The organism is Thiomonas sp. X19, from assembly GCF_900089495.1.
Taxonomy (GTDB): domain Bacteria; phylum Pseudomonadota; class Gammaproteobacteria; order Burkholderiales; family Burkholderiaceae_C; genus Thiomonas_A.
In genome coordinates this window covers 3227682-3283963 of the sequence record NZ_LT605203.1, presented here as the reverse complement: position 1 = coordinate 3283963, position 56282 = coordinate 3227682, and the positions used below count along the sequence as shown (strand labels likewise).

General features: G+C 61.9%; 57 protein-coding genes, 1 tRNA gene and 1 pseudogene (2 of these 59 cut by a window edge). 45 read left to right on the top strand and 14 right to left on the bottom strand.

Annotated features, from left to right (window positions below):
• Both THIX_RS15835 and THIX_RS15830 read left to right on the top strand, forming a co-directional pair.
• Positions 1–253: the 3' portion of a type II toxin-antitoxin system MqsR family toxin gene (locus THIX_RS15835; RefSeq protein WP_112486953.1), read on the top strand. It extends 44 nt beyond the left edge of the window; the window shows 253 of its 297 coding nt (coding positions 45–297); the start codon falls outside the window, past its left edge; it ends in the stop codon at positions 251–253.
• Positions 254–255: 2 nt separating this feature from the next.
• Positions 256–657, top strand: a complete 402-nt coding sequence (locus THIX_RS15830) for a type II toxin-antitoxin system MqsA family antitoxin (protein ID WP_112486255.1) — start codon at positions 256–258, stop codon at positions 655–657.
• Between the two features lie 6 nt (positions 658–663).
• On the opposite strand, the gene THIX_RS15825 is transcribed toward THIX_RS15830, so the two are convergent.
• Positions 664–1023, bottom strand: a complete 360-nt coding sequence (locus tag THIX_RS15825) for a hypothetical protein (RefSeq protein WP_233224514.1) — start codon at positions 1021–1023, stop codon at positions 664–666.
• On the bottom strand, positions 1004–1957 hold the full coding sequence (gene trbB, locus THIX_RS15820; RefSeq protein ID WP_112486952.1) for a P-type conjugative transfer ATPase TrbB: 954 nt from the start codon (positions 1955–1957) through the stop codon (positions 1004–1006). The genes THIX_RS15825 and trbB overlap by 20 nt, the downstream gene beginning before the upstream one ends.
• Positions 1958–2218: 261 nt before the next feature.
• On the opposite strand from trbB, the gene THIX_RS15815 reads away from it, so the two are divergent.
• The gene (locus tag THIX_RS15815) at positions 2219–2656 is read left to right on the top strand and encodes a hypothetical protein (protein WP_146748512.1); all 438 of its coding nucleotides are present in this window, start codon (positions 2219–2221) and stop codon (positions 2654–2656) included.
• Positions 2657–2680: 24 nt separating this feature from the next.
• A complete protein-coding gene (locus THIX_RS23120; RefSeq protein ID WP_146748580.1) occupies positions 2681–3565 on the top strand; it encodes a hypothetical protein in 885 nt (294 codons plus the stop codon).
• Here THIX_RS23120 and THIX_RS15805 read toward each other — a convergent pair whose 3' ends face one another.
• From THIX_RS15805 to fdxA, 8 genes are all read right to left on the bottom strand, one after another.
• The gene (locus tag THIX_RS15805) at positions 3566–4147 is read right to left on the bottom strand and encodes a lytic transglycosylase domain-containing protein (protein WP_256360011.1); all 582 of its coding nucleotides are present in this window, start codon (positions 4145–4147) and stop codon (positions 3566–3568) included.
• The gene (locus THIX_RS24630) at positions 4147–4275 is read right to left on the bottom strand and encodes a hypothetical protein (RefSeq protein WP_256359985.1); all 129 of its coding nucleotides are present in this window, start codon (positions 4273–4275) and stop codon (positions 4147–4149) included. The genes THIX_RS15805 and THIX_RS24630 overlap by 1 nt, the downstream gene beginning before the upstream one ends.
• A complete protein-coding gene (locus tag THIX_RS15800) occupies positions 4272–4475 on the bottom strand; it encodes a hypothetical protein (RefSeq protein ID WP_112486948.1) in 204 nt (67 codons plus the stop codon). The genes THIX_RS24630 and THIX_RS15800 overlap by 4 nt, the downstream gene beginning before the upstream one ends.
• Positions 4472–6643: a DNA topoisomerase 3 gene (locus THIX_RS15795; protein ID WP_112486947.1), complete on the bottom strand. Its 2172-nt coding sequence runs from the start codon at positions 6641–6643 to the stop codon at positions 4472–4474. The genes THIX_RS15800 and THIX_RS15795 overlap by 4 nt, the downstream gene beginning before the upstream one ends.
• Before the next feature lie 189 nt (positions 6644–6832).
• Positions 6833–7849 carry a site-specific integrase gene (locus THIX_RS15790; protein WP_112486946.1) on the bottom strand — a complete coding sequence of 339 codons (1017 nt, stop codon included), beginning with the start codon at positions 7847–7849 and terminating at the stop codon, positions 6833–6835.
• Positions 7850–7981: 132 nt separating this feature from the next.
• Positions 7982–8057 (bottom strand) — tRNA-Asn (locus THIX_RS15785).
• A 101-nt stretch (positions 8058–8158) separates the two neighbouring features.
• Positions 8159–9259 carry an NAD(P)/FAD-dependent oxidoreductase gene (locus THIX_RS15780; protein ID WP_112486945.1) on the bottom strand — a complete coding sequence of 367 codons (1101 nt, stop codon included), beginning with the start codon at positions 9257–9259 and terminating at the stop codon, positions 8159–8161.
• A gap of 38 nt (positions 9260–9297) precedes the next feature.
• On the bottom strand, positions 9298–9621 hold the full coding sequence (gene fdxA / locus THIX_RS15775) for a ferredoxin FdxA (protein WP_112486944.1): 324 nt from the start codon (positions 9619–9621) through the stop codon (positions 9298–9300).
• 244 nt (positions 9622–9865) lie between these two features.
• Between fdxA and THIX_RS15770 the strand changes: the two genes are divergently transcribed.
• Complete coding sequence (locus THIX_RS15770) at positions 9866–11491, top strand: 3-(methylthio)propionyl-CoA ligase (protein WP_112486943.1); 1626 nt, start codon at positions 9866–9868, stop codon at positions 11489–11491.
• A 75-nt stretch (positions 11492–11566) separates the two neighbouring features.
• Here the strand turns inward: THIX_RS15770 and THIX_RS15765 are convergent, their stop codons facing one another.
• Both THIX_RS15765 and THIX_RS15760 read right to left on the bottom strand, forming a co-directional pair.
• The gene (locus tag THIX_RS15765; RefSeq protein ID WP_112486942.1) at positions 11567–12016 is read right to left on the bottom strand and encodes a DUF6691 family protein; all 450 of its coding nucleotides are present in this window, start codon (positions 12014–12016) and stop codon (positions 11567–11569) included.
• A gap of 19 nt (positions 12017–12035) precedes the next feature.
• Positions 12036–12473 (bottom strand): YeeE/YedE family protein, encoded by a 438-nt coding sequence (locus THIX_RS15760; protein WP_112488418.1) that lies wholly within the window; start codon positions 12471–12473, stop codon positions 12036–12038.
• Positions 12474–12618: 145 nt separating this feature from the next.
• Here THIX_RS15760 and THIX_RS15755 point away from each other — a divergent pair, with 145 nt between their 5' ends.
• The 4 genes from THIX_RS15755 to THIX_RS15745 all read left to right on the top strand — a co-directional run bounded on the left by THIX_RS15755 (position 12619) and on the right by THIX_RS15745 (position 17041).
• Entirely contained in the window at positions 12619–13518 is a 900-nt protein-coding gene (locus THIX_RS15755; RefSeq protein ID WP_371412933.1) for an MBL fold metallo-hydrolase, read from the top strand.
• 92 nt (positions 13519–13610) lie between these two features.
• On the top strand, positions 13611–13943 hold the full coding sequence (locus THIX_RS24340; protein WP_233224598.1) for a hypothetical protein: 333 nt from the start codon (positions 13611–13613) through the stop codon (positions 13941–13943).
• A gap of 192 nt (positions 13944–14135) precedes the next feature.
• On the top strand, positions 14136–14585 hold the full coding sequence (locus tag THIX_RS24335) for an HD-GYP domain-containing protein (RefSeq protein ID WP_233224597.1): 450 nt from the start codon (positions 14136–14138) through the stop codon (positions 14583–14585).
• Between the two features lie 62 nt (positions 14586–14647).
• Positions 14648–17041: a Tex family protein gene (locus THIX_RS15745; protein ID WP_199195317.1), complete on the top strand. Its 2394-nt coding sequence runs from the start codon at positions 14648–14650 to the stop codon at positions 17039–17041.
• Positions 17042–17120: 79 nt separating this feature from the next.
• Here THIX_RS15745 and THIX_RS15740 read toward each other — a convergent pair whose 3' ends face one another.
• A complete protein-coding gene (locus THIX_RS15740) occupies positions 17121–17861 on the bottom strand; it encodes a helix-turn-helix domain-containing protein (RefSeq protein ID WP_112486939.1) in 741 nt (246 codons plus the stop codon).
• Between the two features lie 262 nt (positions 17862–18123).
• Positions 18124–18666, bottom strand: a complete 543-nt coding sequence (locus THIX_RS15735; protein WP_112486938.1) for an NUDIX hydrolase — start codon at positions 18664–18666, stop codon at positions 18124–18126.
• A gap of 124 nt (positions 18667–18790) precedes the next feature.
• On the opposite strand from THIX_RS15735, the gene THIX_RS15730 reads away from it, so the two are divergent.
• The 36 genes and pseudogenes from THIX_RS15730 to THIX_RS15560 all read left to right on the top strand — a co-directional run.
• Positions 18791–19921: a 2Fe-2S iron-sulfur cluster-binding protein gene (locus THIX_RS15730; RefSeq protein WP_112486937.1), complete on the top strand. Its 1131-nt coding sequence runs from the start codon at positions 18791–18793 to the stop codon at positions 19919–19921.
• A complete protein-coding gene (gene maiA / locus THIX_RS15725) occupies positions 19922–20566 on the top strand; it encodes a maleylacetoacetate isomerase (protein ID WP_112486936.1) in 645 nt (214 codons plus the stop codon).
• 138 nt (positions 20567–20704) lie between these two features.
• Positions 20705–21454, top strand: a complete 750-nt coding sequence (gene scpB / locus THIX_RS15720) for an SMC-Scp complex subunit ScpB (protein ID WP_112486935.1) — start codon at positions 20705–20707, stop codon at positions 21452–21454.
• A 34-nt stretch (positions 21455–21488) separates the two neighbouring features.
• The gene (rluB, locus tag THIX_RS15715; RefSeq protein ID WP_233224596.1) at positions 21489–23438 is read left to right on the top strand and encodes a 23S rRNA pseudouridine(2605) synthase RluB; all 1950 of its coding nucleotides are present in this window, start codon (positions 21489–21491) and stop codon (positions 23436–23438) included.
• Between the two features lie 187 nt (positions 23439–23625).
• Positions 23626–24045, top strand: a complete 420-nt coding sequence (ndk, locus tag THIX_RS15710; protein ID WP_112486934.1) for a nucleoside-diphosphate kinase — start codon at positions 23626–23628, stop codon at positions 24043–24045.
• Positions 24046–24061: 16 nt separating this feature from the next.
• Positions 24062–25225 (top strand): 23S rRNA (adenine(2503)-C(2))-methyltransferase RlmN, encoded by a 1164-nt coding sequence (gene rlmN / locus THIX_RS15705; RefSeq protein WP_112486933.1) that lies wholly within the window; start codon positions 24062–24064, stop codon positions 25223–25225.
• Between the two features lie 9 nt (positions 25226–25234).
• The gene (gene pilW, locus THIX_RS15700; protein ID WP_112486932.1) at positions 25235–26086 is read left to right on the top strand and encodes a type IV pilus biogenesis/stability protein PilW; all 852 of its coding nucleotides are present in this window, start codon (positions 25235–25237) and stop codon (positions 26084–26086) included.
• Between the two features lie 9 nt (positions 26087–26095).
• Positions 26096–27028 carry a helix-turn-helix domain-containing protein gene (locus tag THIX_RS15695; RefSeq protein ID WP_112486931.1) on the top strand — a complete coding sequence of 311 codons (933 nt, stop codon included), beginning with the start codon at positions 26096–26098 and terminating at the stop codon, positions 27026–27028.
• The gene (gene ispG, locus THIX_RS15690; protein WP_233224758.1) at positions 27028–28392 is read left to right on the top strand and encodes a flavodoxin-dependent (E)-4-hydroxy-3-methylbut-2-enyl-diphosphate synthase; all 1365 of its coding nucleotides are present in this window, start codon (positions 27028–27030) and stop codon (positions 28390–28392) included. The genes THIX_RS15695 and ispG overlap by 1 nt, the downstream gene beginning before the upstream one ends.
• 7 nt (positions 28393–28399) lie before the next feature.
• Positions 28400–29704, top strand: coding sequence for a histidine--tRNA ligase (hisS, locus tag THIX_RS15685; RefSeq protein WP_112486930.1), 1305 nt, complete (start codon positions 28400–28402; stop codon positions 29702–29704).
• Between the two features lie 30 nt (positions 29705–29734).
• Positions 29735–30373, top strand: a complete 639-nt coding sequence (locus tag THIX_RS15680) for a tetratricopeptide repeat protein (protein ID WP_112486929.1) — start codon at positions 29735–29737, stop codon at positions 30371–30373.
• On the top strand, positions 30370–31497 hold the full coding sequence (bamB, locus tag THIX_RS15675; protein WP_112486928.1) for an outer membrane protein assembly factor BamB: 1128 nt from the start codon (positions 30370–30372) through the stop codon (positions 31495–31497). The genes THIX_RS15680 and bamB overlap by 4 nt, the downstream gene beginning before the upstream one ends.
• Before the next feature lie 25 nt (positions 31498–31522).
• Positions 31523–32941: a ribosome biogenesis GTPase Der gene (gene der, locus THIX_RS15670; RefSeq protein WP_112486927.1), complete on the top strand. Its 1419-nt coding sequence runs from the start codon at positions 31523–31525 to the stop codon at positions 32939–32941.
• A gap of 124 nt (positions 32942–33065) precedes the next feature.
• The gene (gene hfq / locus THIX_RS15665; protein ID WP_112486926.1) at positions 33066–33311 is read left to right on the top strand and encodes an RNA chaperone Hfq; all 246 of its coding nucleotides are present in this window, start codon (positions 33066–33068) and stop codon (positions 33309–33311) included.
• Positions 33292–34443 (top strand): GTPase HflX, encoded by a 1152-nt coding sequence (gene hflX / locus THIX_RS15660; RefSeq protein WP_371413011.1) that lies wholly within the window; start codon positions 33292–33294, stop codon positions 34441–34443. The genes hfq and hflX overlap by 20 nt, the downstream gene beginning before the upstream one ends.
• Positions 34444–34460: 17 nt before the next feature.
• Positions 34461–35870, top strand: coding sequence for an FtsH protease activity modulator HflK (gene hflK / locus THIX_RS15655; RefSeq protein WP_112488415.1), 1410 nt, complete (start codon positions 34461–34463; stop codon positions 35868–35870).
• A 9-nt stretch (positions 35871–35879) separates the two neighbouring features.
• Positions 35880–36782: a protease modulator HflC gene (gene hflC / locus THIX_RS15650; RefSeq protein ID WP_112486924.1), complete on the top strand. Its 903-nt coding sequence runs from the start codon at positions 35880–35882 to the stop codon at positions 36780–36782.
• Positions 36783–36948: 166 nt separating this feature from the next.
• The gene (locus tag THIX_RS15645) at positions 36949–38112 is read left to right on the top strand and encodes an ATP phosphoribosyltransferase regulatory subunit (RefSeq protein WP_112486923.1); all 1164 of its coding nucleotides are present in this window, start codon (positions 36949–36951) and stop codon (positions 38110–38112) included.
• Positions 38113–38157: 45 nt separating this feature from the next.
• Entirely contained in the window at positions 38158–39480 is a 1323-nt protein-coding gene (locus THIX_RS15640; protein ID WP_112486922.1) for an adenylosuccinate synthase, read from the top strand.
• A 57-nt stretch (positions 39481–39537) separates the two neighbouring features.
• Positions 39538–40062 carry a phosphoribosyltransferase gene (locus THIX_RS15635; RefSeq protein ID WP_112486921.1) on the top strand — a complete coding sequence of 175 codons (525 nt, stop codon included), beginning with the start codon at positions 39538–39540 and terminating at the stop codon, positions 40060–40062.
• A gap of 28 nt (positions 40063–40090) precedes the next feature.
• A complete protein-coding gene (locus tag THIX_RS24330; RefSeq protein WP_233224793.1) occupies positions 40091–40465 on the top strand; it encodes a hypothetical protein in 375 nt (124 codons plus the stop codon).
• A 628-nt stretch (positions 40466–41093) separates the two neighbouring features.
• A complete protein-coding gene (locus THIX_RS15630; RefSeq protein WP_112486920.1) occupies positions 41094–41615 on the top strand; it encodes a cytochrome c in 522 nt (173 codons plus the stop codon).
• A gap of 169 nt (positions 41616–41784) precedes the next feature.
• A complete protein-coding gene (locus THIX_RS15625; protein ID WP_112486919.1) occupies positions 41785–42144 on the top strand; it encodes a cytochrome c in 360 nt (119 codons plus the stop codon).
• Between the two features lie 572 nt (positions 42145–42716).
• A complete protein-coding gene (locus THIX_RS15620) occupies positions 42717–42875 on the top strand; it encodes a DUF3309 domain-containing protein (protein WP_112486918.1) in 159 nt (52 codons plus the stop codon).
• 231 nt (positions 42876–43106) lie between these two features.
• Positions 43107–43502 carry a BON domain-containing protein gene (locus tag THIX_RS15615; RefSeq protein ID WP_112486917.1) on the top strand — a complete coding sequence of 132 codons (396 nt, stop codon included), beginning with the start codon at positions 43107–43109 and terminating at the stop codon, positions 43500–43502.
• Positions 43503–43711: 209 nt separating this feature from the next.
• Complete coding sequence (locus THIX_RS15610) at positions 43712–44077, top strand: hypothetical protein (RefSeq protein WP_199195316.1); 366 nt, start codon at positions 43712–43714, stop codon at positions 44075–44077.
• A 6-nt stretch (positions 44078–44083) separates the two neighbouring features.
• Positions 44084–44878: an MIP/aquaporin family protein gene (locus THIX_RS15605; RefSeq protein WP_199195315.1), complete on the top strand. Its 795-nt coding sequence runs from the start codon at positions 44084–44086 to the stop codon at positions 44876–44878.
• Positions 44879–45099: 221 nt separating this feature from the next.
• A pseudogene (locus THIX_RS24950) lies at positions 45100–45354 on the top strand (cyclic nucleotide-binding domain-containing protein); the annotation flags it as partial.
• Positions 45353–45628, top strand: coding sequence for a helix-turn-helix domain-containing protein (locus tag THIX_RS15595; RefSeq protein ID WP_371412932.1), 276 nt, complete (start codon positions 45353–45355; stop codon positions 45626–45628). The pseudogene THIX_RS24950 and the gene THIX_RS15595, both read left to right, overlap by 2 nt.
• A 9-nt stretch (positions 45629–45637) precedes the next feature.
• Complete coding sequence (locus tag THIX_RS15590) at positions 45638–49582, top strand: GH36-type glycosyl hydrolase domain-containing protein (RefSeq protein WP_112486914.1); 3945 nt, start codon at positions 45638–45640, stop codon at positions 49580–49582.
• A gap of 18 nt (positions 49583–49600) precedes the next feature.
• A complete protein-coding gene (gnd, locus tag THIX_RS15585) occupies positions 49601–50635 on the top strand; it encodes a phosphogluconate dehydrogenase (NAD(+)-dependent, decarboxylating) (protein ID WP_112486913.1) in 1035 nt (344 codons plus the stop codon).
• A gap of 1 nt (position 50636) precedes the next feature.
• Positions 50637–52046: a glucose-6-phosphate dehydrogenase gene (gene zwf, locus THIX_RS15580; RefSeq protein WP_112486912.1), complete on the top strand. Its 1410-nt coding sequence runs from the start codon at positions 50637–50639 to the stop codon at positions 52044–52046.
• Positions 52047–52050: 4 nt separating this feature from the next.
• Entirely contained in the window at positions 52051–52764 is a 714-nt protein-coding gene (locus THIX_RS15575; protein WP_112486911.1) for an HAD family hydrolase, read from the top strand.
• On the top strand, positions 52761–53852 hold the full coding sequence (gene tal, locus THIX_RS15570) for a transaldolase (RefSeq protein ID WP_112486910.1): 1092 nt from the start codon (positions 52761–52763) through the stop codon (positions 53850–53852). Before THIX_RS15575 ends, tal begins: the two co-directional genes overlap by 4 nt.
• On the top strand, positions 53849–55534 hold the full coding sequence (gene pgi / locus THIX_RS15565; protein ID WP_233224593.1) for a glucose-6-phosphate isomerase: 1686 nt from the start codon (positions 53849–53851) through the stop codon (positions 55532–55534). Before tal ends, pgi begins: the two co-directional genes overlap by 4 nt.
• Positions 55531–56282: the 5' portion of a 2-deoxy-5-keto-D-gluconate 6-phosphate aldolase domain-containing protein gene (locus THIX_RS15560; protein ID WP_112486909.1), read on the top strand. 202 nt of this gene lie beyond the right edge of the window; 752 of the gene's 954 nt are visible here — the first part of the coding sequence; it begins with the start codon at positions 55531–55533; its stop codon lies beyond the right edge, outside the window. The genes pgi and THIX_RS15560 overlap by 4 nt, the downstream gene beginning before the upstream one ends.

Here is a 56282-nt window from a genome sequence, read left to right as displayed (position 1 = left end):
CATGATCGAGGCGGGCAAGGTGCGTTCAACCGTGTCGGCACTGGCGGGCAGCGCCGCGATGGGTTTTGACTTCGTGGCAATGGTCCATGTGGTCAAGACGCTGACCGCTGGCGATTTCTACAAGAGCATGACCACGCACGCCGACCACAGGGTCTGGCAGGACGTGTACCGACCCACGACGTCCGCCGGAGAGGTCTACCTGAAACTGACGGTCATGGATGAGGTGCTCATCGTGTCATTCAAGGAGCTATGAACATGAAATGTCCAATGTGTGCAGCGGCAGAACTGGTGCATGACACGCGCGATCTGCCGTACACCTACAAGGGGGAACTGACCACCATTCCGGCAGTGACCGGCGACTTCTGCCCGGCCTGTGGAGAGGCCGTCCTCGACATGACCGAATCGGCCAGAATCAGTACGGCGATGCTGGAATTCAACAAGCAGGTCAATGCCTCGATCGTGGACCCTGGCTTCATCGTCCGTGTGCGCAAAAAGCTTGCCCTTGACCAGCGCGAAGCCGCCGAAATCTTCGGGGGCGGCGTCAATGCGTTCTCACGCTACGAAAATGGGAAGACCAGACCACCCTTGGCGCTGGTGAAGTTGCTCAAGGTGCTCGACCGGCACCCGGATCTGTTGAACGAGGTCCGGGCAGCATAAGGCCCGTCACGTCCGCGCGGCGACAAGCCGCTCCCAGTCTTTGACGCGCGGCAAATGATCGTGGATGGCCTCTTCGTAGAGACGATTCACGCTCTGCAGATCGGCCCCGGCTTCGCGGGCGCAACCCAGGATCAGCGCGGGGTCGGCTTCGGTGAACAGCGTCAGCAACAGTCCCCTCACCGCGTCTGTTCGCCCCCCGGCGTGGACGTTGACCACGCTTCCCTCGCGCAGGGCACGCGCGATGTGTTGCGGCTCGACCCAAGGGCCGACCGGGGCATTGAGGTGGCACGCCAGGAGGCCGAGCTTGCTGTTGCGCATGAGGATGATTTTGCAGCAGGCCGAGCTTTCAAGCCAGACGCTCGACATGGAAGCCGCCTGACGCCGACCATCCGCGCACGGCGGCGACCTCTTCGACCCTGCGGCCCGTGGCGGTGCGCTTGATGGAGACGACCACATTGATCGCTTCGGCGATCAGCTCCGGGTTGGGCGGCACGCCCGCTTCCTGGATCAACTGGCCGATGCGGATCAGCGCGGCGCTGGCGTCGTTCGCATGCACGGTGCCGACTCCGCCCGGGTGCCCGGTATTCCAAGCCTTCAACAGCGCCAGGGCCGAGCCGTCGCGCACCTCGCCGACCACGATGCGGTCGGGGCGCAGGCGCATGGTGGCGCGCAGCAGGCGGGTCATGTCGGTGTTGTCGCTGGTGCGCAGGAAGACGACGTTCTGCGCGTTCACCTGCAACTCGCGCGTGTCTTCGATGACCACGATGCGGTGGTCATGGTCAACCTGCGCCATGCAATCGAGGATGGCGTTGGCCGCCGTAGTCTTCCCAGACCCGGTGCCGCCACTCACAAGGATGTTTTGCCGTCCGGAAACGGCTTCCTCGATGGCTTGCTTTTGGCCCCTGGTCATGATGCCTTTTTGGAGGTAATCGTCCAGGGTGAACACCAGCAACGCCTTCTTGCGCAAGGCAAAACTTGCCCGCTCCACCAAGGGCGGGATCAGGGCTTCGAACCGGCTGCCGTCCAGCGGCAGCTCGCATTCAAGGATCGGGTTTTCTGAGGTGACTGTGGTTTCAAGCATCGCCGCGACTGTGTTGACGATGGTCAGTGACTGCACTGCAGGCACTTCGCCAACCTTCTGCATCCCTGCGCCCAGCCGGTCGACCCACAGCGTGCCATCGGGATTCAACATGATTTCCACCACGGTCGGGTCGGCCAGGTAATCAAGGATTTGTGCGCCCAGCGCCCGCTTCAGCGCCTCAATCTGCCTGGTTTTGGTCGTCGATTCGTGCGCGCTCATTTCCCGCCCCTAATGTTGATGTAGGCGTATCAGGCATGGCCGCAAACCACTGTTGTGTGGCTGCAAAAAAATTTAATCGCGTGAGGCACCAAAAATGACTTTGGAACGAGTCATTACACCAATTGTTTGTGTATTGCTTATGCGTTGTTCGATGGTTGTTTTCGTATTCTTTTATGTTACTTGTGTATTCTTTGTGAGTGCTTTTTTTAATTAAATCAACAAATTAGGATGTGGTCACTGGGCATTATGAAGGAGTTGACCATGACCACCAGCACCACCACCAAGCGCATCCGCCCCACGGCCGAACAGAGAGCCAAGGAGATTCTGCGGGGTGCTCCGAACTACATGGCAGCCAGTAATTGGAAAGACAACTGCAATTCAAACACAGTTTTCAACAAGACCTGGTTTTTGGGGCGTGAAGTGCGGCGGGTTGCATTTTTGCTTTCTGAGGGGAAGAAAACCGCCTCGCGCAGCGGTCTTGTCGTCATGCGGCACGCTGAATTGGCGCTGCAGCGGATCGCCAAGAAAATCAAGTCTAAGGGTGGCTGGATGATTGCTGAGTTTCTCAACTTGATTTTGATGCTCGGGCTTTGGGCTGCGCGAGCGATTTCCATGATTATTCCGGTTCCGCCAGCTAAACGACGCAAAAGCGATCCCCGCCAGACTGAGCTTGCGCTCTCATCATTCTTCACCATCTGACCACTTCACCAAGGACTATTGATCATGAATACCACTGACATCGATCTTCATAAAACCCCGCTGCGCGAATGGCCGGCTGAAGCAATTGTAAAAATGGTCAAGAAGGTTGCAAAATATTGGAAAAACGATCCGGCCTTCAATAAAGATTCTGGCCATATTTACTCTCAGCTCGAAGATCGATCTGCTGAAATTTCGACACGCGTGCTTGAATATCTACTCAAAAAGCAAACAGACGACAACTCCGATCAGGTTGGTCTTTTCCATCAGATTTCTGGTTATGTAAAACAGGCCATGATCACCGACAGTTACTCAATCCCAGCGCACGCCAGTGGACTTGATTCTGGCGAAGAAGGTGATGATAACCCCAAAGAAATTGTCGACAGATCGTCATCAAAAATGCAAGAGGGCGAAGCCCAGGACAGCGCGCGCATCCTGGAGTTGCTGGCTCTGCTTGGCTTCAAGGAGAAGCATTTCGCGCTGTTTGAGAGCGGTGGCAAGGATTTGCAGGATGGCCTTGGAATTTCTGAACGACAAATCACGATCATGAGGAAAAAGTCTTGCGACGAATTTGCTGAGCGCGCCAAAACGCTCGGCGTTTGGAATGAGTTGATGGGGTTCTTGGGTGTTAAACCGTCTCAAATCAATGAGGTGCGCCCGCGGAATTCAAAGACGGCGCCCAAAGGGCAAACAGTTAAAATCTTTTACCACACGATTAAAACAGGGCTAACTCTTTCGCAGCAATCTGAAATCGATGCGCTTCGATTCCATTGGGTCGGTCCGGACGAGTATGAAATCCGGCAATGGGAGCCGGGCGGCCACTGGGAATACAAGTGCCGTGTCTTTGTTGAAGCGAGCAGTGACACGATGGATATGGACAAGGTATTCAAAGCGTTCAAAGGTCTGGCTTGATTACCACTTTGCTGCCAGCCCACCACCTACTGGTGGTAATGGGCTGGCCTGAGGTGTCCAGGTGGGGACTGCGCGGACTGGCTGCAGATCTGCGTTACTCACAACGATGGTGCCCTGCGTCCAGCGCGCCAGCTTGCCGCCAGGAATGCCTGGCATGACAACCCCAGCTTGCCAGAACACGCCAGCGGCGTAGCGTGCGCCGACTGCTGACCCAGTATTCCCAGTGTTGTAAGCCGACAGTGCGCCCCGCAAACTGCCGCCCGATTGCCTCCATCCACGAAGCAGAATTGCTTGAGCGGCCCACAGGTTTCGGCAGGGGTCGAACACCTGCTGCACACCAAGATGCAGCGACGGCAGGTTGCCGCTGTTGATCTGGGCTATACCCATGTCAATCGAGTGCCCAGCCGCGATGAGCCTGCGCGCCAAACCCACGGCTTCGAACAAGGTGGCCGGACGATAGCTCTGGCCACTTGTGTTGTCGTGCAGCGCCAGCGGGTTGCCTCCGCTCTCCTGCTGCACGATGGCCGCCATGGTGACGGCCGCCACCCTTGGTGCGCACTGGTGAAGCAGAGCAACGGGCATCATCGCGCGGCCCCGCCAAGCATGCCGAACCAGACCGGCGCGATGAGAGCCGCCGACGTGACAGCGGCGACAGCGGCCATGGTGCCGATGAACCAGGTCGAATCCTCGAAATCTTTGAAGCCCTTCATGACGACGCCCCCACCAAGCCCTGAAAAATCAATCGCACTTGCACCGCAGCCGACCGCATGAATTCCATGGCCAGCGGCCAGCCGATGGTGAAGTGAATCACCGCGGCGAGCACCAGCAGCGCGATCAGCAGATGCAGCAGTCGCCAGAGCAACAGCGCCAGCTCGATACCCACTGCGACCTCAATGATTTTTTTGATCATTTCATCGTCTCCCACTTGCTGCCCAGCTTCTTGGCGCTCGTCCGATCCGGCCACCAGGCACCCTTGCACCCGCCGCAGCGGAAGTAGGGCTTCCCGGTCTTGGTTTCGTTCTTGAACGTCGGCTTCTTGCAGGCCGGGCACTGTGGGCCGGTTGCTGCTGGAGCCGAAGACTGTTTTCCGTCTTTAACTCCGTTACTCTCACCAGACGGCTTGTCCTCGAACCTTTTCCCAGGCTTGCCCACGTCATCACCGAACGCCGCCTGGCAGTCCATGCAACGGTGATAGCTGTTGCCGGCCTTGCTCTTGAGCTTGGCGCAACGCGCGCCACCGCAGGCCGGACAGGCGCGCATGACCAACTGGTTGTCAGTCAGTTTGCCGTCCAGCAGCGTGCGGCTGAACCCACGCACAGCTTGAGCCTGTCCATCCATGAAGCCTGCGAACGGCGCACGACCCGCGGCGATGTCGGCCAGCGCATCCTCTTGCAGCGCGGTGTACCCAGGGTCAGCCAGTTCAGGGGCGACCTTGCGCAGCATGTCGATGAGTTGCACGCCGCGGTCCGTTGGCTGGATTTCCTTCTTGGCACGCTCGGCATACTCACGGATGATGAGCACTTCGATCATCGAAGCCCGCGTCGCCTCGGTGCCCAGGCCCGATGTTTCTTTCAGCCTTGCCTTGAGCTTCGGGTCGGTCACCAGCTTGTGCACGCCGGTCATGGTGGCGATCAAGGTGCCGTCGGTGTAGGGCTTGGGTGGTGTGGTGCGCTTGCCGATGACCCCACCACGCTCGCAGGTGCGGGCCTCGCCCTCGCGCAGATCAGGCAACGTGCCAGCAGCTTCGCCTTGCTCTTGCCTCTCGTCGTCATCCTTGCCACCGAGCTTTGTCCAGCCCGGCTCCAATACTGTCCGGGCCACAGCACGAAAGCCCAACCCGTCGATGTCGAACAGCGCCTCGCGCGTCTCGAATGTCTCGGGCGGCATGAACAGGCGGATGTAGGACTCGCGGATCAGGTCGAAGACACGCTTCGCATGGGCCGAGAGGCTGGCTGCATCAGGGTTCTGTCCAGTCGGAATCAGGCCGTGGTGCGCCTCGACCTTGCCGGTATTCCAGGCTGCATGCTTGCGCGCCGGGTCCAGCCCGGCAATGCCTTCGCTGCCAATTGCTTTGAGGATGCCACCAGCACTGCTGTGCATCTCGATCGGCAAGTAGGAACAGTCGGTGCGCGGGTAGGTGGTGATCTTGGCTTCGTACAGTTCCTGCGCCGCAGCTAGTGTGTCCTTGGCCGACAGACCGAAACGGCTGCTGGCGGCTTTCTGAAGCCCGCCCAGGGTGTAGGGCAGGGGAGCGGCGCGCTCACCCGTCTTGCGCGTGAACTTCGTGACACGGGCCGCCTTGCCGGTGATCCGACGCGCAGTCTCGTCGGCCTTGGCCTTGTCCAGCAGCCGGCCGTCTTCGTCAACAAAATCATCGGGCACTTGCCATGCAGCCTTGATGCCGCCATCCAGGTGCGCCACGACCTGATAGAAGTCGCGGGCCTTGAAGTGCTCGATGTCGCGCTGACGATCCACCAGCAATGCAAGAGTCGGAGTCTGCACCCGCCCGATGCTCCATGCCCCCGGCACGCCGCACGCTTGCAGGTTGCGGCTCAGGGCGATGGAGCCGTTCATGCCCATCAGCCAGTCGGCGCGCTGGCGGGCCAGGGCGGATTCGTAGACGGGGCGCATGGCGGCGTTGTCCCTGATGCCGGAGAGCGCCTTGCGCACACTGGCATCGTCCAGGCTGGATAACCACAGACGCGATGTCTTGCCCTTCCAGTTCAGGAACAGCAAGACTTCATCGACCAGCAACTGGCCCTCACGGTCGGCGTCGCCCGCGTTGACCACTTCATCAGCGCCCTTGAGCAGATCGCGGATGACCTTGACCTGCTTGCCCGCGCCGCCATCGCGCGGTGAGAGCTTCCAGTCCGTAGGGATGACGGGCAGATGCGAGGCGAGCACCTTGCCGCCGTCGACATACTCTTCAGGCCTGGCCTGCTCCAGCAGGTGGCCGAAGCACCAGGTCACACGGGTTGACCCCGCGCATTCGATGTAGCCATCCGACTTGCGGGCATTGCCCAGCACGCCAGCGATGGCTTGGGCGACAGAGGGTTTTTCGGCGATGATGATGCGCATGCTGGGCTCCAGGGACTAGGAGCCGGGCGCGTTGGCACCACCCACGAATCACGGCAAGGACAATCAGGAATCCGTGAACCGCACCCGGCATAGGGATATGCGCGGTCACCGCAAAGCGTGATTGGGTTCAGCAATAGGCAAGTCAGCCGCTGACGCGGCCAGGCAAAGGCAGGGGCAAGGAAAGATTGTTTAGGCGTCCAGCGCGGCGGCGATGTCGGCGGGGACTGGATGGTAGTAACGGGCGAGCATCGCGGCGGTCTTGTGGCCGGTGACTTTCATCAAGTCGTGCATCGGCAGCTTGCGGGCCATGCGGCTGGTCGCTTCATGGCGCAGATCGTGGAAATGGAAGTCTTCGATGCCGGCCTGCTTCATGGCGTCTAGCCAGTAGTCTTTGAGGACTGTTCCGCTGACTGGGAAGATGCGCGGATCAACTCCTTGTTTCGGTGTCACTTTGATGGCCGCCAGGGCGGCGCTGGAAAGCGGCACTTTGCGAGAAGTTCCGTTCTTGGTGTCAGGCAGCAGGACATAATGCTCGGCCACATGCAGGTTGTCCCTTGTCATCGCCAGTAGCTCACCCTTGCGCATGGCGGTTTCGAGAGCGACTGTGACAATTTGTCGGAACCATTGCTTGGGATGCACAACGGCGCGGTGTATCCGTGATGCGCAGATCGCATCGATGGCCGCAAACAACCGGGCTTCCTCGTCACCAACGAACCGCCGGTCTCGCTCGTTGTTGACCTTCGGCTTGGCGACCTGTTTGACCGGATTGGTGGACAAGCCAAGACCCCATTCCTTGATCGCAGTCGTGAACAGATGCGAGATCAAGGCCAGCTCAAGCCTGGTGCTCGCTGGAGAGACAACTTTCAGTCTGGCGTTGCGGTAGCGTGCGAAGTCATCGCTGCGCAACTCACCGATGGCACGCTTGGCCAGCGGCTGCTCCAGCAGGAATTTGATACGGGACCGTTCCTGCCGGGCGCCTTTTTTCAAACTACTCACTTCGATTGCATAGCGGCGCAGGCAGTCGGCGAACGAGATGATCTTCGCGGGCCGATGATCGACATGATGGCCACGGTCGATGTCGGATTCGGTCTTGCGCGCCCAGGCTTCGGCTTCGGCTTTGGTGTCGAAGGTGTTGGAGATGGCCGGATAGCCCTTGCGGCGGATCAACGCACGCCACGCACCAGCACGCTTTTGGAAGCTCGCCATGGTTCAACTCCTTGGTTCAACGCGGTGGCTGAGAGTGTACCCAAGTGAACCAAAAGTGAACCAAACTCAAAGGCGCAAAGAAAAAGGCCTTACAGCTTTCACCGTAAGGCCTTGATTTTCCTCTGTGTTTGGTGGCTCCCCGACCTGGGCTCGAACCAGGGACCTGCGGATTAACAGTCCGTCGCTCTACCAACTGAGCTATCAGGGAACAGCCTTCAAGTATAGCCTGGGCTTAAAGCTGTCAGCAAAAGCCAGCCCGGATCCTAGTCACAAGGGGCGTTAAAAAGGCTGATATTCAGAAACGGCAGCTCAGTCGAAGACCGGCGACTCGACCCCCAGCACCTGATGCAGCTTGGGGCTGGTGGTGGTGTACTGCAGATGGATCTTCTTCTCCGGGAAGATGGTGTGCGCGGCGCCGAACGCCGCCAGCGCCGCCTCGTGAAAGCCCGAGAGGATGAGCTTTTTCTTGCCCGGATAGGTGTTGATGTCGCCCACGGCGAAGATGCCCGGCACATTGGTCTCGAACTTCTCCGTGTCCACCTTCAGCTGCTTGCGCTCCAGCTCCAGCCCCCAGTGGGCAATGGGGCCGAGCTTGGGGGACAGGCCGAAGAACACCAGCAGCACATCCAGCGGCAGGCGCCGGGTGATGCCGTCGTTGCCCGTGAGCTTGATCTCGGTGAGCCGCCCCTGGCGCTGCTCGAAGCCGCTGATCTGGCCGACGACGCATTGCATGGCATGCTGCTCGCACAGCGCGTGCATCTTCGCCACCGAGGCCGGGGCGGCGCGAAAGCCGTCGCGGCGATGGATCAGCACCACGCTCTGGGCGCGGTGCTCCTCGCTCTGGGCGAAGTGCAGGGCCCAGTCCAGCGCCGAGTCGCCGCCGCCCACCACCACCAGATGCTGGCCGGCGAAGGCGCCCGGGCTCTTCACCCGGTAGAACAGCTGCGTGCCCTCGAAGGGCTCGATCCCCTCGACCTTCAGGGGGCGGGGCTGGAACGAGCCGACGCCGGCGGCGATGAACACGGTCTTGGTGCGCAAGGTGGTGTCCTTGGAGGTGCGCACCAGGAAGCGGCCGTCGTGCTGGCGCTGCAGCTCGGTGACGTCCTGGCCGAGATGAAACGTGGGGTGAAAGGGGGCGATCTGCTGCAGCAGGCTGTCGGTGAGCTGCTGGCCGGTGCACATGGGCACGGCGGGGATGTCGTAGATGGGCTTGTCGGGGTAGAGCTCGACGCACTGGCCGCCCAGGTGCGGCAGGCTGTCGATGACATGGGCCTTGATCTCCAGCAGCCCCAGCTCGAACACCTGGAACAGGCCCACCGGGCCGGCTCCAATGATGACGGCGTCGGTCTCGATGGGAGTGCCTTGCTGGCGAGGGATGTCGGCAATCGCCGGGTCGATGTGCATGTCCATGGATTGATCGATGAAAGGGGGGGGCTGGGCCAGCGCGATCAGCGCTCGAGCAAGGAGAGCTTGCCGGGTTTGCCGTTCCATTCCTCGCCGTCGGGCGGAGCTGGCTTGCGCTTGGTGATGCTGGGCCATTTGCGCGCCAGCTCGGCGTTCAGGGCGATGAAGGCTTGCTGGTCGCCGGGCACGTCTTCCTCGGCGAAGATGGCATTGGCCGGGCACTCGGGCACGCACACGGCACAGTCGATGCATTCGTCGGGGTCGATGGTCAGAAAATTTGGACCTTCGCGGAAGCAATCAACCGGGCACACGTCCACGCAGTCGGTGAACTTGCACTTGATGCAGTTTTCAGTCACGACGAAAGTCATCGTTCAGCCTGTTGCTTGGTGTTGAGGAAGCGGTCTATTTTATCGGGCGGACTTGCCCCCGCAGCTTGTGGCAAATCAAGCCCGCTTCCAGCGCGACCCAAGGCGGGCGGGTGCCAGCAACCCACATCCAGTTTGGGGAATTGCCGGGTTTGCCCGGCGGTGTACATTTCGATGCACAAACGCTGCCTCAAGAACCTCTCGGTGTTGCTGCGGCGCCCACAAAACCAAGATTCAGGAGACGAGCATGAATGGAATGATGCAGGCGCACGGCTTGAGCATCTCGGATTTGATCGAGTTCGCGGCGCGCTATCACGGCGATACCGAAATCGTGTCGCGCCGGGTCGAAGGCGATCTGCACCGCACAAACTATGCCGAGATTCGTGGCCGCTCCAAGCGCGTGGCTCGCGCCCTGGACACGATGGGCCTGGCGGCTGGCGATCGCGTGGGCACCCTGGCGTGGAACGGCTATCGGCACTTCGAGCTGTATTACGGCGTGTCGGGCAGCGGGCGGGTGCTGCACACGCTCAACCCCCGCCTGCACCCGGACCAGATTGCCTGGATCATCAACCATGCCGACGATCGGGTGCTGTGTTTCGACATGAGTTTTGCCCCCATCGTCCAGGCCGTCGCTTCGCGTTGTCCGCGCGTCAGGCATTGGGTGGCGCTGTGCGATGCAGCCCGCATTCTTGCTGAACTGCAGCAGGCCGTACCCAATCTGCACAGTTACGAAACCCTGCTGGCGGGGCAGAGCGACGACTACGCCTGGCCGGAACTGGACGAAAACGCGGCCTCGTCCATGTGCTACACCAGCGGCACCACGGACAACCCCAAGGGCGTGCTCTACAGCCATCGCTCCACCGTGCTGCACGCCTACGCGATTGCCCTGCCCGACGCCATCAACCTCTCCGCCCGCGACGCCGTGCTTCCGGTGGTGCCCATGTTCCATGTGAACGCCTGGGGCATTCCCTATGCCGCCGCACTGGTGGGCTGCAAGCTGGTGTTTCCCGGCCCTTCGCTCGATGGCGCATCGCTGTTCTCGCTGATGGATGCCGAGGGCGTGACCTTCGCCGCCGGCGTGCCGACCATCTGGCTGGGGCTGCTGAACCAGATGCAGCAGCAGGCGCGCAAGCCAGCGGCGCTGCAGCGTGTGCTCATCGGCGGTTCCGCGGCGCCTGCGTCGATGATCGCGGCATTCCAGGACGGTTACGGCATCGAAGTGCGCCACGCCTGGGGCATGACGGAGATGAGCCCGGTCGGCACGGTCTGCACGCTGAAAAACAAGCACCTGGATCTTCCCGCCGCGCAACGCATGGTGGTGCAGACCACACAGGGACGGCCGGTTTTCGGGGTGGAACTGCGGGTGGTGGATGGAGACGGCAAGGATCTACCCTGCGATGGCAGGTCGGTGGGCGAACTGCTGGTGAAAGGACCGTGGATCGTGCAGGACTACTACCAGTCCGGCAAACCCAGCCCCCTGCGCGACGGCTGGTTTCCAACGGGGGACGTGGTCGTCATCGACCCGGACGGCTATGTGCGCATCGTGGATCGCAGCAAGGACGTGATCAAGTCCGGTGGCGAGTGGATCAGCTCGATCGACATCGAGAACATCGCCATGGCACATCCCGCCGTGGCGATGGCGGCTTGCGTCGCCATGCCCGACGCCAAGTGGGATGAGCGCCCGCTCCTGGTCGTGGTGAAAAGGCCAGAGGCTTCAGTGGCTCAGGAGGAGTTGCTCGCTTTCTATGAAGGCAAGGTGGCCAAGTGGTGGATTCCCGACGGCGTGCGTTTCGTCGACGCCATTCCCCTGGGAGCCACCGGCAAGATTCTCAAGAACAAACTGCGCGAACAACTCCAGGCCGCCACGGTCTGATCCGCATTGGCCACACACCGCCCGCGGCCGAAACGCTCGGGGTCTGAAGCGCACCCCGCACCGCCTCCGGCGCGTTCAGCTCGTGCCAGCCGCCGGTGCCTGCGCGCGGGCTGATTGGTTGGCACGCTGCCAAGACTCATGGCCGAGCATGCCGGCAATCATCGTCAGAAAAAACAGCCCTTCCTGCCAAGTGAAGGCGCCCAGCGAGGCGAGGGACGGTCCTGGGCATAGCCCGTCCAAACCCCAGCCCACGCCAAAAATGGCGCTGCCGAGAAGCAGCTTGCCGGTGATGCCGAAGCGCGGCGGGAAGGCAATGGTGTCGCCCAGCAGCGCCTTTTCGCGACGCGAGGCCAGTTGCATCATCGGCAGCGCGACCACCACGGCGCTGATCATGACCAGCATCAGGCTGGGATCCCACGGGCCGGCGATGTTGAGAAAGCCCAGCACCTTGACCGGGTCGGTCATGCCGGAGATCAACAGGCCGAAGCCGAAGGCCAGACCGCAGATGAAGGCAAAGATTTTCATCACGATACTCCCGTGGGATTTAGATCCGGTGGCCCAGCACCGCCGTGGCGATGCCAAAGCTCATGAACATGGCCACTGCTGCGGCTGAACGCACCGACAAGCGCGACAGCCCGCAAACGCCATGACCACTGGCGCAACCCGAGCCCATGCGGGTGCCGAAGCCAACAAGCAACCCGGCAGTGGCGATGACAGGCCAGGATTCGCCGAAGCTTGCGCCCGGCACCGGCACGAACAACGCCCAGATGAACGATGCGGCGACGATGCCCGCAAGAAACGTCACGCGCCAACCATCGGGTCGGGTGCGTGTGGCGAGGTCGTTCAAGGTGCTGCCCAGGATGCCGCTGATGCCGGCAATCTTGCCGGCGCCAAGGGCCAGGGTTCCGGCAGCCAAGCCGATGAGAGCGCCGCCAGCAATGGCGGTACCCGGCGTAAACGCGGTGGAATCGAGCTGGAACAGCATGGTTTGTCTCCTCGATTGAGTTGTGGATCAAGAATCCAGAAGAGGTGGTTTGATTCATGTCAAACAACTTCTAGATATATGCCCCGTACAGTATCAGTTTCGATGCGCTGTTACTATCCTCAAAATATCCGGAGATACCCTCATGAGTACAGTTGCCGATCTTGCCAGGGCTCCCGAAATGATCGGAAACCCTGCTGTTCAGACTTGGTTCCACCAGCAGTCCAACACCGCCTGCCACTGCATCATCGACCCGGCGACGCGCCATTGCGCCCTGGTCGACAGCGTGCTGGACTTTGATTACGCCGCCGGTCATACGCATACGGAATTTGCCGACGGCATCATCGCCTTCATCAAGACCGAAGGCCTGAAGCTCGACTGGCTGCTGGAAACCCATGCCCATGCCGACCACATTTCGGCAGCGCCCTATATCAAGAAGCAGTTGGGGGGGCGCACCGGCATCGGCGAGCACATCAAAGACGTGCAGAAAGTGTTCGGCGAGGTGTTCCACGACGACAGCATCCCGCGTGACGGCCGCCCCTTCGACAAGCTCTTCACGGATGGCGAAACTTTCGCCATCGGCCAATTGCAGGTCCATGTCATGCACACGCCCGGCCACACACCCGCCTGCGTGACTTACCTGGCGGGCGAGGATGCCTTCGTCGGCGACACCTTGTTCATGCCGGACTACGGCACCGCCCGCTGCGATTTCCCCGGTGGCAATGCCCACAGCCTCTATCACTCCGTGCAGCGTCTCTACGGCCTGCCACCCCAGACCAGACTTCATCTCTGCCACGACTACATGCCAGGCGGCCGTGCCGCCCAATGGGTGTGCACCGTGCAGGAGCAGCGCGACGGCAATGTGCAACTCAACGCCCGCACGACCGAAGACGAGTTCGTCGCCTTTCGCAAGCAGCGCGACGCAAAACTCGATATGCCAGCGCTGATCGTGCCCTCGGTGCAGGTCAATATTCGCGCCGGCGAAATGCCACCAGCCGAGACCAACGGCGTGAGCTATCTCAAAGTCCCCATCAACGTGCTGTAGGTAAGCGCGTGGCATCATCGGCTCAGGCGATGGCCGTGAGCGAATGATGCAACAAGACCTCAAGCTCTGTGAACTGATTGGCTCCCTGAGTCATGCCCTCGACATGGCCGAGGGCCGGCCCAAGAGGCATTGCGTGCGCTGCGCCTACACCGGCATGGCCGTGGCGCAGGGCTTGGGCTCTCGGCAGCGCTGGGAGCTGTATTACAACTCTGCTGCTCAAGGAACTGGGATGCGGCAGCAACGCCGCGCGCATCTGCGAGCTCTACCTCACGGACGATCTGGAGTTCAAGCGCGACTTCAAACTGGTGGGTAGCTCGCTACCCCAGGTCGTACGTTTCGTGCTGACCCACACCGGGCTCAAGTCGAGCCTTGCCGATTGCTTCCGCGCCACGCTGGGCAGCGCCGAGCTTCCAGCGCTGGTCTAAGCTCTGGAGCCGGCGCGTCATGGCGTGCCGCTGGACGATGATTACCTGGACGAAATCGCCGAGGTTTTCGGCCAGATCATCGACGCCAAAAGTCATTTCACCGCGGGCCATAGCGCACGGGTGGCGCTCTACATGACATGATGGCCGAGCAACTTCACCTGACACCCGGACGCCGCCGCTGGCTGCGCCGAGGTGCGTTGCTGCACGATATGGGCAAGCTCGGCGTGGGCAACGCCATGCTCGACAAACCCGGCAAGCTCGACGCTGCCGAGTGGAAAGCCATGCGCATGCACGCCTACTTATACCGAGCAGATTCTGAGCGGCATCGCGCCCTTCGCCGGGTTGGCGCAAGTGGCTGGTGCACATCACGAAAAGCTCGACGGCACGGGCTACCCACGCGGTCTTTCGGCAGGGTTGATTTCGATGGAGACTCGCATCATCACGACCGCCGACATTTTCGACGCCATCTCGGTCGGCCGTCCCTATCGCGCCGCAGTGCCAGTGGATCAGATCCTGGCGATGATGGGGCCCGGATGCGCGCTGCATGCACGCCTTGCGGCAGGCCGAGGCGGGGTTCACTCCTGCGCCAGAACTTGGGGCCGAGCCCAATGGCCTGGTGTCTGCCGCTGCTTGAACCGCTGATGCAATCGGCTTGAAGCCGGCAGGGGGCTAGACTGCGCCCTTTTTGCCGCATGGCCTCTTCCATGACCACTTCTTCGAACTCAGAGGGCGGCGCCGCGCAACAGGCGCTGATTCTGGCCCAGCTCGCGGCCGAGATGCAATTGCGCCCGGCGCAGATTGCGGCCGCGGTGGAACTGCTCGACGGTGGCGCCACCGTCCCCTTCATCGCCCGCTACCGCAAGGAAGCCACCGGGGGCATGAGCGACGAGCATCTGCGCAATCTGGAAGTCCGCCTGGGCTATCTGCGCGAACTGGAGCAGCGCCGCGCGGCCATCCTCAAATCCATCAACGCGCAGGGCAAACTCACGCCCGAGTTGCAGGCCGCCATTGCTGCTGCCACGCAGAAGCAGGAACTTGAAGACCTCTATCTGCCCTACAAGCCGCGCGTGACAACCCGTGCGCAAAAGGCGCGCAACGCCGGGCTGGAGCCGCTGGCCGATGCGCTGTTCGCCAACCCCGCGCTGGACCCGCTGGCCGAGGCCACGGCGTTCGCGCGCGCCGAGAAGGGCGAGGACGGCTCCGACTTCAGCACGCCGCAAGCCTGCCTGGACGGGGCGCGCGACATCCTTGTGGAGCGCTGGGCCGAGGACTCGACCCTGGTGGGGCCATTGCGCGAATGGCTGTGGAACTGCGGCATGCTGCGCGCGCAACTGCGCGAGGGCAAGGCCGAGGAAGGCGCCAATTTCCGTGACTATTTCGATTACGCCGAAGTCATTGCCCGCGTGCCCTCGCACCGCGCGCTGGCGGTGTTTCGCGGTCGCAGCCAAGAGGTGTTGGATGCGAGCTTGCAACTGCCACAAGACGGCACGACTGGCGCTGGCGCGGCCAGCAGTGCCAGCGGCCTGAATGCAGCGCAGCAGCGCATCGCCGCGCATATCGGCTGGTCCCACCGTGCCCGTGCGGCTGACGACTGGCTGCAGCGCTGCGTGCAATGGGCCTGGCGCGTGAAGCTTTCGCTCTCGCTCGAACGCGAGCTGTTCACTAAGCTGCGCGAGCAGGCTGAAAGCGAGGCCATCGCCGTGTTCGGCGCCAATCTGGGCGCCTTGCTGCTGGCCGCTCCCGCCGGCCCCAAGACCGTGATGGGCCTGGACCCCGGCATTCGCACCGGCGTGAAAGTGGCCGTGACCGACCCCACCGGCAAGGTGCTGGACACCGCGACCATCTACCCCCACGAGCCGCGGCGCGATTGGGACGGCAGCCTGCACACCCTGGCCGCGCTATGCCGCCGGCACGGCGTGCAGATCGTCTCCATCGGCAACGGCACCGCCAGCCGTGAAACCGCCAGGCTGGCGAGCGAACTGGCCCAACGCCATCCGGAATTCACGCTGACGCAGGTGGTGGTGAGCGAAGCCGGCGCTTCGGTGTATTCCGCAAGCGCCCTGGCCAGCGCGGAACTACCCGATCTGGACGTGAGCCTGCGCGGCGCGGTCTCCATCGCCCGCCGTGTGCAAGACCCGCTGGCAGAGCTGGTGAAGATCGATCCCAAGAGCATCGGCGTCGGCCAGTACCAGCATGACGTCGACCAGACCCAGCTCGCACGTCGGCTGGATGCGGTGGTGGAGGACTGTGTGAACCGCGTTGGCGTGGATGTGAACACGGCATCCGTGCCGCTGCTGGCGCGCGTGGCGGGCTTGAACGCGCGCATTGCCGATCACATCGTGCGCCAGCGCGACACGGCCGGCGCTTTTCGCAGCCGCAAGAGCCTGCTGGATGTGCCCGGCCTGGGTGCCAAGACTTTCGAGCAGGCAGCCGGTTTTCTGCGCATCATGGATGGCGACAACCCGCTCGACCGCTCTGCCGTGCATCCTGAAAGCTACCCGCTGGTCGAGCGCATTCTTGCCGCTGCCGGCCAGCCCATTCAGGTGCTGATGGGCAATGCGCAGGCCTTGCAAGCCATCCGCGCCGAAGCCTTGGTGGACGACCGCTTTGGCCTCTACACCGTGCGCGACGTGTTGGCTGAACTCGACAAGCCCGGCCGCGATCCGCGTCCTGCCTTCCGCGTGGCGAGGCTGCAAGAAGATGTGCAAAGCATCAAGGACTTGCAGCCTGGCATGCGCCTGGAGGGCACGGTGAGCAATGTCGCTGCCTTCGGCGCCTTCGTCGATCTGGGCGTGCATTGCGATGGCCTGGTGCATGTGTCGCAACTCGCCGACCGCTTCGTGAAAGACGCCGCCGAGGTGGTGAAGGTCGGCGACATTGTCACGGTCACGGTGCTGGAGGTGGATGTGCAGCGGCAACGCATTGCTTTGAGCATGCGCACCCAGAAGCCCGGTGGTGAGGCCGCCGCAGGCAAGCGCGGCGACGGTGCGGCGCGTCAGCCGCCGGGGCAGGGCGGCAGAGCGCGGCCGACGGCAGCGCCGGCACCAGCCCAATCAGCCATGGCGGCGGCCTTTTCGCGCTTGGGCAAGGACCGATAACTGGCATCGATCGCTGGCACCGATCGCTGGCCGATGGGCGCCTTGCCACGCTGCGCTGCGGCCCATCTGCGCGCCGAACTCAATGCTCCTGTGGAACCAGCAACTCGGTCAGGCCTTCGCGGTTGGTGATGCGCACCTGTCGCTGCGCAACGTGAACCAGCCCGGCTTGGTGGAAGCGCGACATCAGACGGCTGATGGTTTCCAGTTTGAGCCCGAGGTAGCTGCCGATTTCCTCACGGCTCATGCGCAACACGAATTCTTCGGGTGAGAGGCCGCGCGACTTGTAGCGTTCCGACAGATCGAGCAGGAAGCGCGCCAGACGCTCGTCGGCCTGCATGCTGCCGAGCACGAATTGGTCCTGCTGCGCCCGCGCCAGCCGGTTGCCGATGAGGCAATGAATCTGCTGCTGCAAGGTGGGCAGTTCGCGGGCATTGTTTTCCAGGATGCGAACGTCGATTTCGCAAGCCTCGCCATCCTCCAGCGCGATCACATCGGTCATGTAGATGCGCGCGGAAAAACCCTCCAGGCCCATCAGTTCGCCGGGGACGTGGAAACCCACGATCTGCTGCCGCCCGTCGGGGCTGCTGATCATCGATTTGAACGATCCCGCATGGACCGAAAACACCTTGTCCATCGGCTGTCCGGCCTCGAACAGCCGCTCTCCCTTGGTCAGCCTGATGGTGGTTTGCATGATGTCGCGCATGCGCACGAGCTCGTCTTGTGGCAGCGAGATCGGCAGGCAGAACCGACTCTGAAAACACACATCGCAGGGATGGGGCTTGTCCATGCGGTGCATGGGGGCGGTGGGAATGGCTTTCATGGCGCGGCAGAGGTCGGAGCGGATTGGGCAACTATCGCACATCTTGCATGAGTTCGGGCATTCTTTCGACTCGATCGCTCTCAAGGAAACACAGGGTCGCCCCAAGTTTCCTTGACCCCCACGGGGGGCGTGGTCGGCGAGCCGGCCCTGGGGGCGCTCAAAGGTTCCGCCGGCGCCGTGCGTTGCGCCGGCATGTGCCGGGCGACGCCGCACTCGCCGCCAACCCCGAACCCTGGCCTGGGGCGGGTTGCGACCCGGCGCGTCAATCGATATCGAACACCTGCAAGTTGTAGTGTCCGGTTTGCTGCTCGGCAAAAAAGCGCCTGAGGGTTTCGCCCACGGCGCGAAACGCCAGTTGCTCCCACGGCACTTCGCTCGGGCTGAACAGCTGCGCTTCCAGGGTTTCCAGCCCTGGTGACCATGTGGGTTGCAACATGCGCGCGCGGTACAGCAGGTAGACCTGGCTCACCGGCTTGACGTTGACCACGCAGTACAGGCCGTCGAGTTCGACGTCGACACCGGCCTCTTCCTGGGTTTCACGCAGGGCGCCTTGTTCGGTGGTTTCGTGCAACTCCATGAACCCGGCCGGCAGGGTCCAGAGGCCGTGGCGCGGCTCGATGGCCCGCTTGCACAGCAGCACGCGGCCTTCCCACACCGGCACCGTCCCCACGATATTGCGCGGGTTTTCGTATTGCACATGACCGCAAGCAGGGCAGACCGCACGCAGATGCGTGTCGCCTTCGGGAACCCGGTGGTCGACGGGCGCACCGCAATGGTTGCAATGTTGGATCAGGCGTGGGTGCATGGTCTCATTGTTGCAGGGCCTTCGGGGCAGGGCAGCGCTGCGGGCTTTTCAGTCCCCGGCGCCATGTTCCGCGCAGTTTTGAAACAATGCTCGGATTACGCGCCGAACGCGCCGCGACCATTCCATGCCCATCATCTCCATCCCCACAAGCGGTCTCGAACTCCAGGCCGACGCCGACGACAACCTGCTGAAGGTGCTGCGCCGCTACAAGATTCCCATCCACTATTCCTGCAAACAGGGAGAGTGCGGCAGCTGCAAATGCGTCCTTGAGCAGGGCGAGGTTGACTTGCAAGGCTACAAGGACACCGCCTTGCCGCTGGCGCAGCGCGAGCAGGGTTTGATTCTGGCCTGCTGCAGCCGCCTCAAGGGCGACGTGCAACTGCGCCTGATCGACAGTGACGACTACATCGTCCACCCCGAGCGCCATCTCGTCGCCGAGGTCATCGGTCTGCGCGAGCTGGCGCCGGAAGTTTTCGGCCTGCGCCTGAAAATCCGTTACGTCGACCGCGATGGCGAGCCCTTCCTCTTCTCCGCCGGTCAATACGCCCAGCTCGGTGTGCAAACCGACCCCGACACCCTGGTCGCGCGCGACTTTTCCATGGCCAGCACCCCGGTGGACGCGGAATACGACGACGAACTTGAATTTCACATCCGCCGTACCGCCACCGGCGCCTTCAGCGGCCTGCTCGGGCGCAGCATCCAGTTGGGCAGCCTGATTGCTGTCGACGGGCCCATGGGTTCCAGCCATTTCCGCCCACGGCACGAAGGCCCGCTCTACGCCGTGTCGGCAGGCACCGGCTTCGCGCCCATGCTCAGCGTCGTGAAAACGGCGCTCAATAACGGCAAACTCGAACCCGTGGTGTTCTATGTCGGGTTCAAGACGCCGGCCGAGGTCTACGGCCGTGAGGATCTCGCCCAACTCCAGCATGAATTCAACAACTTCCGCTTCCACGTCGTGGTGGAGCAGGACGCTGACGCGAGCGATCGCACCGGCCGCGTCGGCGATGTGCTGCTGAACGATGTGGCCGACTTCGCCGGCGCCAAGGTCTATCTCGCGGGTTCGCCCGGCATGGTCGAAGCGGTGAGTGCCTGCCTGCTGGAACGCGGCCTGCCAGCCGGAGATGTGCATGCTGACGCCTTCTATGCGCCCAAGCCCGGACTGGCGGAGGCTGCGTCTGCCGCGCAAGCCGCCATGGGCGCCGCCGAAGCGAATGGCCTGCTTTCCTTGCCATCACCACTGCAGTCCGAGGTCTGAATGCGCACGCTCTACAGCTACTTTCGCTCCTCCGCGGCATTCCGCGTGCGCATCGCCCTCAACCTCAAGGGCCTGTCCTACGCCATCGTTCCGGTGCATCTGGCGCATGGCGAGCAACGCCTGCCGGAGCATTTGCGGCGTTCGCCGCAAGGGCTCATCCCGGTGCTGGAGGACGACGGCCTCAGCCTCACGCAGTCGCTGGCCATCCTGGAGTATCTCGAAGAGCAGCACCCCAATCCGCCGCTGCTGCCAGCCGACGCAGCGGGTCGGGCGCGGGTGCGTGCCCTGGCCCTGGCGATTGCCTGCGACATTCACCCGCTGAACAATCTGCGGGTGCTGAACCGCCTGCAAAGCCAATTCGGCGCCGACGAGGCGGCGCGCCAGCGCTGGTACCAGCATTGGGTGAACACCGGCCTTGCCGCCTGGCAGGAGCAATGGCGCCGCTGGCCCGGCCCACCCGGCCCCTACGTGCATGGACAAGCGCCGGGCCTGGCCGACTGCTGCCTGATTCCGCAGATCTGCAACGCACAGCGCTTCAAATGCGATCTGCAAGCCGTTCCCGACCTCATGCGCTTGTTCGACGCCTGCATGCAGTTGCCGGCATTCGTCAATGCACATCCGGCACAGCAAGCAGACGCGACCTGAATGCAGGTGGCCCTGGCCTGACGGACTGGGCTAAAATAGATCCCACGTCGCGCCGCAGCAGTTTTCCAGGGTTCACGCAACCCGCTTGCCGAAGTCCCATTCCGGCAACCCACCATCGGCGCACGATTCCTGACACGCATGAATATTGCACTGGCCAAGCGGGTCGTCGAGACCGCGCTGATGTGTGCCACCCAACCTTTGAGCCTTGAGCGTCTGCGCAGCCTGTTCGACGAACAGGTCGGCGCCGACACCCTGCGCTTGCTGCTCGACGACTTGCGCCACGACTGGCGCGAGCGCGGCGTGGAGTTGCGCGCCGTGGCTGGCGGCTGGCGCATGCAAAGCCGTGAGGACATGCAGCCTTATCTGCAGCGACTCAATCCCGAAAAGCCGCCGCGCTACTCCCGCGCAGTGCAGGAAACGCTGGCCATCATCGCCCACCGGCAACCCGTGACGCGCGGCGATATCGAGGACATTCGCGGCGTGGCGGTCAATGCGCAGATCCTGCGCCAGTTGGAAGATCGTGGCTGGATCGAGGCCATCGGCCATCGCGAAGGGCCGGGGCGGCCGGTGCTGTTCGCCACCACACGCCAGTTTCTCGACGATCTCGGCGTGGCCACGATTGGCGAACTTCCCGCGATGCAAGCCGAGGTCGCCAGCGCCGACCCGCAGCAAATCGATCTGTTGCCCTTGGGCGGCGAGATTGAAGACATGTTCGAGCCTTCGTCCGTCAGTCAAGCGGCGGCAGGCGACGGCGTCGAAGCCGCCGAATCTTCCCCCGCTGCCACTGCAGACGCTGCCGCATGGCTCCCATCCCCCACATTCCCAGTTCCATCCGAATCGGCGGCTTCCGACAGCATTGCCGCGTCCGATCCCCTGCCAGCCGCCTGAACAGGCCTGACCCGTACCCCACACCACCGACTCCATGCAACACGACGAATCCATCTCCGACGCTGACGCCAGCTCCAACCCTGCCACCCCGGTGGTTGCCGAACCGGCACCGCAGCGCCCGGCGCGGCGGCGCAAGGCCGTGGCAGTCGAAGCAGCAGCCCCGGCGCACGATGAAGGTGAAAGCACGCAGTCAGCCCGCTCCGAGCCGCACTCGATCGCGTCGCCGGGCAACGCGGCGCCCAGCGTCGATCCGGTTGCCGCTGAAGGGTCTGCCGAAGGCACGAGCCCGCAAGCCGGGCAGACCGCAGGCGACGACATGACGCCGCGCGATGCGCCGCGGCGCCGCAAGCGCAAAGCCCCCGGGCCCAGCCTGGCAGAGACCGAAACCCGGCCAACCGGATCTGTCGTGCCGGAGGCGCAGCAAACCGCGCCGGCTGAAGCGCAACACGATGCTGACGGCAACCAGGCACAGCCCGAGCGTTCCGCGCGTGCCGATCGCCCGAACCGGCCCGATCGTCCGCGTCAAAACCAGAACCAGCGCAAAAAGAAGCACAACTCGCCGTTGCGCGGCCCGGCCAAAAACGTCCCCGCGGTGCGCATCGAAGAGGTCATTTCCGGCGATTTCGACCGTGCCGTCGAAATCGCCGAAGCCGCCGAGCCCGGTGCCCGCCGTGTGCTGCCGCCATCACCCGAAGCGCCGAAACTGCACAAGGTCCTGGCCCAGGCCGGGGTGGGGTCGCGCCGCGAAATGGAACAACTCATCGTCGATGGCCTGGTGTCCGTCAACGGCGAGCCGGCGCATCTGGGCCAGCGCATTCAGCCTGGCGACCAGATCCGCGTCAATGGCAAGCCGCTCAAATTCCGCATCAGCCCGCCACCAGCGCGGGTGCTGGTCTATCACAAGCCAGTGGGCGAGGTCGTGACCTTCAAGGATCCGGAAGGCCGTCCCACGGTGTTCCGCAACCTGCCGCGGGTGCAGAACGCGAAGTGGACGGCGATCGGCCGGCTCGACATCAACACCGAAGGTCTGCTGCTGTTCACCACCTCGGGCGAACTGGCCAACAAGCTCATGCACCCCAGCCAGGGCGTCGAGCGCGAGTACGCGGTGCGTGTGCTGGGGCAGGTGGATGACCCGGCACGCCAGAAATTGCTGGGGGGTGTGGACCTGAGCGACGGTCCCGCACGTTTCATGAGCCTGGAAGAAGCCGGTGGCGAGGGCGCCAATCGCTGGTATCGGGTCATCATCGCCGAAGGGCGCAACCGCGAAGTGCGCCGCCTGTTCGAGGCCGTGGGCCTCACGGTCAGCCGCCTGATTCGCGTGCGCTATGGCTCCATCGCCTTGCCCGCCGGTTTGCGCCGTGGCGATTTCGCGGAAATCGAGCGCGAAGACGTCAAGGCCATGATGAACCATTCCGGCACGGTTCAGGGTTTGGATGACCGGTCCAAGGGCCAGAAGCCGGGCGGCAATGGCGCCAATGGCGTCAATGGCCAGTCCCAGCGCAAGCCTGGTGGACGCAATGACAAGCGGCAGGAATCGCGTGGCCAAGCCGGACGCAACGATGGCCGCAATCAAGATCGGCCGGAAGGCCCCCCCGGCGGCCGTGGCAATGCTGAGCGTGGCGGCCCGAGCGGCGAGCGCGAGCCGGGCCCCAACAGCTACGCCATGAGCGCGGTGGATGCGCTCTTCGGCCGGGCCACCCGCGAAGCACGTCGCGCGGCTCCGCGTCATGAGCACGACGACCGACAGCTTCCTGAACGCGAGCCGGGACCCAACAGCTATGCCATGAGCGCTGTCGATGCCTTGTTCGGCAAAGGTGCCGGCGGCCATGGTGGCAACAACAAGCCACGCTCGGCCCGTGGTGGCAAGAAAGGTGGTTCCGGCGGCCAGCCTGACCCGATGCGTTCAGCCCTGGGGCAAGGGTTCGGCCAGGGTCCGCGTGCGGGCCCGGGGCCGGGCGGCAAACGACGCAACTTCCCGCGTTGAAATTGCCCCGGGACATTCGCAAGAGGACTCCTCCCCGCGAGTGTGCAGGCCAAGCTTGGGGTGGCCCTGGCGCGGCCCGGCAATGGCCGGTGATGCGCTGAATTCAGGGTTGGGAGGTTCATCATTCGCCATGAGTGAGCGCCTTACAATTCATTTTTAATCACTTGATTTCTGGAGAAAAAACCTTATGGAGCGCACGCTCTCAATCATCAAGCCCGACGCTGTCGCCAAGAACTGTATCGGCAAGATCATCGACCGCTTCGAGACTGCCGGCCTCAAGGTCGCCGCCGTTCGCATGATGCATCTTTCCCGCGCCGAGGCCGAAGGCTTTTACGCCGTGCACAAGGATCGTCCTTTCTTCAAGGATCTGGTCGATTTCATGGTTTCCGGCCCCGTGCTGGTGCAGGTTCTGGAAGGCAGCAATGCCGTTGCCAAGAACCGTGAGCTGATGGGTGCGACCGACCCGAAGAAGGCTGCCCCTGGCACCATTCGCGCCGATTTCGCCGACAGCATCGACGCCAATGCCGTGCATGGTTCGGACAGTGCGGAGAACGCGGCAACCGAAATCGCCTTTTTCTTTCCGCCGAACTGGGTGTTCACTCGCTGATTCCCGCTGCGCGGCCATGTCCACCACCAACCTGCTTCAGTTCGACCGTGCCGGTCTGGTGGACTGGTTCGCCGCGCATGGCGAAAAACCCTTCCGCGCCCGCCAGGTGTTCCGCTGGATGCACCAGAAGGGCGTGGCCGAATTTGCCGGCATGAGCGATCTGGCCAAGCCTCTGCGGGCCTGGTTGCAGGGCGCAGCCCGGATCGAATCCCTGCCGGTGCTCACCGAGCAGCGCTCGCGTGACGGTACGGTGAAGTGGCTGTTCGACGTGGGTGCGGGCGACGCCGTGGAAACCGTGTTCATTCCCGAGGCGCAGCGCAACACCCTGTGTGTTTCGTCGCAAGCGGGATGCGCCATGGCCTGCCGCTTCTGTTCCACCGGAGCGCAGGGCTTCAGCCGCAACCTGACTACGGCCGAAATCCTGGCGCAGCTCTGGCACGCCGAGTTCAGCATGCGCGAATCCCTCGGCCTGGCGGCCGGCGAGCGCGCCATCTCCAATGTGGTGATGATGGGCATGGGCGAGCCGCTGCAGAATTACAGCGCGCTCATCCCAGCGTTGCGGGCCATGCTCGATGACGACGGCTATGGTTTGTCGCGTCGCCGCGTGACCGTGTCCACCTCGGGCGTGGTGCCGATGATCGACCGGCTCGCGGCCGATTGTCCCGTCGCGCTCGCGGTTTCCCTGCACGCGCCGAACGACGCTCTGCGTGACGATCTCGTCCCGCTCAATCGCAAATACCCGCTGGCCGAGCTTCTGGGCGCCTGCGAGCGCTATCTGGCGCATGCCCCGCGCGACTTCATCACCTTCGAATACTGCATGCTCGACCGTGTGAACGACGCTCCCGAACATGCCCGGCAGTTGGTCCGTCTGTTGCACAACCGCTTTCCGTGCAAGTTCAACCTCATCCCGTTCAATCCTTTCCCGCAGTCCGGCCTTGCAAGGTCGCCTGCCGGGCGCATTGCTGCGTTCGCGCAGATCCTGGTGGACGCGGGCTTCGTCACCACGGTGCGCAAGACGCGCGGCGACGACATCGATGCCGCCTGCGGCCAACTGGCTGGCGATGTGCAAGATCGCACCAGTCGCAAGCCAGCGCGTGCAAGCACGTCATCCGCGGTGCCGCCACGGCCCGTCATCCCCATTCGGGTCGAGGCCGCGAGCCCGCCCGCTTGTCCAACCTGAACTGATGCCATGAACAAGCAAACCCGATGGACTGACCGTGGTTGTTTCGCATCGCTGCCGCCCGCCATCCTGGTGCTGGGTTTTGCCTTGTTGCAACTCGGCGGCTGCGCCAGCCATCCAGCCCAAAGCAATGGCTCGACGAGCGCGACGCCCAGCACGGGCAGCGCCGAGGCCGACAAGAACGCGCAAATCCGCCTGGAGTTGGCCGAAGGTTATTACCAGCGCGGTCAGGCCGAGGTGGCACTCTCCGAGGTGGGCAAAGCGCTGGACCAGGCTCCCGACTACGTGCCGGCTTACACCATGCAGGCGCTGATTCAAATGAGCCTGGGCCAGAACCCGCAGGCCGAACAGAGCTTCCGCAAGGCGCTGTCCATCGCGCCGAACAATGCCGATGCGCTGCACAACTATGGCTGGTTCCTGTGCACCAATCGACGTTATGCCGAGTCGTTCACCATGTTCCAGCGCGCCTTGGCAGTTCCCGGCTACCGTTATCCGGAACGCACCGATCTGGCCTACGGTGTTTGCCAGTACCGCGATGGTGATCTTGCCGGGGCCGAGAAAACGCTGCGTGCCGGCTTCGCGCTCGACCCAGCCAACCCCGCGCTGTCCACCAATCTGGCTTTGGTGCTTTACCGCCAGAACAAATTCAAGGATGCGCTGTTCTATATCCAGCGCGTCAACTCCGGCAAGTACGCCAGCGCGCAATCGCTCTGGGTGGGTGTTCTCATCGCGCGGCGCTCGGGCGATGCGCTGGATGCCAGCAGCTGGACCACGCAACTGGAGCAGCGCTTTCCAGATTCGCGCGAGGCCATTGCCGTCCAGCAGGGCAGGTTTGACGACCCAAGCCTGCTTCCCCGCTGATTTCAGCCGATGACAAGCTCCAATTCACAGGCTGATGCGCAGCGCGCAGCGCGTGCCCAGGCGGGTGGCATGCTGCGTGCCGCACGTGAGGCCGCGGGTAAAAGCGCCAGCGAACTCGCAACTCAGCTCAAGGTGTCGTCCGACAAGATCCTGGCGCTCGAGGCTGGAGATTGGGAGCGCCTGCCAGACACGGCCTTCGCTCGCGGCCTGCTTCGCGCCGCGAGCAAGGCGCTAAAGGCCGACACCGAGGCCATCATGCAGGTGCTGCCGCCGCTGCCGCATGCCAAAACCATCCCGACCCGACCAACAGCCACGAGTTCCGGCAAGCCCGTGCCCGCGGCTCCTGCAGGGGGGGGACATGGTGCGCGCAAGCTCTGGTGGCTGGCGGTGGCGGGACTTGTCATCGCTGCGCTGCTGGTGTTCTTTCTGCCCCATGCGGAGGATCTGGCGAAGTGGCTGCCCCAGACCATGCCCGCGAAGCCGGCTTCCGCTGTGTTGGCGCAAGCGAGTTCGTCGCCTGTATTGCCCTCGGCTACGCCATCGATCATGGCGAAGATGCCGAGCGCCAACCCGTTGGCCATCGCTTCGGCATCGGCGGCAGCGGCTCCTGCCGCGACCGATTCCGGTGCCGGCTCACGGCAATTCCCGCAGCCGGCCGCAGCATCCAGCAGCCCGGTGGCCGCAGCCGCCGGACCAGCACTCAGCATTCAGGCCGCCGCCGAGAGCTGGGTTCAGGTGACCAGCAGCCAGGGCACCGTCTTGTTTTCGGGCCTTGTTGCTGCTGCAGGCCAGCAAAGCATCGCTCTGTCCCAGCAAGATTTTCCGCTGCAACTCGTGGTGGGCAATGCAGCTCAAACCCAGGTGAGCCTCGACGGCAAGCCTGTCGATCTGACCCCCAGGACCAACAACAACGTCGCCCGCTTGACCATCCCCAAACCGTGATGCAAAAGGTTTTCATGCCAGATGCGGTCTTGATTCCAGATGCCGTGCCGCAGCGGCGGGCGACGCGCCAGGCACTCGTGAGCTGGGGGGGGAACACGATTGCCATCGGCGGCGATGCGCCGGTGCGGGTGCAGTCCATGACCAACACCGACACGGTGGATGCCATTGGCACGGCCATTCAGGTGAAGGAATTGGCGCAAGCCGGGTCCGAGCTGGTGCGCATCACGGTCAACACCCCCGAGGCTGCCGCGGCTGTGCCGGTTATTCGGGAGCAGCTCGACCGCATGGGTGTGGATGTCCCCCTGATCGGCGACTTCCACTACAACGGCCATGTGCTGCTGACGCAATATCCGGATTGCGCGCAGGCTCTGTCCAAGTACCGCATCAACCCCGGCAACGTCGGCAAGGGTGACAAGAAAGACCGCCAGTTCTCCCAGATGATCGAGGTTGCCGCGCGTTGGAACAAACCGGTGCGCATTGGCGTGAACTGGGGCAGCCTGGACCAGGAACTGCTCGCCGACTTGATGGACACCAACGCGAAGCAGCCCCAGCCGCGTGACGCGCAACAGGTGATGTACGAAGCGCTGATTGCATCGGCCTTGCAGTCGGCCGAGCGCGCCGAGGAACTGGGCCTTCCCGGCCACCAAATCCTGCTGTCGTGCAAAGTCTCGGGCGTGCGCGACCTCATCGCCGTGTACCGCGAGCTTTCGCGCCGCAGCGACTATGCCCTGCACCTCGGCCTGACCGAAGCCGGCATGGGCACCAAGGGCACCGTGGCATCGGCCGCGGCCCTGTCGGTCCTGCTGCAGGAAGGCATCGGCGACACCATTCGTGTCTCGCTCACCCCGGCGCCGGGCGAGGCGCGCACCCAGGAGGTGGTGGTCGCGCTGGAAATCCTCCAGGCTTTGGGCTTGCGCAGCTTCGTCCCCAGCGTCACGGCTTGTCCGGGGTGCGGGCGCACCACGAGCAGTGTGTTCCAGGAGTTGGCGCAAGACATCGACCGCCACCTGCGGGCGCAAATGCCGGTTTGGCGGGCGCAATATCCCGGCGTTGAAACCTTGCGCCTGGCGGTGATGGGCTGCATCGTCAACGGCCCGGGTGAAAGCCGCCACGCCGACATCGGCATCAGTCTGCCGGGAACGGGCGAACAGCCTTCCGCCCCAGTTTTCATCGACGGCGAAAAACGCTACACCCTGCGTGGCGGCGGCATCGCCGAACAATTTCTCGACATCGTCAACAGCTATATCCAACAGCGTTGGGGCTTAGACCGCCCCCAGGCTGCTGCTGCGCAGCAGCCGCCCCCCGAGGGGGATGAGGAAACTTCGGGCGGCCGTGCGTTTCCTCATCAGGCCCACGCGAATTAATCTCCGCATGAATGCAAAACTCAATGCCGTCAAAGGCATGAATGATCTGCTGCCGCCGCAATCGGCAGTCTGGGAATGGTTCGAGTCCCAGGTGCGCGAACTCATGCGCGCCTACGGCTATCGCAACATCCGCACCCCCATCGTCGAGCCCACGGCGCTGTTCGTGCGCGGCATCGGCGAAGTGACCGACATCGTCGAGAAAGAGATGTACAGCTTCACCGACGCGCTCAATGGCGAGCAACTCACCTTGCGTCCGGAGAACACCGCCGCTGTGGTGCGCGCCTGCATCGAACACAACCTGCTGTACGACGGCGGCAAGCGCCTTTGGTACACCGGGCCGATGTTCCGCCACGAGCGCCCGCAGCGCGGCCGCTACCGCCAGTTCCATCAGGTGGGTGCCGAAACCTTGGGTTTCGCCGGGCCGGATGTGGATGCCGAGCTCATTTTGATGGCGCGCCGCTTGTGGCAGATGCTGGGTTTGAGCGACGTGCGCCTGGAACTCAACTGCCTGGGTCAGCCCGAGGAGCGTCAGCGCCACCGGCTCAAGCTCATCGCCTATTTCGAGCAACATCAGAATGAGCTGGATGAAGATGCGCGCCGCCGGCTGCACCGCAATCCGCTGCGTATTCTCGACACGAAGAATCCGCAGATGCAGGCGCTGGTGAATGCCGCGCCGCGCCTGATCGACGAACTCGGCGAGGCGTCGCTGGCGCACTTCGAGGGCGTGCAAGCCTTGCTGCTTGCCGCCGGGCAGGACTACACCGTCAACCCGCGTCTGGTGCGGGGGCTGGACTACTACAACCTCACGGTGTTCGAGTGGGTCACCGACCGCCTGGGCGCGCAGGGCACGGTGTGCGCCGGTGGGCGCTACGACGGATTGATCGAGCAGATCGGCGGCAAGCCGGCGCCAGCCTGCGGCTGGGCGCTGGGGGTTGAGCGGGTCCTCGATTTGCTGGAGCAGGGTGGCATGCAGACTCCCGCCCTGGAGCCGCACGCCTATATCGTTCTGGCGCACGCGCCTGCCTTGGCCGTCGCGATGCAAACCGCAGAGCGTCTGCGTGCAGCGGGCCTGCATGTCGTGCTGCATGCTGGCAGCGGCGGCATGAAGTCACAAATGAAAAAAGCCGACGCCAGCGCTGCGCGCCATGCGCTCATCTTCGGCGAGGACGAGTTCGCCGCTGGTGCCGTGACGGTCAAGTCCTTGCGTCAAGGCCAGGGAGAAGCCGGCCAGCAACGCCTCGTGTCGCTCCAGTCGCTGGAGGTTCTGATCGAACAGCTTGCTGCCTCCGCGCCGCCGGCCTTGGCCCCCTAGAATGGCTGGCCGCACTGAATGCCACCATCCATGAGCTACAACCTCGAAGAGCAAGACCAGATAGAAAGCCTGCGCGACTTTTGGAGCCGCTGGGGGACGCTGATTTCGTCTCTCGTGCTCGTCGTCGCCCTTGCCTGGGCCGGTTATGCCGGCTGGCAATGGTGGCAAGTCCGCCAAACCACCGAGGCATCCGCCCTGTTCGCCCAGATCAGCAAGGAGCTTCAGGCTGGTGATTTGCAAAAAGCAGTTCCCGCTTGGACCGATTTGCAGAACAAATTTTCCACCAGCCCCTACGCCCAAATGGGTGGCCTGACCATGGCCAAGGCCTATGCCGATGCAGGCAAGACGGCGGACGCCGAAGCCTTGCTGCGTTGGACCTCCGAGCATGCCGAAAGCAAGTCCTACCGCGCCACCGCCCTACTCAATCTGTCAGCCCTGCAGGTCGATGCCAAGCAGCTGCAGGCAGCGCTTGCCACGGTGAAGCAGTCTCCCGCCCCGGCGTTCGACGCGCTCTTCGCCACCCGCCGCGGCGACATCGAAGCGCTGCTGGGCAAGCCCCAAGAAGCACGCAAGGCCTATGAGGATGCGATGCGGCTACTGCCGCCGAATTCCAGCTACCGCCAACTGGTGCAAATCAAGCTGCAGAGCGTTGGGGGCCTGGCATCATGATGCGCGCCTTGGCTGTTGTGCTTGCGGCAAGCTCCGTCTTGTTGCTTGCGTCCTGCGCCTCCGGGCCGAAGCTTCCCGACCCCACTCCGCTGACTCCGGTGGCGTCCATCCTGCAAGCGAAAACGGCCTGGAAAACGAGTATTGGTCCGGTTCCTGCCACGTTCTCGACCGCCGTTGCTGCCGGCAGCGTGGTCGTGGCCTCGAGCGACGGCACGGTGGAGCGCCTGGATGCCAACACCGGGCGCACCATCTGGCGCAGCAAAATTGCCGGTGGCATTACCGCCGGCACTGGCAGCGATGGCACGTTCACGGCAGTGGTCAATTCGCACAATCAGGTCGTGTCCCTCGGACCGCAAGGCCAGGTGCTGTGGCTGTACCAACTGCCCACGAGTGTGATCACCGCGCCGGCGGTGGTGGACGGAACCATTGCCGTGCAAGGCGCTGACCAGCGCCTATGGGCATTCAATGCAGCGAACGGGCAAAAGCTCTGGACCGCTGATTCACGTGCCCCCGCGCTGCTGTTGCAGCAGGCTTCCGGCATCACCCCGCAGGCGGGCAGCCTGCTGGTGGGCACGGCCTTGGGACGGATCGAATCCATCTCCGCTGCGACGGGCGCTGTTCAGTGGCAAGCCACGCTCGCGCGGCCGCGCGGCATCACCGAGGTCGAGCGCGTGGTGGGCATCACCGGGGCGCCATCGGTCGCGGCGTCCATGGTCTGCGCCCGCGCCTACCAATCGGTCGTGGGTTGCGCCGATCTCGATACCGGACGCTTGCTCTGGGCCGACAAGGCCGACGGCGATACCGGGATCAGCCAGAACGGCGATCTGCTGTTGGCCACCCAGGGCGATGGCGTGGTGCAGGCTTACAGTGCCGTGGATGGCGCCAAGCGCTGGAGCAATGACCAACTCAAGTACCGCAAGCTGAGCGCACCGCTGCTGGTGGGCGTCACGGTTGCGGTTGGCGACTACCAGGGCTACATCACCTTTCTTTCAGCCAAGGACGGCAAGCTCATCGGGCGCGTCAGCACCGATGGGGCGGCCATTCGCTCGCCGCTCGTCATCTCCGGCAACACCATCGTGGCCGTCACTTCTGATGGCGGTGTTTTTGGTTTCCTGCCGCAATGAGCATGACCCTGGCAACTGCCCCCACATGATCCCCGTCGTTGCCCTGGTGGGCCGCCCCAATGTGGGCAAGTCCACGTTGTTCAATCGCATCACGCGTTCGCGCGACGCCATCGTCGCCAATATTCCCGGCCTCACGCGCGACCGTCATTACGCCAAGACGCAGTGGGAGGGCCAGTCCTTCCTCGTGGTCGATACGGGCGGCTTCGAGCCCGTGGTGGATAGCGGAATCGTGGCCGAGATGGCCAAGCAGACCAAGCAGGCCATCGCCGAATCGGATGTCGTGGTCTTTCTGACCGATGCCCGAACCGGGCTGGCTCCGCAGGATCAGCGCATTGCCGCCTATCTGCGCAAGACCGGCAAGTCGGTGTTGCTGGCTGTGAACAAGGCCGAAGGCCTGCCGCCGACGGCCATGGCCGAGTTTCATGAACTGGGGCTGGGCGAACCCTTGCCGGTCAGCGCGGCGCACGGCAGTGGCGTCGGCACACTGCTCGATGCCATTGGCGACCATCTTCGTCCCCCCGCGCCGCCGCTCGCCGAGGAAGATTCCGTCGTTGACGCCACGCATGCGCCCGAGGCTGAATCCGTTTTGCCCGATGGCGTCACACCCGAGAGCCTCGCGTTCAGCCTCGAACCGCGCGCCATCAAATTGGCGATCGTGGGCCGGCCCAATGTGGGGAAATCGACGCTGATCAACGCCCTGGTGGGTGAAGAGCGCGTGATTGCGTTCGACCAGCCGGGCACCACCCGCGACGCGATCGAAGTGCCTTTCAGCCGCGACGGGGTGGAGTACACCCTGATCGATACCGCAGGTCTGCGGCGCAAAGGCAAGGTGTTCGAGACCATCGAGAAATTCTCGGTGCTGAAAACGCTGCAGGCGATCGAATCCGCCAACGTCGTCGTTCTCTTGCTCGACGCCAGCGAAGGCGTGTCCGATCAGGACGCGCATATTGCCGGCTTTGCCGTGGAGTCGGGCCGTGCGGTGGTGGTGGCGTCGAACAAGTGGGACATGGTTGACGAATACCAACGGCATCAGTTCAACAACGCCCTCATCGAGCGCCTGCCGTTTCTCAGTTTCGCCCGCCAGCACGAGATTTCCGCCTTGTCGCGCAAGGGGCTGTCGGCGGTGCTCAAGTCGGTGAACGAGGCTTACAAGGCGGCATTCGCCAAGATGTCCACCCCCAAGCTCACGCGTGCCTTGCAGGAGGCGGTCGCCTTCCAGCAGCCACCGCGCGCCGGCACGGTCAGGCCCAAATTGCGCTATGCCCACCAGGGTGGCCAGAACCCCCCCGTCATCGTCATTCACGGCAATGCCCTGGACCGGGTGCCCAACAGCTACACGCGCTATCTGGAATCACGTTTTTCCAAGGCTTTCAAGCTCAGCGGCACCCCGCTGCGGGTGGAATATCGGTCCTCCAACAATCCCTACAAAACGGAGCGCTGGTAAGGCTGCGGACGGCCTTCTTGCCGGAAAGTCCCGATCATTTGACGAGCCCGCGATGACAAGGGTTTGTGCTATGTTCAACCAGCAATTCGCAGTTTTCGCATAACAATCCCAACCGGAGTTTTCCATGAGCAATAAAGGGCAGTTGCTACAAGACCCCTTTCTGAACCTGCTGCGCAAGGAGCATGTTCAGGTTTCGATTTATCTGGTCAACGGCATCAAGCTGCAAGGCCATATCGAATCGTTCGACCAATACGTGGTCCTGCTGCGCAATACCGTGACACAGATGGTTTACAAGCATGCCATTTCCACCGTTGTGCCAGCCCGTCCCGTGAGTTTCAACGTCGGTGAGTCTGAGTCAGACGCGGCCTGAGGCTGCCCCCGGCGCAGTGCTCGTCGGGGTCGACACCGGCCAGCCACACCCCGATTCCACGCTTGGCGAGTTGCGTGAACTGGCGCTCTCGGCGGGCCTCCTGCCGTCCGCCAGTCTGTGGAGCGCCCGGCGCCGCCTCGACCCTGCGCTGTATATCGGGTCCGGGAAGGTGGCCGAACTCAAGCAGCAGGTGCTGGACAGCCAGGCCTCTTGCGTGCTCTTCGACAACCCCTTGTCCCCGGTGCAGCAACGCAACCTCGAGCGTGAACTTGGCGTTTCCGTCTGGGACCGAACGGCACTGATCCTGGAAATTTTCGCGCGCCGCGCGCGCAGCGGCGAAGGCAAATTGCAAGTCGAATTGGCGCGACTGCGTCATGCTGCAACCCGCCTGGTGCGTGGCTGGACGCACCTCGAGCGCCAGCAAGGCGGCATTGGCCTGCGCGGCGGTCCGGGTGAAAAGCAGATCGAACTCGACCGCCGCATGCTGGAAGACAAGATCAAGATCCTGCAGGTGCGGCTGCACAAGCTCGAACGCCAGCGATCCACCCAGCGGCGCGCCCGCGCCCGGGCCGGACAACTGCGCGTTTCCATCGTCGGCTACACCAATGCCGGCAAGAGCACCCTGTTCAATGCGCTCACGCATGCCCATGGCTATGTTGCCGACCAGTTGTTTGCCACGCTGGACACGACTACGCGCCGCGTTTTTCTCGCGCCCGGAAGTTTTGCGGTGGTATCCGACACCGTGGGTTTTATCCGCGATTTGCCGCACTCGCTGGTTGATGCTTTCAAGGCCACGCTGGATGAAACCGTGGAGGCCGATGTCTTGCTGCATGTGGTCGACTTATCGAATGAGCAGCGCGAGCAGCAGATCGAGCAAGTGAATAGCGTATTGGCGGAGATCGGCGCCAAGGACATCCCGCAGATTTTGATTTACAACAAAATTGACAAGCTCCAAGCCCCCGTCCCGTTTACAGATCGTTACGGCGCGCATGCCGGTTTTGGTGGTCGTGATAGCATCAAAAGCTTTGACGTCAGCGCCTTGACAGGCGCGGGACTCGATACGGTGCGGGCGTATCTGGCGGGCTTGGTCGCTCGCAGCGAAGCCGACACCAACCCCACCTTTCATATTTGACATCCAACGCCTCCACCATGCAACTCAAGTGGCCCCGAGCGGCAGCCTCTGCCGCTTCCGCACCGCCCGAAGCCAGCCTGAATTTGAACGATCCCAACTGGGGGCGAGGCGGTTCGGACCAACAACCCCAAAGCCCCGATCCCAAGAACGGCAACGGTACGGGTCAAGGTGACAAGCGCCCGGGTCAGGACGGCAAGCGTCCGGGTCAAGGCGGTGGTCCGCCGGATCTCGACGAACTGTGGCGCGACTTCAATCGCAAGCTCAATGGCCTGTTTGGCCGCAAGGGCGGCGGTGGCGGCGGCTTCAAACCTCCGCGGCGGCCGGATTTCCAGGCCTCGCCCAAGATTGCTGGCATGGGGCTCATCATCCTGGTTGCCGTTCTGGTACTGGGTTGGCTCGGCTCCGGCTTTTTCATCGTGCAGGAAGGTCAGCAGGCCGTCGTCACGCGCTTCGGCAAGCTGGCTTACATCGAAGAGGCGGGTTTTCATTGGCGTTTGCCTTATCCCATCGAGTCCGAGGAAATCGTCAACGTTTCGCAAGTACGCTCGGTCGAAATCGGCCGTGGTGGGGAAATCCGCACCACCGGCCTGCCGGCTTCGGCCATGTTGACGGAGGACGAGAACATCGTCGACATCCGCTTTGCCGTGCAGTACCGCATCAGCAATGTGGTGAACTACCTCTACAGCAACCGCAGCCCCGACGACGTGGTGACGCAAGCTGCCGAAACCGCAATCCGCGAAGTGGTCGGCAACAAGACCCTGGACTATGTGCTGTACGAGGGCCGTGCGGAAGTCGCCATCAAGGTGCAGGATTTGATCCAGTCCATTCTGGATCGCTACAAGACCGGCATTCTGGTGACCAACGTCACCCTGCAAAGCGTGCAACCGCCGGAGCAGGTGCAATCGGCCTTCAACGATGCCATCAAGGCCGGCCAGGACCGCGAGCGATTGAAGAACGAGGCCGAGGCCTACGCCAACGACGTGGTGCCGCGCGCCAAGGGCACCGCTTCGCGGCTGATCCAGGAGGCCGAGGGCTACAAGGCTCGGGTCGTGGCGGAAGCGCAGGGCGATACCTCGCGCTTCGACCTCATCTTGCAGCAGTACGAAAAAGCTCCGCAGGTGACGCGTGAGCGCATGTATCTGGAAACCATGCAGCAAATTTTGTCGAACGTGAGCAAGGTGATGGTGGAGTCGCGCGGCTCGAATAACCTGCTGTATCTGCCGCTCGACAAGCTCCTGCAACAAAGCGCAGCGCCACAGCCGGCGACGCCGTCGCGCTCGGCAGCGGCAGGCCTGCCATTGCCGAGTTTGCCCGCCTCCGCAGCCGCAGCCACCGACAGCGCAGCCGCATTGGTGAGTTCCAGCCCCGTTGCCAACGCCTCAGACAGCAGTTCGCGCGACAGCCTGCGCGAGCGCAACTCCCGCTGAGGTCCAGCCATGAATCGAATCATTCTTGCCATCGTCGCCCTGGTCGTCGTCCTGGGCATCCTCGCGTCCTCCATGTTCGTCGTCGATCAGCGCCAATATGCCGCGGTCTTCGCACTGGGCGAAATCAAGCGGGTGATCAAGTCGCCCGGGCTGTACTTCAAGTGGCCTGCGCCATTGGAGAACGTGGTGTTTCTGGACAAGCGCGTGCTGACGCTGCAAAGCCCGGAAACCGACCGCTTCATCACCGCCGAGAAGAAGAACGTGGTGGTCGACTGGTATCTGAAATGGCGCATCGTCAACCCCACCGAATTCATTCGTAGTTACGGCGGCAATGAGCAGCGCGCCAACGATCGGCTCTACCAGATCGTGAAGGCAGCGCTGAACGAACAGATCACGCGTCGCACGGTGGGTCAGGTCCTGGCTTCCGAGCGCGACAAGATCATGACCGATGTGCAGAAGGTCATCACGCAATCTGTCAGCGGCACTGGCCTGCAGATCGTGGACATGCGCCTGACGCGGGTCGATTTCGTGGCCGACATCACGCAGTCCGTGTATCGCCGCATGGCCGCCGAGCGCAAGCGCGTGGCCAATGAGCTGCGTTCCACCGGCCAGGCCGAGGCCGAAAAAATTCGGGCTGAAGCCGACAAGCAGCGTGAGATCCTCGTTGCGGATGCCTACAGCCGCGCCCAGACCATCAAGGGCGAGGGTGACGCCAAGGCATCCGAGATTTACGCCAAGGCCTTTGGCCAGAACCCGCAGTTCGCCGAGTTCTATCGCAGCCTGGAGGCTTATCGCGCGAGCTTCAACAGCCGCAGCGACGTCGTCGTCCTCGACCCATCCTCCGATTTTTTCCGCTTCTTCCGCAATCCAAACGGCGACGCCTCAACGAAAGCAAGTCCAGCCAGACGTTGAGCGCAGGCATGGCGCCGCTGCGCGCGGGGCCGTGCCTGCAAGCCAGCCGCAGCGCCTTTGCCGACCCTGCAGATGAGCATCCCGGTGCTGCACGACCGTTTGGTCTGCATGGCCCGCGACCTAGAATGCCGGTTTGATTTCAGCAAGCATCAATCTCCCATCGCTCATGACTGCCTGGCTCCTGCCCGAGCAATTTTCCGACGTGCTGCCAACCGAGGCGCGCGCGATTGAACAGCTGCGCCGCACTTTGTTGGATGCCGCGCGTGGCTATGGCTATGAGTTGGTCATTCCGCCGCTGGTCGAGTATGTGGATTCGCTGCTTTCCGGCACGGGCCAGGATCTCGATCTGCAGACCTTCAAGCTGGTCGACCAGATGTCCGGACGCACGCTCGGACTGCGTGCCGACATGACGCCGCAAGCCACCCGCATCGACGCGCATCTGCTCAATCGTCGGGGCATCGTCCGCTTGTGCTACTGCGGCAGCGTTGTGCATACGCGGGCCCAAGGCGTGTTTGCCACGCGCGAGCCACTGCAGTTCGGCGCCGAATTCTACGGTCATGCTGGGCTGGACGCCGATCTCGAGGTGCAGCAGCTGGCCGTGCGCGGCCTGCAATTGGGCGATGTGCGGCGCATGACCTTGACCTTGTCCGACGTTCGCATCGTTCGTGGCGTGCTTGCCGGCATGGTCGCGGGGCCGCAGCAACTGGGCGAGATCCTCGAGGCCCTGTCGCGCAAGGATCATGCGCGGCTGCTGGAGCTGACGCATGCCGCAGCGCCTGCACAACGCGATGCCATTCTGGCTTTGCCCGACCTGTTCGGTGATGCCGCAATCCTGCAGCAGGCCGCCAAGGCCCTGCCGGATCGCCCGTTGATTCGTGAGGCGCTGGCCGATCTGGCGCGCCTGGCCGCCACGCATGTGCACGCCGGGGTCGATGTGCAAATCGACCTGGCCGATCTGCGCGGCTACAACTACCACAGCGGGGTCATTTTCGGCCTGTATGCGCAGGGCCAGCCGGATGCCTTGGCCAGGGGAGGGCGCTATGACGAAATCGGCGCGACCTTTGGCCGTCCGCGGCCTGCCACCGGGTTTTCGCTGGATTTGCGTGAGTTGGTGCGTCACGCGCAGGCGCAGGCGCCGACGCCGGCCATCAGGGCCGAATGGTCGCAACGCAGCGGCTACAGCCAGGCTGTCCACGATCTGCGGCAGCATGGGCATACCGTGATCGAGCTGCCTGAGGGCGCTGCGCTCGAAGGCAAACAATTCATGTTCGACCGCCGACTGACCTGCACCGATGGCCAGTGGCAGGTGCTTTCCTATTCCCCCGGTTGACACGCGTCCAACTGGTCCATTTCCATTTCCGTTGTAAGAGGTGTCGTGAGCACAGGACGTAATGTGGTCGTCGTGGGTAACCAATGGGGCGACGAGGGCAAGGGCAAAGTGGTCGATTGGCTGACCGAGCATGCGCATGGCGTGGTGCGCTTTCAGGGTGGGCACAACGCCGGCCATACCCTGGTCATCAACGGCCATAAAACCGCGCTGCAACTCATTCCTTCTGGCGTGATGCGCCCCGGCGTGGCTTGCTACATCGGCAACGGCGTGGTGGTCGATCCCAGCCATCTGCTGCTGGAAATCACGCGTCTGGAAGCCGCGGGCGTGGAGGTGCGTTCGCGCTTGCGCATCAGTGAGTCCTGCCCGCTGGTGTTGCCCTCGCATGTGGCGCTCGACCTGGCGCGCGAAGCTCGCCGCGAAACGCGTGGCATCGGCAAAATCGGCACCACCGGCAAGGGCATCGGCCCGGCCTATGAAGACAAGGTCGCGCGCCGCGCGGTGCGGGTGCAAGACCTCAAGCATCCCGCGCGCCTGGCCGAGAAACTGCGTGAAACCATGGAGTTGCACAACTTCATCCTGCGCGACTATCTGCAGACCGAGGCCGTGGCATTCGAGCCGACGTATCAGCGTCTGTTGGAACTGGCCGAAGTCATTCGCCCGATGATGGCCGACGTGGGCTATCTCGTGCACCAATGCCATGCGCGCCGCGAGCGCCTGCTGTTCGAAGGCGCACAGGGAACCCTGCTCGACATCGACCACGGCACCTATCCCTTCGTCACCTCCAGCAACTGCGTGGCCGGCAATGCCGCTGCGGGTTCTGGCGTTGGGCCGGCCTACCTCGGCTATGTGCTCGGCATCACCAAGGCCTACACCACACGCGTGGGCAGCGGGCCGTTTCCGACCGAACTGCCGATCGACCATCCCGGCACCGTGGGCCACCATCTGCACACGGTCGGCCAGGAGCGCGGCACCGTGACCGGCAGGCCGCGTCGCTGCGGCTGGCTGGATGCCGCGGCGCTCAAGCGCGCCAACATCATCAACTCCACCACAGGACAGTGCATCACCAAGCTGGACGTGCTGGACGGACTGGACGAAATCCTGATTGGCGTCGGCTACACCCTGGACGGCAAGGTGATCGACATCCTGCCGCTGGACGCCGACGACATCACCCGCTGCATCCCCATCTACGAGCGCTTTCCCGGCTGGAGTGAGACCACGGCTGGCGCCACGCATTGGGAGCAGCTGCCGCTGAATGCGCGGCGCTATCTCGACCGCATCGCCGTGCTCAGCGGCACGCCGGTCGACATGGTGTCCACCGGCCCGGATCGCGACCACACCATCGTGTTGCGCCACCCCTTCCAGGGCTGAGCCGTGCAGCCCGCTCTCCGTTCATCCACTCCTATCCTCTCACCGGCCCTATCCATCATGCTCAGCGAAGACGGCAAGCACATGTATGTGTCCTGGGACGAATACCACGCCCTGATCGAAAAACTCGCGCTCAAAGTCTACAAGTCGGGCTGGGAGTTCGATCAGATTCTGTGCCTCGCACGCGGCGGCGCCAGACCCGGCGACATCCTGTCGCGTGTGTTTGACAAACCCCTGGCCATCATGTCCACCAGTTCTTACCGAGAAGCTGCGGGCACCAAGCAGGGGCGTTTGGACATTGCCAACTACATCACGCTGCCGCGCGGCGAACTCGAAGGCCGTGTCTTGCTGGTGGATGACTTGGCCGATTCGGGTGAAACCCTCAAGGCCGTGGCCGATCGCCTCCTGCACAGCCCGCTCAAGATCAGCGAGATGCGCAGCGCCGTGATCTGGGTGAAGGGCATTTCAACGGTTCTGCCCGACTACTACGTCGACATGCTGCCTTCCAGCCCCTGGATTCATCAGCCGTTCGAGGAGTACGACACCTTGCGGCCATCCAAATTGGCCGAGCGCTGGAAGATCTGAAGCAACTGGCGAGACACGCCAGTTGCCGATGCCCGCGCATGCCTTGCAATGCGCTGCGGCACAAGAAAAAACCGCAATCACCGCGGTTTTCATTGACGTCCAGTGCACCCGAGTTCGGCAGCTCGCGTCCGAAAATGGGCTCAATCGATGGCGCTGGACATGGTGCGGACTTGCGGGTGATGGAAGCCGAAGTGCTTGCGGTGGCGCGTTTGTATCGAATGGCGACTCATTTTCCATTCATGCGACGAACACCCAGGGCCTCTTGCCAGCAGAAGTCCCCCAGCGCCACAAGGACTTGACCGGCATCGAGCACGGCTCCCGGGTGCTGAAGTCCGAGATTGAGATCGCCCCCGTCTTTCGCCGCCTGCCCGAGCACATCCTCGTCCATGCGCTGATTTGCTGATCTGCTGCTCTGGCCCTGTACCGCGTCATGAAGCCGAACTTGGCCGCCCTTTCGTGTGGGGGCACGTTTCGATCCTTGCTCAAGCAGTATCAGTATCGTCGGCTTGGAAGCGTGACTGTCGAACTCCTGGGCCGTGCCACCTGCCTGCACAGACGCGAGCAGCCGTCAAGTGACAAGCCCGCATGCGGAGCATGCGGGTCGTGAATGGCACCGAGCCTGCAGCAGGAGCCAAGATTGAATGTTGAATGCGATATGCGTAAAAAAATATGTCTTGTGTACGGTAGCGCACTGTTCTAACAACTTTTCTGCCGTACTTTGTACATGATGCCTGTCTAACAGGTTGTTGAAATACCTCGCGTCACGGCTGTGCGCCATAGAAAAAGCCCATAACGAGCCGATAAAGGCGGCCTTTTCTGCCTCTTTGCCGGCCTTCAAGCGCTCCCGAGTGCCACGGCGATAGGTTCAAGCGATAGCTCGAAGTCCCGAAACAGTATTTCAACAACCTGCTAATGTATTGCAAATTGTTTTTGTGATCATCGGCCATAGGGATCACTCGATCAGATTTGACAAATAAATATCCGGATTCCCATAAAATTAATTATCTTATTTGGGTTGAGCAGATCGTTCGATGCGCCCCATCAAAATCGCAATTATTTTCTTATTGGTCGAGACTGCTCTGATCTCCGTTATGGGCATCATGTTTGTTTATTTTGGGATTTTTAATATCTCGGCACTCTGGAGTGACCCAGCACCTGTGTATGCGATTTTCAAAGCGGTGCGAATACATTCAATTGAAAGGCGTGCGGCTAATATTCGAATTCCTAACGGGATGGATTTCCATGATCCAAAGCTGATCCGATCTGGTTTCAATATCTATGTACGTTCGTGCATGATTTGCCATGGAGGTCCCGGGCTGCGACCATCAAATTTCGTCCGTGAAGGGCTCAATCCGAGGCCACCGAAATTTTCACATAGATCCGATCTTCAGTTGAACCCGCAAGAGTTGTTTTGGGTTATTAAAAATGGGATTCGTATGACTGGTATGCCGGCCTGGAGCCCGAGCATGAGTGATGACCAGCTCTGGGCGTTAGTCGCCTTCATGAATAATCTTCCATTCGATAATCAAAGTAGCGCATTTCAAAATAAATGATGGCGATATACAAATATTTATTAGAGACACTCAGAAATTTATCGCTTGATAAAGGGCGCCATAACCGATGCTGATGTTTTCCGATTTTGTGACTGGCGTCGGATTGGATTAAGCAATTCTATCTATATCTGCAATAAGGAGAAGGCGAGTGTTTTTTAATCGAAATTCGATGATTTTAACCGCCCCGGTTTGGCTATTGTTCAGCATTGGTGTGGCCGTTGCACAGCCTATTTTGAAATCACAAGCAGCACAGCAAAAACCGCTGGCGACAGCCGCTGTGGGTGATGTGGCCAGAGGACAGAATTGGGCGCCGTTGTGCATGAGTTGCCACGGAGCACATGGTATTAGTACCGAGCAGATCTACCCTAATCTGGCGGGACAGAAGGAAACCTATCTCATCAATGCAATGCACGAATATAAGAACGGTATGCGTTTGAATCCAACGATGGTCGCCATGGCTTCGCCGCTCGACTCTCAGGTCATTGCAGACTTGGCAGCCTTCTTCAGTAGTTTGAAACCTGGTAATTGATGAGTTCGGAAGTCCATCCTGAACAAGGCCGCCCTGCTTTCAGCCGACGGCGTGCATGTTGATGGTGACCAGCGGCACATAAGTGGTAAGCCTGCGGCGTAGTTGCCTAGCAGGTTGTTGAAATACTGTTTTCGGGACTTCGAGCTATCGCTTGAACCTATCGCCATGGCACTCGGGAGCGCTTGAAGGCCGGCAAAGAGGCAGAAAAGGCCGCCTTTATCGACTGGTCATGGGTTTTTTCTATGGCGCACAGCCGTGACGCGAGGTATTTCAGCAACCTGTTAACAACTCAAAACGGGTTTCAAGTCGTATTATATGGACAATCAAGTATCGCCTAAACAACAAAAACGAATCCATCATGTCGAAAACAATGACAGGGTAACGATCGTCAACCAAGCAAGAAGCGTTAAAACAACCGTAGGAGTTCAATATAGCCTTGAGGCAACGGATACTTGCGTCGTGTGTCAATTATGCCAATTGTGCGAAGTGTCTGGGCAATGGGTTGAACAAAATAGATCAATTCTCGCATCAGAAATCGCCTCGGCAAGCAGCACATTCATCGGGAATCTGACATGTCACTGATAAGCCTGTTATTGATTGTTCTGGTCATCATGTTCATCAGTACCATTCCAACTTGGCCCCACAGCAGGAGTTGGGGTTATTACCCGAGTGGAACTCTGGGCTTTATCGTTTTGATTCTAGTCGTCCTCTTGGTGTTAGGACTTGTCTGATTGATTTTCCGGGCGGGAGAGGAAGTTGCGGTTATTGTGCGCCACGGATGCCACGGATGCCACGGTTGAAGCGCTGTCGAATTCTAATGTCAAATAGTTTAGAATTTTTCGGTACTTTGCGGATTTTAATATTAATGGTTGGAAGCTTCTTTTGCGTTATTTTGGCGTAAAAATAATGATTTGTTTTTTTATTTAACCTGTCATTTTATTGCATAAATCAAGGATCATATCATGCCTACTAATATTTCGTACAAGAAATGGATTCCCCTTGTCGGTTGTTTTTTGTTTTTAACAGTCACAGCCGTAACCAATGCGCAAGCGAGTGGTTACGGGGCGGCAGCGTCACAACCTTCAACCATGGCACAACAGAATCAAATGTCATCGAAAGATGGTAGTGCAGGCAGTTACATGGACAATGCAGTCATTACGGCCAAAGTGAAAGCCATGTTGATGAAAGATGAAATGCTCAAGAGCTTGGATATCCACGTCGATACGAAGCAAGATGTGGTGACTTTGAGTGGGACCGTCAAAAACATGAAAGAGTCTGAACGCGCTGTTCGTATCGCATCTGCCGTCGAAGGTGTGAAAATGGTTAAAAACGAATTGCAACAGAAAACGAAGAAATAAAATATTAGCCCCTCTTCATGATTGTGTATATCTAAGCCAGCAATTTTCTTTCGTATCGGGGCTGTCACGTTGACTTGTCCGTTTATCTCAAGCCGCGTGACGGGTATAACATCATTTCAAAAATGAAAAATTGGCCTGTTGTCATGCAGCAATTTGCCCGCGCCATTTTATTTTTTGACGGGAACTGGTTCCCTGTATAGTCTGAAGAAATGTCAATGAAAATAAAATGGTTTGATAAGCCGCAGAAACATGATTACCCGGCTGCCGCCTCCTATCTAAATTTGACAAAGAGCCGCGACGAAGCGGAGGCGATCGCAGGCGAATTGAAGCTGGCTGATATGACTGAATTTGCAGCAAAGGATATTTTCAGAGCTTCAGGATTATCGTTTCTTGGGGTCAGCAACAGCCATGTCGAGCAAGATACGGCGCAGATTATTCGTGGCAAAAAATTATCACCTTTATTGCTTTATAGAGACAGAGTGAGTGGCAAATTGATTATTGCAGATGGCTATCACAGACTCTGCGCCGTTTATAAATTTGATGAAGATGCCATGATTCCCTGTAAAATTGTCTGAGTCGAGATGAGCGCGATGGCCAAGGAACATCCTCGGGATATTGGATCGGCACCCGTGCGGCGCATGCTGCATGCCCCTGTACCGCCTGACTTCGAGGAGTCATCGCAAGAATGGCGACGTCTTTTTTCCGAGGTCTGGGGTACGTTTCTTCTTGTGGTCGTTGCAGCCGGCTCTGTTGTTGTTGGCGCCCGGAGTGATGGCGCTATATCGCTGAGCATGATGGTCACCGCGCCGGGCTTGATGGTCATGGCCATCATCTATTTCATGGGGACTGTCGGCGGTGCGCACCTGAATCCGGCAGTCACCCTTGCATTTGCGGTGCGCCGCAACTTCCCTTGGAACCGGGTTCCTGGATATATTGTCGCACAGTTCGTTGGAGGTATTGCCGCAGCTCTATTCTTAAGGGCGATGTTCGGCGCGGTAGGCCTATTGGGTGCCACGGTTCCTGGACAAGGAATTAGCGATTTCAAGGCGCTTGTCATGGAAGTTCTGTTAACGACAGGCCTGGTTAGCACCATACTCGGCACGGCCTCAGGAGCGCGAAATGTTGGTTCCAACGCGGCACTCGCGATCGGTGGTTACATCGCCTTGGCAGGACTTTGGGCGGCACCAATCAGCGGTGCCTCGATGAATCCAGTCCGTTCGTTTGCTCCTGACCTGATACGCGGCAATTTGAGTACAAGCTGGATTTACATTGTTGGCCCCATCATCGGTGCGATGATTGCAGTGGGATTCGAATGGATCCTCAAAGGAAAACCCACCGCTGCCGGAACAATTGCCGCGGAGGGAAGATTGGATTGATATCCCGATATTCGTCATATCCGGTGTCTTGAAAGCACGATATTGTGCCTACGATCACCTCATCGCGAGCAGACAGTTTTGCATGTGTCTTTCGTCTTTCATTGCCCGCAGTTTACCATGCAGCAGGCGTATTCCGGGGTGATGCCAGTTTGACGTGCAACGATTATTTTGGATTGGACGCGGTACGCCAGAATCAAAAAATCCGTAACGGATTTCATTCCATGCAAGAAATCTTGGATTGTTCATTTCATTGCGCGAGGGCCTTGGTACCTCAGAAAAAGGGGAAATTTTTATTTGAGGCGGGACAGCCAATGAGTGCGCTTTACCTGGTGCGTTCGGGATCGTTCAAATCGGCCATGATCAGTCGCGATGGTAGACAGCAAGTCGTGGATTATCATATTATAGGTGACTCGATTGGCTTGGAAGGCTTTGCGTGTCGTCATTATTTGACCGATGTGATGGCGTTTGAATGCAGTGTTGTCTCGGTTGTCGATATCCGATGTGCTGGCGTCGAGCATGAGCCGGGAGGAGATTGGCAGTTATCTGGGGCTGCGCCTAGAAAAAGTCAGCAAAATCATGTCGGAGTTCCATCAGACCGAGTTGCTTGAGGTGAATAAACGCAATCTATGCATGATCAATCCTTCTGGTTTGCAGTCCTTGCTTTCCGGCTGTGCTATCAAGGAACAACGTCGACAATATGCGAGGCTGTCGATGCGCGCCTATTCCAACATGCTCACTGAAGCCATGTAGAGGCAGCCAATGAGAGCCTCGCGGACCGTCCAGGCAGATTTATGCCGTGACTTGAGTCATTTGCGCCCAGACGCGCATTTGCTGTCGAATGATGAATACCACATCATGCTCACTAGCGCTGGCGGTGGGTACGGCCGATGGAAAGATATTGCCGTCACGCGCTGGCGTGACGATGCGACCTGCAATAATTGGGGATCGTTTTGCTATATCCGCGATCTTGCGAGTGGACAGGTATGGTCGACGACGTATCAGCCGACGTTGCAGCGAGGGGATGTCTACGAAACTGTGTTCTCGGAAGGGCAGGCGATCATTCGCCGCCTTGACCACGGTATACGGATCGAAACGGAAATTGCCGTCTCGCCGTTCGATGATGTCGAACTCCGCAGAATCAGAATCAGCAACCAATCGTTCGGCAAGAGAGCGATTGAAGTCACGAGTTATGCGGAAATCGTGCTTGCATCGAACGCTGCCGATTCCACACATCCTGCATTTGAAAAGCTGTTTGTGGAAACGGAGATCTTGCCCGCACAGCAGGCCATCTTGTGCACCCGCCGGGTGAGCGATGCCAGGGACCAGCCAGCCTCGACGTTTCACCTGCTGCAGGCATCGAAACCGGCGTTGGGGGACCTGTCTTACAACACGGATCGCGCGGATTTCATCGGACGTGGGCGGACTGTGGAGCATCCGCAAGCCATGGACCATGGCGCGACGCTTTCCGGCCGCTCCGGTTCGGTGCTCGATGCGGCCGTGTCGATTCGTTATCCGATCGAGCTTGATCCCGGCGAAACCGTGGTCGTGCGTTGGCTCTGCGGCGTGGCGCAAACACGCAAAGCCTGCCTGCAAATCATCGAGCGGTATCGAAGTGGCGCAGCTGCGGACCCAATTCTTGCCGATGCGACGAGGCGTGGACAAGAAACCCTGCATCGGCTGGATGCAAGCGAAGCCGACGTGCAGTTGTATGCAGAGCTTGCCAGTTCCCTGATTTACGCCAACGCATCCATGCGTGCCGGCCCGGACATCATCGCGCGCAACAACCAGGGGCAATCGGGATTATGGGCGTATTCGATTTCGGGTGATTTACCGATCGCGCTGCTGCAGGTGAGGTGCCCGACCCATTGCGATTTGGTCAGGGAGTTCGTCCGGGCGCATGCGTATTGGCGGTGGCACGGCTTGAAGGTGGATACGCTCTTTCTGTGTGAAGGCGACGGTCACACCGCGAACCTGGCTGATCTGCACGCGCTGCTCCTGCGTTCGAGCAAGGCATGCAACACGGCTGAACTGATGGATCAGCCGGGTGGGCTATGGATGCGCGACGCCGACAAAGTGGCGCCGTCCGACCTCATTCTTCTGCAAACGGCATCGCGCGTCGTGATGCGCGATGGCGAAGGCTCCTTGTCGCAGCAACTCGCCAGCCGGTGCGCGGCCGAAGCCCCGCCGCCAGCCGCTGCAGATCGCCTCGCGGGCAATGCCGACAACGCGACCAAGTCCTTGCGCCCGGCGCCAGTGGCGCCGCCCATGCAGACGCCTGCGCGCGATTTGTTGTTGGACTGCGGCTTGGGCGGGTTCAGCCCCGATGGACGCGAGTACGTGATCACGATCACGCCGGGGCAGATGACGCCTGCGCCCTGGATCAATGTGTTGGCCAATCCGTCATTCGGCAGTCTCATTTCGGAGAGCGGCAGCGCGAACACCTGGAGCGAGAACGCGCAAGCGTTTCGCCTCACACCGTGGTCGAACGATCCGGTTGGTGATGCCAATACCGAGGCGTATTACATCCGCGACGAGGACAGCGGCCAGTTCTGGTCGCCCACACTGCTGCCGACGGCAGGCGCCACGCCATATGTGACACGGCACGGTTTTGGCTACAGCGTGTTCGAGCACAGCGAAAACAGCATTGACTCGGTTCTCAGTGTGTACGTGGCGATCGACGCGCCAGTCAAATTTGCCGTGCTGAAGTTGCACAATGCTTCGGCCGACGCACGCCGGCTTTCGGTCACGGCCTATGTGGAATGGGTGCTTGGCGATGAGCGCGCCAAGACCTGCATGCAGGTGAGAACGGAGATTGACGCCAGCAGCGGCGCCGTATTCGCCCGCAACCCCTACAACGCCGACTTCGCCGGCCGGGTGGCCATGCTGGATGTGGACGGCATCGCCAACGCCAGCGTGTGCGGTGACCGCCTGGCCTTCCTCGGGCGCAACGGCACGCTGCGTCATCCAGCCGCGATGTCGCAGACGCTGCTCTCGGGTGTCGTCGGCGTTGCGCTCGATCCCTGTGCCGCCGTCCGGATGCCGATCACCTTGGCGGCGGGCCAGACGGGCGAGCTGATCTTTCGACTCGGCGCAGCGCAAGGCGAAGCGGCTGCAGCCAGCCTCGTGCAGCGCTGGCGCGGATCCGCGCCAGCACAAGGCGCACTCGACGCCGTGAAGCAGTACTGGGCGCAGACGCTTGGTGCCGTGCAGGTCGAAACGCCGGACCGGGCGCTCGACGTGCTGACCAACGGCTGGCTCGTCTATCAGATTCTTTCGTGTCGGCTCTGGGCGCGCACGGCGTTCTATCAATCGAGTGGCGCCTTCGGTTTTCGCGATCAGTTGCAGGATGTGATGGCGCTGGTCCATGCCACACCGGATTTGGTGCGCGCGCATTTGCTCCGCAGTGCGTCACGCCAGTTTCCCGAAGGCGACGTTCAGCACTGGTGGCATCCGCCGTCGGGTCGCGGCATCCGTACGCGCTGCTCGGACGACTACCTGTGGCTGCCGTTGGCGACATGCCGCTATGTCGGTGTCACCGGCGACGCCGGTGTACTCGATGAAACCGTGCCTTTCATCGACGGCGCCGCCCTCAAGGCCGATGCGGTGTCCGACTACGCCTTGCCCACAACGTCCAGGCAGACCGCAAGTCTTTACGCACATTGCGTGCGCGCCATCGAGCATGGTTTGCGCTTCGGCGAGCATGGCTTGCCGCTGATGGGCTCGGGCGACTGGAACGACGGCATGAACCTGGTCGGCGTGGGAGGCAAAGGGGAAAGCGTCTGGCTTGGTTTCTTCCTGCATGGCGTTCTCACACAGTTCGGCGAACTGGCGCGGCAACGTGGCGATGTTGTCTTCGTCGAGCGTTGCACAAGCGAGGCCACTCGCCTGCGCAACGCCATCGAACAAAGCTGCTGGGATGGCGACTGGTACCGTCGCGGTTGGTTCGACGATGGCTCGCCGCTTGGCACGTCGAGCAATACCGAGTGTCAGATCGACTCCATCGCCCAGAGTTGGGCCGTATTGTCCGGCGCCGCTGAAGCAACGCGCGCACGCCGCGCCATGCGCGCTGTCGATACCCGGCTCGTGCGCCGCGACGCCGCGCTGATCGAGCTGCTGGCCCCGCCCTTCAACCACTCCGATCCGAGCCCCGGCTACATCCAGGGCTACGTCAGCGGCGTCCGCGAGAACGGCGGCCAGTACACCCACGGCGCCGTTTGGGTGGCCATGGCGTTCGCGGCGCTTGGTGATGCCGCACGTGCCTGGGATCTGTTCAACATGCTCAATCCGATTCGGCACGCCGACTCGCCCGAGGCCATTGCGGTCTACAAAACAGAGCCTTATGTGATGGCCTCCGACGTCTACGCATTCGCGCCGCATGCCGGCCGCGGCGGCTGGACTTGGTACACCGGTTCGGCCGGCTGGATGTACCGCTTCATCCTCGAGTCCTTGCTGGGTCTGCAGCGCATCGGCGACCAACTGCGCCTCGTCCCATGCATTCCTCGGGACTGGACTTCATTCCAGATGCATTACCGCCACCTGGAGACCACCTACCACATCACCGTGCAGCAAACGGCCGCAACTGACGCTGAGCCGAGGCTGACGCTGGATGGTGTCGAACTGGCGGGGCCGGCCATTGCATTGATTGACGACGGTCTGGAGCACGCGATCGAAGTGCGGTATCCAGCTCGACAAGAACCGAACTGAAAAACAAGGAATGTTGCGATGCAAATCGGCATGATTGGACTTGGGCGCATGGGCGCCAATATGACGCGCCGGCTGATGCGCGCGGGCCACGCATGCGTCGTCCACGACACGCAAGCTGCCGCCATCGAGCCACTGATGGGCGAGGGCGCCCAGGGCGCGGGGACGATGCAGCAGTTCGTCCAGGCGCTATCCACGCCGCGCACGATCTGGCTGATGGTGCCCGCAGCGGGGGTCGACGCGACCCTGGCAGCGCTGACGCCGCTGCTCGACAGGCACGACATCGTCATCGACGGCGGCAATTCCTATTACCGCGACGACATCCGTCGCGCCGCCACACTGCGTGCCCTTGGCTTGCACTATGTGGACGTGGGCACCAGTGGCGGCATTGCCGGGCTGGACCGGGGCTATTGCCTGATGATCGGTGGCGAGACAGCCACCGTCCAGCACCTCGACCCGTTGTTCGTGGCGCTGGCGCCCGGAGTCGGCACCGCCGTCCCGACCCCGGGGCGCAGTCCAGGCGCAGGCAGCGCCGAACAGGGCTATTTGCACTGCGGCTCCCATGGCGCCGGGCATTTCGTCAAGATGGTTCACAACGGCATTGAATACGGCATCATGGCCGCGTATGCCGAAGGGCTGAATATTTTGCACAACGCCAATGTCGGCAAACGCCCCGACGCTGTCGATGCCGAGACGACCCCGCTGCGCAATCCCGCCATGTACCAGTTCGACATGGACCTGCCGGAGATCGCCGAGGTTTGGCGGCGCGGCAGCGTCATCGGTTCGTGGCTGCTTGACCTCACCGCCGCAGCGCTGGCCGCAGATCCTGCGCTGTCGAGCTTTCAGGGCCATGTCTCCGACTCCGGCGAAGGCCGCTGGACGATTCAGGCTGCCATCGACGAGGCGGTGCCAGCGCCGGTGCTGAGCGCTGCGCTCTACGCACGTTTCAGCTCGCGTGATCAAGCCGATTTCGCCAACCGCGTGCTGTCATCCATGCGGCATGAATTCGGCGGCCATGTCGAACCCACCTCCGGCGAGCCCAAGCCGAAGCCCTGATATGCATGACGATTCTTCTCGCGCTGCAGCCCTGCCGTCGGATGCGCTGGTCGTTTTCGGCGTGACTGGCGATCTCGCCGACAAAATGATTTTTCCGGCGCTCTATGCCATGCGCAAGAGCGGCGCGCTGAATGGGCCGGTGATCGGCGTCGCCTCCTCGCCTTCGACCATCGGGCAGCTGCGCGCCCGTGCACAGCAAAGCATCGAGCGCGCCGGCGCCGTGGACGACGCGTCAGCGCTCGCCCAGTTGTTGTCGCAACTGCAGTACGTCAGCGGCGACTACAACGACGCCGGTACCTATGCCCAACTCAAGCTCGCGCTCGGAGCGTCCCAGCGGCCCACGCACTACCTGGCCATTCCACCCACGCTGTTCTCCACCGTCATCCGTGGCCTGAGCAAAGCAGGGCTGGCGGCACAGGGGCGCGTCATCGTCGAGAAGCCATTCGGCCGCGACCTGGCCTCCGCGCGCGAACTCAACCGCGTCGCGGCCGACGCCTTTTCCAGCGATGCCATCTTTCGCATCGATCACTTCCTGGGCAAGGAAGCGATCATGAACATTCTCTACCTGCGCTTCGCCAATTCCTTCCTCGAACCCATCTGGAACCGCAAGCATGTGGCGAGCGTGCAGATCACGCTTGCCGAGGATTTCGGCGTGCTTGGGCGCGGTCGTTTTTACGAGAGCGCCGGCTGCCTGCGCGACGTCATTCAGAACCATCTCTTCCAGATCGCCGCGCTGCTCGCCATGGAACCCCCGGCGCGACGCGACTTCGCGGCCGTCAACAGCGAGAAGCTCAAGGTTTTCAAGGCGATGCGGCCCTTGCGCCCGGCCGACATGGTGCGTGGCCAGTACGCGACTTACCGCGATGAGCCGCAGGTCGCGAAAGATTCGGATGTCGAAACCTATTGCGCGATGCGCCTGCACATCAACGTCAAGCGATGGGCGGGCGTGCCCTGGTATTTGCGTGCGGGCAAGCAACTGCCAGTGACCAGCTGCGAGGTGCTGGTCAGGCTGCAACCGCCGTCCCTGGCGCTGTTCGCGGACGCCGTGGCCACGGGCGCGCAGACCAACCATCTGCGCTTTCGGCTGTCGCCAACCTCGCTGATTGCCCTGGCCGCCCGCGTCAAACGCCCTGGCAAGGATGATGTGGGAGAGCAGCACGAACTGATCCTCGTCGAAGATGAGGCGGGCGAAGAAACGCCCTATGAGCGCCTGCTCACCGGCGCCATGGCCGGCGACAACGCGCTGTTCACCAGCGAAGAGGCTGTCGAGGCAGCCTGGGCAGTGGTCGAGCCGGTGCTCATCAAGCATCCGCGCGCCATCGCCTACCCGCCCGGCAGCTGGGGACCGCGAGAGGCCGACCGCCTGATCGCGGCCGACGGCGGCTGGCACAACCCTGAAGCCGAGGGTTGATGCCATGGACCATGACGTCGTTTTTCTGCTGGATGTCGACAACACGCTGCTCGACAACGACCGTGTCATCGACGATCTCCGGCAGCACCTGGAGCGCACGTTCGGCCGCGTCAGCGCCGAACGCTACTGGGTTCTCTTCGAGCAGTTGCGCAGTGAACTGGGCTATGCCGATTACCTGGGTGCCTTGCAGCGCTACCGCATGGATGAGCTGCGGGATGCATTGAGCGATCCGCGGCTGCTGGAAATGTCCACCTTCCTGATCGATTACCCATTCGCCGACCGGCTCTATGCCGGCGCGCTGCGCGTCATCGAACGGCTGCAACGTTTCGGCCCGACCGTGCTACTGACGGATGGCGATGTCGTGTTCCAACCGCGCAAGGTGCAGCGCTCCGGCTTGTGGCACGCCGTGGAGGGCCGCGTGCTGATCTATCTCCACAAGGAGCTCATGCTCGACGCCGTGCAACAGCGCTACCCGGCGCAGCACTACGTGATGGTCGATGACAAGCTGCGCATCCTCGCGACCATGAAGCAAAGCCTTGGCGAACGCCTGACAACCGTTTTTCCGCGCCAGGGCCATTACGCCAACGACCCCGACAACATCGCGAACTATCCGAAGGCTGACATCAGCCTGGATTGCATCGGTGATTTGCTGGCCGTCGATCTCACCGCGCTACTGGAGCCAAAACCAGCCGGCAGCACAGAACAGGAGTCACCATGAACCCCACCCAAAAACTGCACGATCTCGGCCAAAGCCTCTGGCTCGACAACATCACGCGCGAGCTTCTCCGCAGCGGCACATTGGCACGCTATATCCGCGACTTGGCCGTGACCGGACTGACTTCGAACCCGACGATTTTCGAGCATGCCATCGGCCACTCCACCGCCTACGACGAGGCCATTCGCAGCGGGGCCCGCAAGGGTCAATCGGACGACAGCCTGTTTTTTGCATTGGCGCTCGAAGACCTGACGCAAGCGGCCGACCTGTTCCGTCCCATCTTTGACGCAAGCGCGGGTGTTGACGGCTGGGTCTCGCTGGAGGTGTCGCCACTGCTGGCCCACGACGCCGCGAACACCATCGAGCAAGCGGCAGAACTGCATGCGCGCGCCGATCGCCCCAATCTGTTCATCAAGATCCCGGGGACCATCGAAGGCCTTGCGGCAATCGAAGCGTCCATCTTTGCCGGTCTTGCGGTGAACGTCACGCTGCTGTTCTCGTGCAAGCAGTACCTGGCTGCGGCCGAGGCCTACCTGCGCGGCGTCGAGCGGCGCATCCAGGCCGGGCTCGACCCGAACGTCGGCTCGGTCGCGTCGCTCTTCATCAGCCGCTGGGATGTCGCGGTGAAAGACACGATCCCGCCGCAGCTGCGCAACCGCCTCGGCATCGCCGTGGCGATGCAAACCTATCAAGCCTACTGCGCATTGCTAGCCTCACCCCGCTGGCAAAAGCTGGCGGGCGCCGGAGCGCGCGCGCAGCGCTTGTTGTGGGCCAGCACCGGAACAAAAGACCCGGCGGCGCCCGATACCTTGTATGTCGAGGCTCTGGCTGCCCCGCGCACCATCAACACCATGCCCGAAAAAACCCTGCTCGCTTTTGCCGATCACGGCCAAGTCAGGCACATGCTGCCGCCGGATGGAGGCGACGCCGAAGCCGTGCTTGCGGACTGCGGCCGCCAAGGCATCGACCCCGATGCCCTGGCCGAGCGCCTGCAGCGTGAAGGCGCCGAGGCGTTTGCCGCCTCGTGGCGTCAACTGTTGCAAGCCATCAGCACCAAGACGGCGCAGCTCACGCAGGCCAGCGCGCCATGAGCCGCGCCGAGCTTCCCATGCCATCGGCGCCGCTGCAAGCACGGCCACCGGCGCAACCGCTGACCCAGCTTCCCGCTTGGCAGGCACTCGTCGAGCACCATCACACCCTTGGCGAGCGGCATCTGCGCCAGTATTTCGCCGATGACCCGCAGCGCGGCGAACGCCTGCATGTCGAAGCGGCAGGGCTTTACCTCGACTACTCGAAAAACCGGATGACCGACGAGACGCTTGAGCTGCTGGTCGAGTTGGCCCAACGCTGCGGCCTGCGCGGGCGCATGGATGCAATGTTCCGTGGCGATCCGGTCAACGCGACCGAGAAGCGCGCCGCGCTGCATACGGCGCTGCGCGCTCCGGCCGGCGAGCGCATCGTCGTCGACGGCGTCAATGTCGTGCCCGAAGTCCATGCCGTGCTCGACCGCATGGCGGCCTTCGCGGACCGGATTCGCAGCGGCCAGTGGCTCGGCCACACGGGCAAACCCATTCGCAATGTGATCAACATCGGCATTGGCGGCTCCGATCTCGGCCCGGTGATGGCCTGCGAAGCGCTGCGACACTACAGCCAGGCTGGACTGCGCATGCGCTTCGTCTCCAATATCGATCCCAACGACCTGGCCGAAGCGACATGCGGCCTCGATGCCGCTGAAACCGTCTTCATCGTCTGCTCCAAGAGCTTTCGCACCTTCGACACGCTGACCAATGCGCATGCCGCGCGTGCCTGGAGCCTGGGCCAGATCGGAGACGAGCGTGCAGTTGCCAGCCATTTCGTCGCCGTCTCGAGCAACGCCGAGGCGGTTGCGGCTTTCGGCATTGACCCTGCGCATATGTTCGCGCTTTGGGATTGGGTCGGTGGCCGCTACTCGATGGATTCAGCCATCGGCCTCGTCACCATGATTGCGATCGGGCCGGAACATTTTCGCGCCATGCTGGCTGGATTCCGCGCCATGGACGAGCATTTCCAACGCACCCCGCTTGCCCGCAATATGCCCGTGCTGCTGGGCCTGCTGGCCATTTGGAACAACAACTTCCTCGGTGCCGAGACGCTGGCCGTGCTGCCCTACGACCACGATCTCAAACGCTTACCCGCCTACCTGCAACAATTGACCATGGAGAGCAACGGCAAGCATGTCACGGCCGCTGGACAGCAGGTCAGCACGGCGACCTCGCCCATCGTCTGGGGCGAACCCGGCACCAATGGCCAGCACTCGTTCTTCCAGTTGCTGCACCAGGGCACGCGGCTGGTGGCGTGCGACTTCATCGGCTTTGTCCACAGCCAAAATCCACGGGGCCATCAGCACGACTTGTTGATGGCCAACCTGTTTGCCCAGACCGAGGCCCTTGCGTTCGGCAAGACGGAACAAGCGCTGAAGGCCGAGGGCGTGGCCGAGGCGCAGGTCGCGCAGCGCGTGTGCGAGGGCAACCACCCGAGCAATACCCTGCTGGCCGAGCGGCTGACTCCGCACACACTTGGAGCCCTGGTGGCGCTGTACGAGCACAGCGTCTTCACGCAGGGAATCATCTGGAACATTGATTCGTTCGACCAGTGGGGCGTCGAGCTGGGCAAGGTTCTGGCGCAGCGCATCGTGACGGAATTGGCCGACACCAGCAACGCGCCGCTCACCCACGACAGCTCGACCAACGCATTGATGCGCCGCTACCAACGCCAACGCAAGGAGTCGTCATGAAACCCGGCTACGACAAAGCGCTCTATCTGCTGCCATTCGACCATCGTCATTCCTACGTCACAGGGATGTTCCACTTCGAACCGCCGCTGTCCGCACTCCAGCGCGACCAAGTCTGCGACAGCAAACAGCTCATTTATGAGGGCTTCCAGCTTGCATTGGAGGCCGGCGTGCCAAGCGGATCGGCGGGTCTCCTGGTCGACGAAGAGTTCGGCGCCAACATTCTGCGAGACGCGCACCGGCGCGGCTTCACCACGGCGCTTTCAACCGAGCGCAGCGGATCGGACGAATTCAAGTTTGAATACGGAGCCGACTTCGCCAGCCATATCGATGTCTTCGACCCGACTTTCGCCAAAGTGCTGGTCCGCTACAACCCGCAGGGCGACCGCGCGATGAACTTGCGCCAGGTCGCGCGCTTGAAGCAGCTCTCGGATGTCTGTCAAACAAGCGGTCGCCGATTCATGTTCGAACTGCTTGTGCCGGCCACCGAGCAGCAACTCGCCGGCCTGAACGGTGACCGGGCGGCCTACGACTTGAACATGCGCCCGCAGCTCATGGTCGAGTCCATCCGCGCCTTGCAGGACGCGGGGATTGAACCCGACGTCTGGAAGATCGAGGGCCTCGCCGATCGTGGCGATTGCGTACGGATGGTTGAAACGGTGCGGCGCGATGGACGCGACGCGGTCGGCTGCATCGTGCTGGGCCGTGGCGCCGATGAAGCCAGTGTGCGAAGCTGGCTCGTAACCGCCGC

Bases quoted from the DNA above. Each gene is read 5' to 3' on its own strand.
- THIX_RS15830 (WP_112486255.1), top strand. From the start codon at position 256: ATGAAATGTCCAATGTGTGCAGCGGCAGAACTGGTGCATGACACGCGC.
- THIX_RS15825 (WP_233224514.1), bottom strand. From the start codon at position 1,023: ATGTCGAGCGTCTGGCTTGAAAGCTCGGCCTGCTGCAAAATCATCCTC.
- trbB (WP_112486952.1), bottom strand. From the start codon at position 1,957: ATGAGCGCGCACGAATCGACGACCAAAACCAGGCAGATTGAGGCGCTG.
- THIX_RS15815 (WP_146748512.1), top strand. From the start codon at position 2,219: ATGACCACCAGCACCACCACCAAGCGCATCCGCCCCACGGCCGAACAG.
- THIX_RS23120 (WP_146748580.1), top strand. From the start codon at position 2,681: ATGAATACCACTGACATCGATCTTCATAAAACCCCGCTGCGCGAATGG.
- THIX_RS15805 (WP_256360011.1), bottom strand. From the start codon at position 4,147: ATGCCCGTTGCTCTGCTTCACCAGTGCGCACCAAGGGTGGCGGCCGTC.
- THIX_RS24630 (WP_256359985.1), bottom strand. From the start codon at position 4,275: ATGAAGGGCTTCAAAGATTTCGAGGATTCGACCTGGTTCATCGGCACC.
- THIX_RS15800 (WP_112486948.1), bottom strand. From the start codon at position 4,475: ATGATCAAAAAAATCATTGAGGTCGCAGTGGGTATCGAGCTGGCGCTG.
- THIX_RS15795 (WP_112486947.1), bottom strand. From the start codon at position 6,643: ATGCGCATCATCATCGCCGAAAAACCCTCTGTCGCCCAAGCCATCGCT.
- THIX_RS15790 (WP_112486946.1), bottom strand. From the start codon at position 7,849: ATGGCGAGCTTCCAAAAGCGTGCTGGTGCGTGGCGTGCGTTGATCCGC.
- THIX_RS15780 (WP_112486945.1), bottom strand. From the start codon at position 9,259: ATGGACATGCACATCGACCCGGCGATTGCCGACATCCCTCGCCAGCAA.
- fdxA (WP_112486944.1), bottom strand. From the start codon at position 9,621: ATGACTTTCGTCGTGACTGAAAACTGCATCAAGTGCAAGTTCACCGAC.
- THIX_RS15770 (WP_112486943.1), top strand. From the start codon at position 9,866: ATGAATGGAATGATGCAGGCGCACGGCTTGAGCATCTCGGATTTGATC.
- THIX_RS15765 (WP_112486942.1), bottom strand. From the start codon at position 12,016: ATGAAAATCTTTGCCTTCATCTGCGGTCTGGCCTTCGGCTTCGGCCTG.
- THIX_RS15755 (WP_371412933.1), top strand. From the start codon at position 12,619: ATGAGTACAGTTGCCGATCTTGCCAGGGCTCCCGAAATGATCGGAAAC.
- THIX_RS24340 (WP_233224598.1), top strand. From the start codon at position 13,611: ATGCCCTCGACATGGCCGAGGGCCGGCCCAAGAGGCATTGCGTGCGCT.
- THIX_RS15745 (WP_199195317.1), top strand. From the start codon at position 14,648: ATGACCACTTCTTCGAACTCAGAGGGCGGCGCCGCGCAACAGGCGCTG.
- THIX_RS15740 (WP_112486939.1), bottom strand. From the start codon at position 17,861: ATGAAAGCCATTCCCACCGCCCCCATGCACCGCATGGACAAGCCCCAT.
- THIX_RS15735 (WP_112486938.1), bottom strand. From the start codon at position 18,666: ATGCACCCACGCCTGATCCAACATTGCAACCATTGCGGTGCGCCCGTC.
- THIX_RS15730 (WP_112486937.1), top strand. From the start codon at position 18,791: ATGCCCATCATCTCCATCCCCACAAGCGGTCTCGAACTCCAGGCCGAC.
- maiA (WP_112486936.1), top strand. From the start codon at position 19,922: ATGCGCACGCTCTACAGCTACTTTCGCTCCTCCGCGGCATTCCGCGTG.
- scpB (WP_112486935.1), top strand. From the start codon at position 20,705: ATGAATATTGCACTGGCCAAGCGGGTCGTCGAGACCGCGCTGATGTGT.
- rluB (WP_233224596.1), top strand. From the start codon at position 21,489: ATGCAACACGACGAATCCATCTCCGACGCTGACGCCAGCTCCAACCCT.
- ndk (WP_112486934.1), top strand. From the start codon at position 23,626: ATGGAGCGCACGCTCTCAATCATCAAGCCCGACGCTGTCGCCAAGAAC.
- rlmN (WP_112486933.1), top strand. From the start codon at position 24,062: ATGTCCACCACCAACCTGCTTCAGTTCGACCGTGCCGGTCTGGTGGAC.
- pilW (WP_112486932.1), top strand. From the start codon at position 25,235: ATGAACAAGCAAACCCGATGGACTGACCGTGGTTGTTTCGCATCGCTG.
- THIX_RS15695 (WP_112486931.1), top strand. From the start codon at position 26,096: ATGACAAGCTCCAATTCACAGGCTGATGCGCAGCGCGCAGCGCGTGCC.
- ispG (WP_233224758.1), top strand. From the start codon at position 27,028: ATGCAAAAGGTTTTCATGCCAGATGCGGTCTTGATTCCAGATGCCGTG.
- hisS (WP_112486930.1), top strand. From the start codon at position 28,400: ATGAATGCAAAACTCAATGCCGTCAAAGGCATGAATGATCTGCTGCCG.
- THIX_RS15680 (WP_112486929.1), top strand. From the start codon at position 29,735: ATGAGCTACAACCTCGAAGAGCAAGACCAGATAGAAAGCCTGCGCGAC.
- bamB (WP_112486928.1), top strand. From the start codon at position 30,370: ATGATGCGCGCCTTGGCTGTTGTGCTTGCGGCAAGCTCCGTCTTGTTG.
- der (WP_112486927.1), top strand. From the start codon at position 31,523: ATGATCCCCGTCGTTGCCCTGGTGGGCCGCCCCAATGTGGGCAAGTCC.
- hfq (WP_112486926.1), top strand. From the start codon at position 33,066: ATGAGCAATAAAGGGCAGTTGCTACAAGACCCCTTTCTGAACCTGCTG.
- hflK (WP_112488415.1), top strand. From the start codon at position 34,461: ATGCAACTCAAGTGGCCCCGAGCGGCAGCCTCTGCCGCTTCCGCACCG.
- hflC (WP_112486924.1), top strand. From the start codon at position 35,880: ATGAATCGAATCATTCTTGCCATCGTCGCCCTGGTCGTCGTCCTGGGC.
- THIX_RS15645 (WP_112486923.1), top strand. From the start codon at position 36,949: ATGACTGCCTGGCTCCTGCCCGAGCAATTTTCCGACGTGCTGCCAACC.
- THIX_RS15635 (WP_112486921.1), top strand. From the start codon at position 39,538: ATGCTCAGCGAAGACGGCAAGCACATGTATGTGTCCTGGGACGAATAC.
- THIX_RS24330 (WP_233224793.1), top strand. From the start codon at position 40,091: ATGCCCGCGCATGCCTTGCAATGCGCTGCGGCACAAGAAAAAACCGCA.
- THIX_RS15630 (WP_112486920.1), top strand. From the start codon at position 41,094: ATGCGCCCCATCAAAATCGCAATTATTTTCTTATTGGTCGAGACTGCT.
- THIX_RS15625 (WP_112486919.1), top strand. From the start codon at position 41,785: ATGATTTTAACCGCCCCGGTTTGGCTATTGTTCAGCATTGGTGTGGCC.
- THIX_RS15620 (WP_112486918.1), top strand. From the start codon at position 42,717: ATGTCACTGATAAGCCTGTTATTGATTGTTCTGGTCATCATGTTCATC.
- THIX_RS15615 (WP_112486917.1), top strand. From the start codon at position 43,107: ATGCCTACTAATATTTCGTACAAGAAATGGATTCCCCTTGTCGGTTGT.
- THIX_RS15610 (WP_199195316.1), top strand. From the start codon at position 43,712: ATGTCAATGAAAATAAAATGGTTTGATAAGCCGCAGAAACATGATTAC.
- THIX_RS15605 (WP_199195315.1), top strand. From the start codon at position 44,084: ATGAGCGCGATGGCCAAGGAACATCCTCGGGATATTGGATCGGCACCC.
- THIX_RS15590 (WP_112486914.1), top strand. From the start codon at position 45,638: ATGAGAGCCTCGCGGACCGTCCAGGCAGATTTATGCCGTGACTTGAGT.
- gnd (WP_112486913.1), top strand. From the start codon at position 49,601: ATGCAAATCGGCATGATTGGACTTGGGCGCATGGGCGCCAATATGACG.
- zwf (WP_112486912.1), top strand. From the start codon at position 50,637: ATGCATGACGATTCTTCTCGCGCTGCAGCCCTGCCGTCGGATGCGCTG.
- THIX_RS15575 (WP_112486911.1), top strand. From the start codon at position 52,051: ATGGACCATGACGTCGTTTTTCTGCTGGATGTCGACAACACGCTGCTC.
- tal (WP_112486910.1), top strand. From the start codon at position 52,761: ATGAACCCCACCCAAAAACTGCACGATCTCGGCCAAAGCCTCTGGCTC.
- pgi (WP_233224593.1), top strand. From the start codon at position 53,849: ATGAGCCGCGCCGAGCTTCCCATGCCATCGGCGCCGCTGCAAGCACGG.